The sequence below is a fragment of the Agromyces neolithicus genome (genome assembly GCF_039529735.1).
GTDB lineage: Bacteria > Actinomycetota > Actinomycetes > Actinomycetales > Microbacteriaceae > Agromyces > Agromyces neolithicus.
In genome coordinates this window covers 156868-213345 of sequence record NZ_BAAANJ010000007.1, presented here as the reverse complement: position 1 = coordinate 213345, position 56478 = coordinate 156868, and the positions used below count along the sequence as shown (strand labels likewise).

At 66.7% G+C, this 56478-nt stretch carries 55 protein-coding genes, 3 tRNA genes and 1 pseudogene (1 of these 59 only partly in view); 26 read left to right on the top strand and 33 right to left on the bottom strand.

The window, feature by feature from the left end:
• Positions 1-756, top strand: the 3' portion of a protein-coding gene (locus ABD164_RS11320) for an SDR family oxidoreductase (protein WP_344296194.1). Its footprint begins 75 nt before the window's first position; 756 of the gene's 831 nt are visible here — the last part of the coding sequence; its start codon lies off the left edge, out of view; the stop codon is at positions 754-756.
• 25 nt (positions 757-781) lie between these two features.
• Here the strand turns inward: ABD164_RS11320 and ABD164_RS11315 are convergent, their stop codons facing one another.
• From ABD164_RS11315 to ABD164_RS11300, 4 genes are all read right to left on the bottom strand, one after another.
• Positions 782-1519: a zinc ribbon domain-containing protein gene (locus tag ABD164_RS11315; protein ID WP_344296193.1), complete on the bottom strand. Its 738-nt coding sequence runs from the start codon at positions 1517-1519 to the stop codon at positions 782-784.
• A 37-nt stretch (positions 1520-1556) separates the two neighbouring features.
• Positions 1557-2375, bottom strand: a complete 819-nt coding sequence (locus ABD164_RS11310) for a Nif3-like dinuclear metal center hexameric protein (RefSeq protein WP_344296191.1) — start codon at positions 2373-2375, stop codon at positions 1557-1559.
• 41 nt (positions 2376-2416) lie between these two features.
• Positions 2417-2492: transfer RNA gene (locus ABD164_RS11305), tRNA-Val, on the bottom strand.
• A 65-nt stretch (positions 2493-2557) separates the two neighbouring features.
• Positions 2558-3016, bottom strand: a complete 459-nt coding sequence (locus ABD164_RS11300; RefSeq protein ID WP_344296189.1) for a peroxiredoxin — start codon at positions 3014-3016, stop codon at positions 2558-2560.
• Positions 3017-3181: 165 nt separating this feature from the next.
• Between ABD164_RS11300 and aceE the strand changes: the two genes are divergently transcribed.
• The 6 genes from aceE to ABD164_RS11270 all read left to right on the top strand — a co-directional run bounded on the left by aceE (position 3182) and on the right by ABD164_RS11270 (position 10822).
• A complete protein-coding gene (gene aceE, locus ABD164_RS11295) occupies positions 3182-5908 on the top strand; it encodes a pyruvate dehydrogenase (acetyl-transferring), homodimeric type (protein WP_344296188.1) in 2727 nt (908 codons plus the stop codon).
• An 11-nt stretch (positions 5909-5919) separates the two neighbouring features.
• Positions 5920-7131, top strand: coding sequence for a PucR family transcriptional regulator (locus ABD164_RS11290; RefSeq protein WP_344296186.1), 1212 nt, complete (start codon positions 5920-5922; stop codon positions 7129-7131).
• Between the two features lie 103 nt (positions 7132-7234).
• Entirely contained in the window at positions 7235-8155 is a 921-nt protein-coding gene (locus tag ABD164_RS11285) for an ACP S-malonyltransferase (protein ID WP_344296185.1), read from the top strand.
• Positions 8156-8187: 32 nt separating this feature from the next.
• Positions 8188-9192, top strand: coding sequence for a beta-ketoacyl-ACP synthase III (locus ABD164_RS11280; RefSeq protein WP_344296183.1), 1005 nt, complete (start codon positions 8188-8190; stop codon positions 9190-9192).
• Positions 9193-9257: 65 nt separating this feature from the next.
• The gene (locus ABD164_RS11275) at positions 9258-9506 is read left to right on the top strand and encodes an acyl carrier protein (RefSeq protein ID WP_026378239.1); all 249 of its coding nucleotides are present in this window, start codon (positions 9258-9260) and stop codon (positions 9504-9506) included.
• Positions 9507-9589: 83 nt separating this feature from the next.
• Positions 9590-10822, top strand: a complete 1233-nt coding sequence (locus ABD164_RS11270; protein ID WP_344296182.1) for a beta-ketoacyl-[acyl-carrier-protein] synthase family protein — start codon at positions 9590-9592, stop codon at positions 10820-10822.
• Positions 10823-10982: 160 nt separating this feature from the next.
• Here ABD164_RS11270 and ABD164_RS11265 read toward each other — a convergent pair whose 3' ends face one another.
• Complete coding sequence (locus ABD164_RS11265; protein WP_344296180.1) at positions 10983-11504, bottom strand: DUF3145 domain-containing protein; 522 nt, start codon at positions 11502-11504, stop codon at positions 10983-10985.
• Positions 11505-11719: 215 nt separating this feature from the next.
• On the opposite strand from ABD164_RS11265, the gene ABD164_RS11260 reads away from it, so the two are divergent.
• On the top strand, positions 11720-12340 hold the full coding sequence (locus tag ABD164_RS11260) for a PadR family transcriptional regulator (protein WP_344296178.1): 621 nt from the start codon (positions 11720-11722) through the stop codon (positions 12338-12340).
• Here the strand turns inward: ABD164_RS11260 and ABD164_RS11255 are convergent.
• Positions 12319-14139, bottom strand: a complete 1821-nt coding sequence (locus ABD164_RS11255) for a bifunctional 3'-5' exonuclease/DNA polymerase (protein ID WP_344296176.1) — start codon at positions 14137-14139, stop codon at positions 12319-12321. The two genes, ABD164_RS11260 and ABD164_RS11255, sit on opposite strands and share 22 nt — an antisense overlap.
• An 87-nt stretch (positions 14140-14226) precedes the next feature.
• Between ABD164_RS11255 and ABD164_RS11250 the strand changes: the two genes are divergently transcribed.
• The 3 genes from ABD164_RS11250 (at position 14227) to ABD164_RS11240 (ending at position 16162) form a co-directional block, all read left to right on the top strand.
• A complete protein-coding gene (locus ABD164_RS11250) occupies positions 14227-15030 on the top strand; it encodes a hypothetical protein (protein WP_344296174.1) in 804 nt (267 codons plus the stop codon).
• A gap of 104 nt (positions 15031-15134) precedes the next feature.
• Positions 15135-15470 (top strand): ArsR/SmtB family transcription factor, encoded by a 336-nt coding sequence (locus ABD164_RS11245; protein ID WP_344296172.1) that lies wholly within the window; start codon positions 15135-15137, stop codon positions 15468-15470.
• A complete protein-coding gene (locus ABD164_RS11240; protein WP_425545941.1) occupies positions 15458-16162 on the top strand; it encodes a cation efflux transmembrane domain-containing protein in 705 nt (234 codons plus the stop codon). Before ABD164_RS11245 ends, ABD164_RS11240 begins: the two co-directional genes overlap by 13 nt.
• 88 nt (positions 16163-16250) lie before the next feature.
• On the opposite strand, the gene ABD164_RS11235 is transcribed toward ABD164_RS11240, so the two are convergent.
• The 3 genes from ABD164_RS11235 to ABD164_RS11225 form a co-directional block, all read right to left on the bottom strand.
• Positions 16251-16664: an arsenate reductase ArsC gene (locus ABD164_RS11235; protein WP_344296168.1), complete on the bottom strand. Its 414-nt coding sequence runs from the start codon at positions 16662-16664 to the stop codon at positions 16251-16253.
• A 68-nt stretch (positions 16665-16732) separates the two neighbouring features.
• Complete coding sequence (locus ABD164_RS11230) at positions 16733-17623, bottom strand: metalloregulator ArsR/SmtB family transcription factor (protein WP_344296167.1); 891 nt, start codon at positions 17621-17623, stop codon at positions 16733-16735.
• Positions 17624-17736: 113 nt separating this feature from the next.
• Entirely contained in the window at positions 17737-18363 is a 627-nt protein-coding gene (locus tag ABD164_RS11225; RefSeq protein ID WP_344296165.1) for an isochorismatase family protein, read from the bottom strand.
• Between the two features lie 131 nt (positions 18364-18494).
• Here ABD164_RS11225 and ABD164_RS11220 point away from each other — a divergent pair, with 131 nt between their 5' ends.
• On the top strand, positions 18495-19442 hold the full coding sequence (locus tag ABD164_RS11220; protein WP_344296163.1) for a GlxA family transcriptional regulator: 948 nt from the start codon (positions 18495-18497) through the stop codon (positions 19440-19442).
• Positions 19443-19829: 387 nt separating this feature from the next.
• Here the strand turns inward: ABD164_RS11220 and ABD164_RS11215 are convergent, their stop codons facing one another.
• From ABD164_RS11215 to ABD164_RS11205, 3 genes are all read right to left on the bottom strand, one after another.
• A complete protein-coding gene (locus tag ABD164_RS11215) occupies positions 19830-20462 on the bottom strand; it encodes a Fic family protein (protein WP_344296162.1) in 633 nt (210 codons plus the stop codon).
• Positions 20463-20806: 344 nt separating this feature from the next.
• Positions 20807-21376 (bottom strand): DUF1643 domain-containing protein, encoded by a 570-nt coding sequence (locus ABD164_RS11210; RefSeq protein WP_344296160.1) that lies wholly within the window; start codon positions 21374-21376, stop codon positions 20807-20809.
• A gap of 100 nt (positions 21377-21476) precedes the next feature.
• Positions 21477-22277 (bottom strand): hypothetical protein, encoded by an 801-nt coding sequence (locus ABD164_RS11205; RefSeq protein WP_344296158.1) that lies wholly within the window; start codon positions 22275-22277, stop codon positions 21477-21479.
• A 161-nt stretch (positions 22278-22438) separates the two neighbouring features.
• Between ABD164_RS11205 and ABD164_RS11200 the strand changes: the two genes are divergently transcribed.
• Positions 22439-23287 (top strand): DUF4062 domain-containing protein, encoded by an 849-nt coding sequence (locus ABD164_RS11200; protein ID WP_344296156.1) that lies wholly within the window; start codon positions 22439-22441, stop codon positions 23285-23287.
• A 230-nt stretch (positions 23288-23517) separates the two neighbouring features.
• A complete protein-coding gene (locus ABD164_RS11195; RefSeq protein ID WP_344296154.1) occupies positions 23518-24612 on the top strand; it encodes an Rv1352/Rv1906c domain-containing protein in 1095 nt (364 codons plus the stop codon).
• 580 nt (positions 24613-25192) lie between these two features.
• Here ABD164_RS11195 and ABD164_RS11190 read toward each other — a convergent pair.
• Positions 25193-25360 (bottom strand): hypothetical protein, encoded by a 168-nt coding sequence (locus ABD164_RS11190; protein WP_344296152.1) that lies wholly within the window; start codon positions 25358-25360, stop codon positions 25193-25195.
• 336 nt (positions 25361-25696) lie between these two features.
• Between ABD164_RS11190 and ABD164_RS11185 the strand changes: the two genes are divergently transcribed.
• The gene (locus ABD164_RS11185; protein ID WP_344296150.1) at positions 25697-26794 is read left to right on the top strand and encodes an AI-2E family transporter; all 1098 of its coding nucleotides are present in this window, start codon (positions 25697-25699) and stop codon (positions 26792-26794) included.
• Positions 26795-26797: 3 nt separating this feature from the next.
• On the opposite strand, the gene ABD164_RS11180 is transcribed toward ABD164_RS11185, so the two are convergent.
• The 3 genes from ABD164_RS11180 to ABD164_RS11170 all read right to left on the bottom strand — a co-directional run bounded on the left by ABD164_RS11180 (position 26798) and on the right by ABD164_RS11170 (position 30399).
• Positions 26798-27250, bottom strand: coding sequence for a hypothetical protein (locus ABD164_RS11180; RefSeq protein ID WP_344296148.1), 453 nt, complete (start codon positions 27248-27250; stop codon positions 26798-26800).
• A 74-nt stretch (positions 27251-27324) separates the two neighbouring features.
• On the bottom strand, positions 27325-28704 hold the full coding sequence (locus ABD164_RS11175; RefSeq protein ID WP_344296146.1) for an arylsulfatase: 1380 nt from the start codon (positions 28702-28704) through the stop codon (positions 27325-27327).
• A 132-nt stretch (positions 28705-28836) separates the two neighbouring features.
• A complete protein-coding gene (locus ABD164_RS11170) occupies positions 28837-30399 on the bottom strand; it encodes a DUF1254 domain-containing protein (protein WP_344296145.1) in 1563 nt (520 codons plus the stop codon).
• A gap of 317 nt (positions 30400-30716) precedes the next feature.
• Between ABD164_RS11170 and ABD164_RS11165 the strand changes: the two genes are divergently transcribed.
• The 4 genes from ABD164_RS11165 (at position 30717) to ABD164_RS11150 (ending at position 36344) form a co-directional block, all read left to right on the top strand.
• Positions 30717-31073: a carboxymuconolactone decarboxylase family protein gene (locus ABD164_RS11165; protein WP_344296144.1), complete on the top strand. Its 357-nt coding sequence runs from the start codon at positions 30717-30719 to the stop codon at positions 31071-31073.
• A gap of 174 nt (positions 31074-31247) precedes the next feature.
• A complete protein-coding gene (gene cls, locus ABD164_RS11160; RefSeq protein ID WP_344296142.1) occupies positions 31248-32717 on the top strand; it encodes a cardiolipin synthase in 1470 nt (489 codons plus the stop codon).
• Positions 32718-32727: 10 nt separating this feature from the next.
• Positions 32728-34023: a DUF2254 domain-containing protein gene (locus ABD164_RS11155; protein ID WP_344296141.1), complete on the top strand. Its 1296-nt coding sequence runs from the start codon at positions 32728-32730 to the stop codon at positions 34021-34023.
• A gap of 74 nt (positions 34024-34097) precedes the next feature.
• On the top strand, positions 34098-36344 hold the full coding sequence (locus ABD164_RS11150; RefSeq protein WP_344296140.1) for a helix-turn-helix transcriptional regulator: 2247 nt from the start codon (positions 34098-34100) through the stop codon (positions 36342-36344).
• On the opposite strand, the gene ABD164_RS11145 is transcribed toward ABD164_RS11150, so the two are convergent.
• Complete coding sequence (locus ABD164_RS11145; RefSeq protein ID WP_344296138.1) at positions 36341-36700, bottom strand: carboxymuconolactone decarboxylase family protein; 360 nt, start codon at positions 36698-36700, stop codon at positions 36341-36343. The two genes, ABD164_RS11150 and ABD164_RS11145, sit on opposite strands and share 4 nt — an antisense overlap.
• Positions 36701-36715: 15 nt before the next feature.
• Positions 36716-37873, bottom strand: coding sequence for an AI-2E family transporter (locus ABD164_RS11140; RefSeq protein ID WP_344296136.1), 1158 nt, complete (start codon positions 37871-37873; stop codon positions 36716-36718).
• Between the two features lie 613 nt (positions 37874-38486).
• On the opposite strand from ABD164_RS11140, the gene ABD164_RS11135 reads away from it, so the two are divergent.
• The 3 genes from ABD164_RS11135 to ABD164_RS11125 all read left to right on the top strand — a co-directional run bounded on the left by ABD164_RS11135 (position 38487) and on the right by ABD164_RS11125 (position 40960).
• On the top strand, positions 38487-39746 hold the full coding sequence (locus ABD164_RS11135; RefSeq protein WP_344296134.1) for a DUF2252 domain-containing protein: 1260 nt from the start codon (positions 38487-38489) through the stop codon (positions 39744-39746).
• A 52-nt stretch (positions 39747-39798) separates the two neighbouring features.
• Positions 39799-40362, top strand: a complete 564-nt coding sequence (locus tag ABD164_RS11130) for a potassium channel family protein (protein ID WP_344296132.1) — start codon at positions 39799-39801, stop codon at positions 40360-40362.
• 79 nt (positions 40363-40441) lie between these two features.
• On the top strand, positions 40442-40960 hold the full coding sequence (locus ABD164_RS11125) for a hypothetical protein (protein WP_344296131.1): 519 nt from the start codon (positions 40442-40444) through the stop codon (positions 40958-40960).
• 63 nt (positions 40961-41023) lie between these two features.
• Here ABD164_RS11125 and ABD164_RS11120 read toward each other — a convergent pair whose 3' ends face one another.
• Positions 41024-41893, bottom strand: coding sequence for a YhjD/YihY/BrkB family envelope integrity protein (locus tag ABD164_RS11120; RefSeq protein ID WP_344296129.1), 870 nt, complete (start codon positions 41891-41893; stop codon positions 41024-41026).
• 273 nt (positions 41894-42166) lie between these two features.
• Between ABD164_RS11120 and ABD164_RS11115 the strand changes: the two genes are divergently transcribed.
• The 3 genes and pseudogenes from ABD164_RS11115 to ABD164_RS11105 form a co-directional block, all read left to right on the top strand.
• On the top strand, positions 42167-43768 hold the full coding sequence (locus ABD164_RS11115; protein WP_344296127.1) for a DUF1254 domain-containing protein: 1602 nt from the start codon (positions 42167-42169) through the stop codon (positions 43766-43768).
• A gap of 190 nt (positions 43769-43958) precedes the next feature.
• Entirely contained in the window at positions 43959-44450 is a 492-nt protein-coding gene (locus tag ABD164_RS11110; protein WP_344296125.1) for a YggT family protein, read from the top strand.
• A gap of 39 nt (positions 44451-44489) precedes the next feature.
• Positions 44490-44927: pseudogene (locus tag ABD164_RS11105) on the top strand (type VI secretion protein); the annotation flags it as partial.
• Here the strand turns inward: ABD164_RS11105 and ABD164_RS11100 are convergent.
• The 6 genes from ABD164_RS11100 to ABD164_RS11075 form a co-directional block, all read right to left on the bottom strand.
• The gene (locus tag ABD164_RS11100) at positions 44851-45756 is read right to left on the bottom strand and encodes a tyrosine-type recombinase/integrase (RefSeq protein ID WP_344296124.1); all 906 of its coding nucleotides are present in this window, start codon (positions 45754-45756) and stop codon (positions 44851-44853) included. The pseudogene ABD164_RS11105 and the gene ABD164_RS11100 overlap by 77 nt on opposite strands.
• Before the next feature lie 46 nt (positions 45757-45802).
• A complete protein-coding gene (locus tag ABD164_RS11095; RefSeq protein WP_344296122.1) occupies positions 45803-45940 on the bottom strand; it encodes a hypothetical protein in 138 nt (45 codons plus the stop codon).
• Entirely contained in the window at positions 45940-46173 is a 234-nt protein-coding gene (locus ABD164_RS11090; RefSeq protein WP_344296121.1) for a helix-turn-helix domain-containing protein, read from the bottom strand. Before ABD164_RS11090 ends, ABD164_RS11095 begins: the two co-directional genes overlap by 1 nt.
• 170 nt (positions 46174-46343) lie before the next feature.
• Positions 46344-46417 (bottom strand) — tRNA-Ile (locus ABD164_RS11085).
• 10 nt (positions 46418-46427) lie between these two features.
• Positions 46428-47684, bottom strand: a complete 1257-nt coding sequence (locus ABD164_RS11080; protein ID WP_344296118.1) for a glycosyltransferase — start codon at positions 47682-47684, stop codon at positions 46428-46430.
• A 172-nt stretch (positions 47685-47856) separates the two neighbouring features.
• Positions 47857-48771: a DMT family transporter gene (locus ABD164_RS11075; protein WP_344296117.1), complete on the bottom strand. Its 915-nt coding sequence runs from the start codon at positions 48769-48771 to the stop codon at positions 47857-47859.
• A gap of 40 nt (positions 48772-48811) precedes the next feature.
• Here ABD164_RS11075 and def point away from each other — a divergent pair, with 40 nt between their 5' ends.
• Positions 48812-49378 (top strand): peptide deformylase, encoded by a 567-nt coding sequence (gene def, locus ABD164_RS11070; RefSeq protein WP_344296116.1) that lies wholly within the window; start codon positions 48812-48814, stop codon positions 49376-49378.
• A 75-nt stretch (positions 49379-49453) separates the two neighbouring features.
• Here the strand turns inward: def and ABD164_RS11065 are convergent, their stop codons facing one another.
• The 8 genes from ABD164_RS11065 to ABD164_RS11030 form a co-directional block, all read right to left on the bottom strand.
• Entirely contained in the window at positions 49454-49759 is a 306-nt protein-coding gene (locus ABD164_RS11065) for an AzlD domain-containing protein (RefSeq protein WP_344296113.1), read from the bottom strand.
• Positions 49756-50487 (bottom strand): AzlC family ABC transporter permease, encoded by a 732-nt coding sequence (locus ABD164_RS11060; protein ID WP_344296296.1) that lies wholly within the window; start codon positions 50485-50487, stop codon positions 49756-49758. Before ABD164_RS11060 ends, ABD164_RS11065 begins: the two co-directional genes overlap by 4 nt.
• 61 nt (positions 50488-50548) lie before the next feature.
• Positions 50549-50621 (bottom strand) — tRNA-Asn (locus ABD164_RS11055).
• 90 nt (positions 50622-50711) lie between these two features.
• Positions 50712-51728: an NAD(P)-dependent oxidoreductase gene (locus tag ABD164_RS11050; RefSeq protein WP_344296111.1), complete on the bottom strand. Its 1017-nt coding sequence runs from the start codon at positions 51726-51728 to the stop codon at positions 50712-50714.
• A 13-nt stretch (positions 51729-51741) separates the two neighbouring features.
• Positions 51742-52599 (bottom strand): ABC transporter ATP-binding protein, encoded by an 858-nt coding sequence (locus ABD164_RS11045; protein ID WP_344296109.1) that lies wholly within the window; start codon positions 52597-52599, stop codon positions 51742-51744.
• Positions 52599-54287 (bottom strand): ABC transporter ATP-binding protein, encoded by a 1689-nt coding sequence (locus ABD164_RS11040; RefSeq protein ID WP_344296108.1) that lies wholly within the window; start codon positions 54285-54287, stop codon positions 52599-52601. Before ABD164_RS11040 ends, ABD164_RS11045 begins: the two co-directional genes overlap by 1 nt.
• Positions 54284-55357 carry an ABC transporter permease gene (locus tag ABD164_RS11035; protein ID WP_344296106.1) on the bottom strand — a complete coding sequence of 358 codons (1074 nt, stop codon included), beginning with the start codon at positions 55355-55357 and terminating at the stop codon, positions 54284-54286. The genes ABD164_RS11040 and ABD164_RS11035 overlap by 4 nt, the downstream gene beginning before the upstream one ends.
• A gap of 1 nt (position 55358) precedes the next feature.
• Entirely contained in the window at positions 55359-56438 is a 1080-nt protein-coding gene (locus ABD164_RS11030) for an ABC transporter permease (RefSeq protein ID WP_344296294.1), read from the bottom strand.
• Positions 56439-56478: the final 40 nt, after the last annotated feature.

Sequence of the window (56478 nt, the reverse complement as noted above, 5' to 3'; positions counted from 1 at the left end):
GCGCGTCACCTCGCGTTGGCCGGGGCGCACGTGGCGATCGGCGACCGCGACGGCGCTGCCGCTCGGCGCACTGCAGAAGAACTCGACGGCACCCTGATCGGTCTGGACCTCGACGTCACCGACCCGGCCGCGTTCAATGCGTTCCAGGCGGCGATCGAGCACGCCTGGGGTCACCTCGATGTGCTCGTCAACAGCGCCGGCGTGATGTGGGTGGGGTCATTCGAAGCCGAACCCGAGGCAGCCGCCCGGCAGCAGATCGAGGTCAACCTGTTGGGCGTCATCCACACGGTGAAGGCCGCCCTGCCGTCGATGGCGTCCCGCGGATCTGGGCACATCATCACGATCGCCTCCGCTGCATCGCTCTTGCCGACGCCGGGTGAGGCCACCTACGCGGCCAGCAAGCACGGCGTTCTCGGCTACCTCAAGGCGATTCGAGCCGAGGTGCGAGGCTCCGGTGTCGAACTCTCGGTCATCATGCCATCAGTCGTCGAGACCGCCCTCGCGGCGGGTACGTCCACCGGCGCTGCCCGGCTGCTGCAGCCCGACGACGTCGCCCGAGCCGTGCTTCGCACGATCGCGCACCCACGGTTCGAGGTGACCGTTCCGGGCTATATCGGCAGGCTCAGCCGGTGGATCGACATTCTGCCTGCGCGGCTGCGCGACGCGCTCCTGCGTAGGCTCGTGCCCGACCAGGTGCGCGCGGTCGATCGCGGAGTCCGCGCCCGATACGAGGCGCAGTTCCAGAGTCCGGACTGACCCGGGCTGTGCCCTCAGCGTCGAATCAGAGGCCCGATTCGTCGGTGCGCACCAAGATGCGGTCGCACTCGGGGCACTGCACGACATCGTCGGGCGCCGAGCGGCGCACGGCCTCGAGATCGGATCCGGTGAGCGTGATCGTGCAGCCCCCGCAGGTGCGCTGGCGCAGCAGGGCCGCCCCGACGCCACCGCCGCGCGTGCGGCGCTGCTCGTAGAACGCGAGGAGCTCGGCCGGCACGCCTCCGGCGACGACCGCGCGGTCGCGTTCGGTCTGGTCGCGCTCGACAGTGAGGCCGCCCGCGGCCTCATCACGCTCGGCCTCGAGGCTCGCGACCTCGGCGACGATGGCCGCGCGCTGCAGGTCGATGCTGTCGACCGCGACCTCGGTCTCTTCGACCCGTTCCATGACGACCAGCTCCTGGTCTTCGAGGTCGGATCGGCGCTTCGCGAGCGAGGCGAGTTCTGATTCGAGCGCGGCCACGTCTTTCACCGACGACGTGTGCTGCAGGCGATCGGTGTCGCGCGCGATGCGCGCCTCGACGACCGCGACATCGGACTCGAGGCGTGCGAGCTCAGCCTTTGCGTCTTCGAGTCGACCGAACGCCTCGGCGCGCGTGCCGCGCACCGACGTGTCTCGGGCGGCGAGGTCGGCGAGCGGGGCAGCCTGGGGCAGCGAGCCGAGCCGGTGAGCGAGCTGTGCCAGCCGGGTGTCGAGCGACTGGAGTCGCAGCAGTTGCTCTTGGTCGGCTGGGCTGGCCTTCACGTGGTGCTCCTCGCGGGGATCGGGTGTTGACTCGACATCATTGCACGACCTGGAAGTCCCACGGGTCGGTGCGCAGGTCGCTCACCTCGATCTCGAGGTCGGGGTGCGCGGTGCGCAGTTCGTCGGCGCCGGCGGCGAGCCAGAGCCATTCGCTGGCCCAGTGCGACACGTCGATGAGGGCCGGGCCGTTGCCGAGTATCGCCTGCTCGCGTGCCTCTGAGGCCGGGTGGTGCCGCAGGTCGGCGGTGATGTAGAGGTCGGCGCCGCGCACGGCGGGGTCGGCGAGCAGCGAGTCGCCCGCTCCTCCGCACACGGCGATCGTCGCGACGGGGTCGTCGAATCCGCCCGACACGCGCACGCCCGTCGCCGTGGCGGGCAGGATCTCGGCAAGTCGTCGCGCGAGGCGGCCGAGAGTGGTCGGCTCGGGCAGGCGGCCCACCCGCCCCAGCCCGAGGTCGGGATTCGCGGCGGGGACGATCGGAGTGACGCCGGTGAGGCCGAGCGCACGCGCGAGCACGGCAGAGGTTCCGTGCTCGACGACGTCGGCGCTCGTGTGGGCGCTGATCAGGGCGCAGTCGGCACGGATCAGCCGGGCGAGCAGCGCACCCTTATAGCGATCCTCGGCAACGCTCGTGACCCCGCGCAGCAGCAATGGATGATGCGTGATCAGCAGGTCGGTGCCGGCGTCGATCGCCTCATCGACCGTCGCGGCGACCGCATCGACGGCGAAACGCACCCGCCGGACGGGCGCGGCCGGATCTCCGCTGACCAGCCCCGAGGCATCCCACGATTCTGCGCCCGCGAACGGCCACAGCCGATCGATCGTCGTGAGGATCTCTGCGAGGGTGGCCGACACCCGACCAGCCTATCGCCGGGAATCGACTCGTCGTGGGGTGGTGGTGGGCCCTGCCGGGCTCGAACCGACGACATCCACGGTGTAAACGTGGCGCTCTACCAACTGAGCTAAAGGCCCGCGAACATGCGGTGTACGCCCATGCTATCCGAGCGCGGGTGCGGTGCCGGGGCGCCCAACCGGTCTCAGAGCATCGCGAGCGCGTCGCGGTATCGCTCGAGGGGGCGCGCTTCACCTCTCGGCGTCGCGAAGCTCGAGACGATGAGGCCGTCGGCTGCGATCACGAACGTGGCGCGGTGCGCAGTGCCCGCAACTTCGTCGAAGGCGCCGTAGGCGGAGGCGAGGTCGCCGTGCGGCCAGAAGTCGGCGAGCAGCTGGAACTCGTACGACTGCGCCTCGGCCCATGCCCTCAGGGTGTGCTTGGAGTCGACTGAGACGCCGAGCAGTTCGACGGTCGCGTCGTCGAATATCGCGAAGTTGTCGCGAAGCTCGCAGAGCTCGCCCTGGCAGATCCCCGAGAAGGCCAGGGGGAAGAACACGAGGGTGACCGGCTTCACTCCACGGAAGTCGGCGAGTCGCACCCGCTGGCCGAACTGGTTGACGAGATCGAAGTCGGGCGCGACGGCTCCGGGTTCGAGGATCATGTGCAGAGGACTCGCTTCCGTGATGGCGACCTTCACCCTAGCCGACGGCACCCGACGAGACTCACTAGGATGTCGAGAGGTGCCATGCGACTGCCATCCCAGTCCGCGTCGGTACGCGCACGCCCACACGACGCAGGCACGACCTGCACAAGAGAGAGGTCGAGTGTGACTGTCAACGACCAGGATCCCTACTCCGTCGAGGCGCTTGACGCTGATCCCGAAGAGACCTCGGAGTGGTCCGAGTCGCTCGACGCGCTCGTCGCCGAGAAGGGCCACCAGCGCGCCCGCGAGATCATGCTGAGCCTGCTCAAGCGATCGAAAGAGCTGCACCTCGGTGTGCCGATGGTTCCGACGACCGACTACCTCAACACGATCGCTCCCGAGAACGAGCCCGAGTTCCCCGGCGATGAAGAGATCGAGCGGCGCTACCGCGCGTGGATCCGGTGGAACGCCGCGGTGCTCGTGCATCGGGCGCAGCGCCCGGGCATCGCCGTCGGCGGCCACATCTCGACGTACGCGTCATCCGCCGCACTCTACGAGGTCGGCTTCAACCACTTCTTCCGCGGTCAAGACCACCCCGGCGGCGGCGACCAGATCTTCATCCAGGGCCACGCGTCGCCCGGCACCTACGCGCGAGCGTTCCTCGAGGGCCGGCTCTCGACCGACCAGCTCGACGGGTTCCGCCAAGAGAAGTCGCACGCGCCCAACGGGCTCTCGTCGTACCCGCACCCTCGACTCATGCCCGAGTTCTGGCAATTCCCGACGGTCTCGATGGGCCTCGGGCCGATCAACGCGATCTACCAGGCGCAGGCCAACATGTACCTCACCAATCGCGGCATCAAAGACGCGAGCGACCAGCACGTGTGGGCGTTCCTCGGCGACGGCGAGATGGACGAGGTCGAGAGCCGCGGGCAACTGCAGGTCGCAGCCAACGAGGGCCTCGACAACCTCACGTTCGTCATCAACTGCAACCTGCAGCGACTCGATGGCCCGGTTCGCGGCAACGGCAAGATCATCCAAGAGCTCGAGAGCTTCTTCCGCGGTGCCGGCTGGAACGTCATCAAGGTCGTCTGGGGTCGCGAGTGGGACGACCTGCTGGCCCGCGACAACGACGGCGCGCTGCGCAACCTCATGAACGTCACCCCCGACGGCGACTACCAGACCTACAAGGCCGAGTCCGGCGCCTACGTGCGCGAGAACTTCTTCGGTCGCGACCCGCGCGCTCTCGAGCTCGTCTCACATCTCTCCGACGACGAGGTGTGGGGCCTCAAGCGCGGTGGGCACGACTATCGCAAGGTGTACGCGGCGTTCAAGGCCGCCGTCGAGCACAAGGGCCAGCCCACCGTCATCCTCGCGAAGACCATCAAGGGCTACGGCCTCGGTCCGAGCTTCGAGGGTCGCAACGCGACCCACCAGATGAAGAAGATGACGCTCGACAACCTCAAGACGTTCCGCGACACGATGCGCATCCCCATCACCGACGCGCAGCTCGAAGAGAACCCCTACCTGCCTCCCTACTACCACCCGGGCGATCACGACGAGGCGATCCAGTACCTGCACGAACGTCGTCGCGAGCTCGGCGGCTACCTGCCCGAGCGTCGCACGACGCACACCGCCGTGTCGCTGCCCGACGACTCCGCGTACGCGATCGCCAAGAAGGGGTCGGGCACGCAAGAGATCGCCACGACCATGGCGTTCGTGCGGCTGCTGAAAGACCTGATGCGCTCGAAGGACTTCGGAAATCGGATCGTGCCGATCATTCCCGACGAGGCGCGCACGTTCGGCATCGACGCGTTCTTCCCGACGGCCAAGATCTACAACCCCAACGGCCAGCACTACACCTCGGTCGACCGTGAGCTGCTGCTCGCCTACAAGGAGAGCCCTCAGGGCCAGATCCTGCACGTCGGCATCAACGAAGCCGGCGGGCTCGCGGCCTTCACCAACGTCGGCACCTCGTATTCGACGCAGGGCGAGCCACTCATCCCCGTCTACGTCTTCTACTCGATGTTCGGGTTCCAGCGCACGGGCGACGCGCTCTGGGCGGCCGGCGACCAGATGGCGCGCGGATTCCTCATCGGCGCAACGGCCGGTCGCACGACGCTGACGGGCGAGGGGCTGCAGCACGCCGACGGCCACTCACTGCTGCTCGCGGCGACCAACCCGGCCGTCGTGTCGTACGACCCTGCCTACGGGTATGAGATCGGCCACATCGTGCGGTCGGGCCTCGAGCGCATGTACGGCGGCCAGCACGCCGACCCGAACGTCATGTACTACCTCACGGTGTACAACGAGCCGATCATCCACCCGGCCGAGCCCGACGGGGTCGACGTCGATGGCATCGTTCGCGGCCTGCACCGGCTCAGTGAGTCGACGAGCGGCGGCCCGAAGGCCCAGTTGCTCGCGTCGGGTGTCGCAGTGCCGTGGATCATCGAGGCGCAGCAGCTGCTCGCGAACGACTGGGGCGTCTCGGCCGATGTCTGGAGTGTCACGAGCTGGTCCGAGCTGCGCCGCGACGGCCTCGCTGCCGATGAGCACAACTTCCTGAACCCCGACGCCGAGCGCCAGGTTCCCTACCTGACGCAGAAGCTGGCGGGCGCTGCGGGCCCGGTCGTCGCCGTCTCCGACTTCATGCACGCCGTGCCCGACCAGATCCGCGCGTACGTGCCCGCGCCGTTCGCCACGCTCGGCGCCGACGACTTCGGGTTCTCCGACACGCGTCCGGCGGCACGTCGTTTCTTCAAGATCGACGGGCCCTCGGTCGTGGTTCGCACGCTCGAGCTGCTCGCCGAGCGCGGTGAGGTCGACCGGTCGCTGCCTGGGCAGGCCATCGAGAAGTACCGCCTGCACGATGTGAACGCCGGAACCACCGGATCGGCCGGCGGCGAGAGCTAGCGGGCGGCGAGGTGGCGACGAAGCCCAGAACGAAGGCGCAGACGCTCGCATGGTTGCGCACCATCGCGGGTGAACTGTCGACGGCCACGCTCAAGCGTCTCGAAGACACGCTGCCGTGGTACGGCGACATGCCCCCGAGCCGTCGCTCGGCGGTGGGTCTCGTCGCCCAGGCCGGCATCTCGTCGTTCATCTCGTGGTTCGACGACCCTCGATCGACCCCGTGGATCGCCGCCGACGTGTTCGGCGCGGCTCCGCGCGAGCTGCTGCGCTCGGTCAGCCTGCAGCAGACGCTGCAGCTCATCAGGGTGACGGTCGAGGTCGTCGAAGACCGGGTCAAAGACGGCGGCGAGCCGCTGCGCGAGGCGATTCTGCTCTACTCGCGCGAGATCGCGTTCGCGGCTGCCGACGTCTATGCGCGCGCCGCCGAGGCCCGAGGTCTCTGGGACGCGCGACTCGAGGCCCTCGTGGTCGACTCGATCCTCTCGGGCGAGGCCGACGACGAGCTGCCCAGTCGCATCGCCGCCCTCGGGTGGCACGGCCACGGCGAGGTCTCGGTGCTGGTCGGCACGGCTCCGAAGCAACTCGATGTCGACCACCTCAGGCGCGCCGCACGTCACATGCACGCCGATGTTCTGATCGGGGTGCAGGGCAACCGGCTGGTGCTCGTCATCGGCCGCGCAGACCCCGACGAGCGCGAGGGCGACGAAGCCATCGGCACCGCACCGGCACTCACCTTCCTCGAGATCGCCACGCAGCTCGAACCACACTTCGGGTCGGGGCACCTCGTGCTCGGCCATGCGGTGCCGAACCTCGTCGACGCGTCGAAGAGCGCGAAGGCTGCACTCGCGGGCTTCGCCGTGGCCCGCTCGTGGCGGCACGCACCGCGCCCGGTGCACGCCGACGACCTGCTGCCCGAGCGCGCGCTCGCGGGCGATCCCCTCGCACGTGCCACGCTCGTGCACCGCATCTACCGGCCCCTGCAGGCGCACTCGACCGAACTGCTCACCACCCTCTGGAGCTACCTCGACAACGGGCGCTCGCTCGAGGCGACCGCCCGCGAGCTGTTCGTGCACCCCAACACGGTGCGCTACCGCCTGAAACGCGTCTCCGACGTCATCGGGTGGGACGCGACCGGTGCGCGCGAGGCGCTCATCCTGCAGTCCGCCCTCATCATCGGATCGATGAGCGACCACGAGCACGCCCCGCGCCGCGGGGGCGGCTGAGTCCTGTGGCAGCCGACGCTCTGTATTGTCGACACAAGGGTTCCGCGAAGAGCTTGTAGCGTGTGCACACTCGTCGAGGGCCCGAGATTGGCAGACTGGTCTGGTGATTGTCGTCGTCGCCCCAGGGCAGGGTTCGCAGACCCCCGGTTTCCTCTCCCCCTGGCTCACCGAACCCGCATTCGCCGACCACCTCGGCACACTGTCCGACGCGGCGGGCCTCGACCTCGTGCGCCACGGCACCGAGAGCGATGCCGACACGATTCGCGACACCTCGGTCGCCCAACCGCTGATCGTGGCGGCGGGCCTGCTGACGCTGAACGCTCTGCTCGACGGCGATCGTGCGACCAGCATCGGCGGCATCGCGGGTCACTCGGTCGGCGAGATCACCGCGGCATCGGGCGCCGGAGTGCTCACCGAGGCCGACGCGATGCGGTTCGTCGCCGAGCGCGGCAGGGCGATGGCCGATGCCGCGTCGATCGTCGCCACCGGAATGAGCGCGGTCGTCGGCGGCGATGAGCAACTGCTGCTCGCACGCCTGGCCGAGCTCGATCTCGAGCCCGCGAACTTCAACGGCGGCGGCCAGGTCGTCGTCGCGGGCGCCCTCGACGTGCTCGAGCAGCTCAAGGCCGAGCCGCCGGCCGGCTCTCGGGTCATCCCACTGCAGGTCGCCGGCGCATTCCACACGCGCTACATGCGCCCCGCCGTCGAGCGCCTCGCCGCCGTGGCCGCCACGCTCACCCCCGCAGACCCGCAGCTGCCGCTCTGGACCAACCGCGACGGCAGCACCGTGACCTCCGGGGGCGCCTTCCTCGAGCTGCTCGTCGGCCAGGTCTCGTCGCCCGTGCGGTGGGATCTCTGCATGGCGTCCTTCCAGGAGGCCGGGGTTTCGGGCATCATCGAGCTCGCTCCGGCAGGCGCGCTCGTCGGCCTCGCGAAGCGCGGGCTGAAGGGCGTGCCCACCGTGGCCGTGAAGACCCCCGACGACCTCCCCGCAGCCATCGAGCTCATCGAGCAGAGCGCGTGAGCGACCGCGGTCACCCCATGAGAAAGCCGAGTATGACGACACCCATCCTGAAGCAGTCGCGCGGGCCCGAGTTCACGCGCATCTACTCGCTCGGCGCGGCCCGCGGCGAGAACGCCGTCCCGAACAGCGACCTCATCGGGCCCATCAATTCCTCGGACGAGTGGATCCAGCAGCGCACCGGCATCATCACCCGCGCACGTGCCGGAGCCGACGTACCGGCGGTCGACCTCGCGACCGATGCCGCACGCGAGGCGATCGAACGTTCCGGCGTCGACCCCGAGGCGATCGATCTGGTCATCATCGCGACGATCTCGAACGTGCGTCAGACCCCGTCGATGGCCGCGGTCGTCGCCGACCGCGTCGGTGCCAACCCGGCGGCCGCGTACGACACCAACGCCGCCTGCGCCGGCTACGCCTACGCGGTCGCGCAGGCCGATGCGCTCATCCGCGCGGGTGCAGCCACGTACGCGCTCGTCATCGGCGCCGAGAAGCTCTCGGACGTCGTCGACCCGACCGACCGCAGCATCTCGTTCCTGCTCGGTGATGGCGCGGGTGCCGTCGTGATCGGGCCGAGCGAGACACCCGGCATCGCCCCCACCGTCTGGGGCTCCGACGGCTCCAAGGCCGACGCCGTCAGCATGAATGCCACACTGACCGAGTTCCGCAACGGCTCGGCCGAGTGGCCGACGCTGCGTCAAGAGGGCCAGACGGTCTTCCGGTGGGCCGTGTGGGACATGGCGAAGGTCGCGAAGCAGGCGCTGGATGCCGCGGGCGTGACCCCCGCCGACCTCGCCGCCTTCATCCCCCATCAGGCGAACATGCGCATCATCGACGAGTTCGCGAAGCAGCTGAAGCTTCCCGAGTCGGTGGTGATCGCGCGCGACATCGCGACGACCGGCAACACCTCGGCGGCGTCGATCCCCCTCGCGACCCACCGCCTGCTCGAGGAGCATCCTGAACTCTCTGGGGGCCTCGCCCTGCAGATCGGCTTCGGCGCCGGGCTCGTGTTCGGCGCCCAAGTGGTGGTTCTGCCCTGAACCGCCTGTCCACCTACATCTAGACTGTTTCTCGGTCAAACGAGACACCCTCAAGGAGAAGAACAATGGCATTGTCCACCGAAGAAGTGCTTGCCGGCCTGGCCGAGCTCATCAACGACGAGACCGGCATTGCGACCGACACGGTTGAGCTGGACAAGTCGTTCACCGACGACCTCGACATCGACTCGATCTCGATGATGACGATCGTCGTCAACGCCGAAGAGAAGTTCGACGTGAAGATCCCCGATGAAGAGGTCAAGAACCTCAAGACCGTCGGCGACGCCGTGAGCTTCATCGTCAAGGCCCAGGCCTAGCCGCTGCGTGGGGCGGGCCTCGGCGTGGCCGGGGTCCGCTCGATTCAGTTTCGACTGTTTTCTCCCAACGGAGTGTTTCTCGAATGACCAAGAAGATTGTCATCACCGGTATCGGTGCGACCTCACCGCTCGGCGGCACCGCCCGTGACAGCTGGAATGCGCTGCTCGCCGGCGAGTCCGGTGCGCGAACGCTCGAGCACGAGTGGGTCGAAGAGCTCGCCCTGCCGGTCACGTTCGCCGCGAACGCGAAGGTCGCGACAACCGACGTGCTCGAGCGTCACGAAATCAAGCGGCTCGACCCGTCGAGCCAGTTCGCGCTGATCGCCGGGCGTGAGGCCTGGGCCGACGCTGGCGCACCCGAGGTCGCTCCCGAGCGCCTCGCCGTCGACTGGTCGACCGGCATCGGCGGCGTGTGGACCCTGCTCGACGCCTGGGACACCCTGCGCGAGCGCGGCCCTCGTCGCGTGCTGCCCATGACCGTGCCGATGCTCATGCCCAACGGTCCTGGTGCTGCCATCGGCATGGACCTGCACGCCCGCGCGGGCATTCGCACCGTCGTGTCGGCCTGCGCGTCGAGCACCGAGGCGCTCGTCAATGCCTACGATCACCTGCAGCAGGGGCTCGCCGACGTCGTCATCACGGGCGGTTCCGAAGCGGCCATCCACCCGCTGCCGATCGCTGCGTTCGCGTCGATGCAGGCGCTTTCACGGCGCAACGACGACCCCGCGACCGCCTCACGACCCTACGACGTCTCGCGTGACGGCTTCGTGCTCGGCGAGGGCGCCGCGGCCCTCGTCGTCGAGACCGAAGAGCACGCCAAGGCACGTGGCGCCCGCATCTACGCCGAGCTGCTGGGCGGAGCGGTCACGAGCGACGCATACCACATCACCGCTCCCGACCCCGAGGGCTCGGCGGCCGCCCGCGCGATGAAGGCCGCCATCGAGGGTGCCGGCGCGAGCCTCGCCGATGTGCACCACATCAACGCGCACGCGACGAGCACGCCGGTCGGCGACATCGCCGAGTACAACGCGCTGCGGCGGGTCTTCGGCGACGCGCTCGACGGCATCGCGGTCTCGGCGACGAAGGCCGCGACCGGGCACCTGCTCGGTGGCGCCGGCGCGATCGAGGCGCTGTTCACGGTGCTCGCCCTGCACGAGCGCACGCTGCCGCCGACGATCAACCTCACCGAGCAAGACCCCGAGATCTCGCTCGACGTGGTCACCTCGCCGCGCCCGTTCGACGGTGAGGGCGTGGCCATCAGCAACTCGTTCGGCTTCGGCGGCCACAACGCCGTCGCCGCGTTCCGCACGGCGTAGCCGACGATCACTGCTGCGCGGCGAGCGCACTGCGACGAGAAGACCCCGGCCGCACGAATGCGCCGGGGTCTTCTCGTCACGTCTCGCGTGCTTCGCTCGTGCGCCGCCGGGATGCTTCGACCGACGATCGCGTCACGCCGCAGGGCGAGCCGTGTCTCGCTCACCCCACCTGGTGCAACCAGACGACGGGGGCGAAATCACTGGCGTGCCGGAACGGCTCGAGCTCGTCGTCCCACGCCTGCCCGAGCGCGAGCCGCAACTCGCGATGGAGTTCGCGCGCATCGTGGCCGCCGATCTCCATCGCATAGCGAACGCGATCCTCGGGGATGACGGTGTTGCCCGCCGCGTCGGTCTGCGCGAAGAACACGCCGAGATCGGGAGTGTGCATCCAGCGGGCGCCATCGGAACCAGGCGAGGGGTCTTCGCTCACCTCGAACCGAAGCTGCTCCCACCCGCGCAAGGCCGAAGCGAGCTTCGCCCCGCTGCCTGCCTCGCCCTGCCACGTGAACTCGGCGCGCATGCTGCCGCGCAGCACCGGCTGTTGCTGCCATTCGAAGTTCACCGCGGTACCGAGGGCCGTTCCTGCCGCCCATTCGACATGCGGACAGAGCGCCCGCGGCGAGGAGTGCACGAAAAGCACGCCCTGCGCGGCGCGTGCGGCCCGCACGACCGTCTCTGCCATCTCGATCTCCGTTCTGTGAGGTGCGTCTTCCCCTACGACCTCGGAACGTGCAGATGACCGGTGTTCGATTGTCGACGGGCAGAGCCGTCATCGCCGATTATGCCCCGGATCAGGCGGCCTGACAAGCAATCCGCCCGCGGGGCGCGCCGCGCCGCCGGGAATGGTTCGAACTGTATGCTCAGTGAAGCATTCCCTCTCATCGAACGGAGCACCGAATGGCCGTGCGCGATGCACTGCTCAGCCTGCTGACCACCGGCCCCGCCTACGGGTTCCAGCTGCACGGTGCGCTCGAAGCGCGCACCGGCGGCCGCCGCCGCGTGAACGTCGGCCAGACCTACGCCACGATCGAACGCGCGACGAAGGCCGGACTGATCGAGTCGGCCGGCGCCACCGCCGACGGCCTGCCGCTGCATCGGCTGACGAAGGCGGGTCGCCGTGCCGTCGACGCCTGGCTGGGCGGTGCGGATGCCCCGGGCACCGACCCGTGGGACGAGACGATCGATCGCGTGCTCGTGGTGGCGTCGTTACCCGGGCGCGACCCTTCGTCGGTGATCACCGACGAGCGCGCACGATGGACGGCACGACGCGACGCGGCCGAGGCTGCGATGAGCGCGCGCTCGACCGCCAACCAGCCGGCCCCTGCGCAGACCGAGCTCCAGCACCTCGCGATCGCGGCAGAGGCCGCCCGTGCAATGGCGGCGCTCGATTGGCTCGACGTCGTGGCGCGAGCCGCGGCATCCGATCGGTCGCTCGCATTCGCACCCACCGATGATCGACCGCGACGCGGACGTCGCCCCGCCCGCGCGCCCGCCGCTCAGGAATCTGCCATCGCGTAACTGTCGACGATCGCCAGGTCGAGCGGGAAGTCGACCGGGAAGTCGCCGAACAGCAGGCGACCGGCCGCGTGGGCCGTTTCGCGGACCGCAGCTGCGACGTCGTGGGCGTGCTCACGCGGCGTGTGCACGATGATCTCGTCGTGCAGGAAGTACACGAGGTGGGGCATGCGTGCGAACACGGCACCCGAGCGCTCGGCAGTCGCGTCGGCCGCCGACTCGAACTGCGCGAGGCGTGGGCGCAGCGCCGCCATCCAGCAGAGCGCCCACTCTGCAGCGCTGCCCTGCACGACGAAGTTGCGCGTGAAGCGCCCCCAATCGCGGGCGACCGACCGTGCGCGCCGCTCGTCGGCAGCAGTGGCTTCGGGCTGGCTCGCCTGTGCCTGCACCGCTCTCCAGCCGTCGCCCGGCGCAGGCGATGACCGCCCCAGGTTCGTGGTGACCACTCCCCCGCGCTCGCCCGTCGCCGCAGCCCGGTCGACGAGCGCCATCGCGCGTGGATAGGCCCTCGCCAGCCGGGGCACGAGCCTCCCGCTGTCGCCCGTGGTCGCACCGTACATCGCACCGAGGATCGCGACCTTCGCCTGGTCGCGGTCTTCGACCACGCCCGCGTCGACGATTCCGCGGTAGATGTCGCGGCCACGGCCGGCGGCAGCCATGGCTTCGTCGCGCGCCATCGCGGCGAGCACCCGGGGCTCGAGCTGTGCGGCGTCGGCGACGACGAGAGTCCAGCCGGGATCGGCGACCACCGCGCTGCGCACGATCTTCGGAAGTTGGAGCGCACCGCCGCCGGATGTCGCCCACCGACCCGTCGCCGTGCCGCCGGGAACGTAGTCGGGTCGGAACCGGCCGTCGTGCACCCATTCGTCGAGCCAGGCCCAGCCGTTGGCGCTCTGCAGGCGGGTGAGCTTCTTGTAGGCGATGAGCGGCTCGATGGCCGGATGGTCGTGCTCGCTGAGCTCCCAGCGCGAGGTCGAGGAGACCTGGATGCCGGCTCGGCGCAACGCCCGCAGCAGGTCGACCTGCGAGTCGAGGTTGACGGACGGCCCGTCGAGGGCCGCGCGCACTTCGGCGGCCAGTTGCTCGACTCGCGCGGGCTTGAACCCGGGTTTCGGTCGCGCACCGAGGGCTTGCTCGAGCACGCGTTCGTGCACCGCGCGATCCCACGGGAGGCCGGCGGCATGCATCTCGGCGCCGATGAGCGCGCCCGCCGATTCGGCCGCGAGCAGCAGTCGCAACGACCTCGGGTCGGCACTCTCGGCGACCATCGCCTGCTGGCGTTCGAGTTCGCGGGTCATGGACTCGCCGGTCGCGCGTTCGGGGACGGCGGGATTCTCGCGGTCAGGAGGGGTGTTGGCGAAGCTGCTGCGGTCGGACTCGTCGGCGAGGGTCGACTCGTCATCGGAGTCGGTGAAATCGTCGAGATCGAACAGGGTCTGACCCGAACGCGCGGGCGCCGCGGGAAGTGGGGGAACGGCCATATCGGACGGCCCGGGCGCCAGCCAGCTCGGACGCGGATGTCGGCCCGCGACCCTGAACGGCTCGGTGAGTGTCGAGTGGTCGAGGATCGCCGCGCACAGACGCAGGTCGTGGCAGCGTTCGACGCGCACGCCCGCGTTGAGCAGGGCTGGATAGATCTGCTGCGTCTCGGCCCAGACCCACCGCGGATGCGACGCCGCCTCGAGGTCGCGCACTGCTGGAGGCAACCCATCGGCGCTGACCAGCGCGACGGGCTGCCCGCTGCGCGCGGGATCGACGATCGCGAACCGGCCCCGCCCGGTCTTCGCGATGATCAGCTGCACCTGCCTATTCTGGCGAAGACCGGCGACACCGGCGGCTGACCGCGGTCGACCCGGTGTCGGTGGTCGGCGTCAGGATGACGTCATGGAGTGTTCGTATTCGGCAGGTCGACGTTGGTCGCGGTGAGCTTCGGTTGCGGCCACGGCGGCGAACGCGGTGCGCCGGGCACGGTTGCGCTTGCACGCGTGTGCCCGCTGTGCATGCTGATCCACGAGACCCATCGCTCGCGAAGTGAACTCCTCGGCAAGGTCGCGCCCCCGCAGCGGGCTGCGCTCGCTCGCGAGACCCGCATCGGCGCCGAGTACGAATGGCGCTGCTCGCGCGGTCACGATCGCTACCGCGCCACGGTGCGCGAGGTGCTCACGGGTACGGCATGCGCGAAATGCCGCGCGAACGCCGCTGGGCCCACCGCTGCTCGCGAGGCCGGTGTTCCCTTCATGAATCCCGCCCTGCGCACGCGCACGTCGCAGACCGAACAGCGGTTGAAGGGGCTGCTCGGCGAACGCATCCGGCTGAACCATCGGGTCAACGCGATCCACATCGCGCGCACCTTCTTCGGGCGCAACGAGGTCTGGCCCGACGTCATCGTGCCGCAACTTCGCATCGCGATCGAGTACGACGACCCCGGCCGGTCACGGCGCGCACACCTGGGCCTCAAAGAGGCATCCGACCTCGACAAAGACGACGCGCTGCGCGAGGTCGGCTGGCACGTCATCCGCATCCGTGCGGCGGGTCTCGACCCGCTCGGGCCGCACAGCGTCGTCTGCGGTCAGTTGACCCCGGCCGTGGTCGACCAGGTCGTCGAGGTGATGCGGCGCATCAGGGGCGACGCCGCGGTCGATGCGATCTCACTACCGCTTGATGAGGCAGCCGATTCGCGGCTGCGATCGTGACGAGGCGTCATCGGTGCGGTCGGGTGAGCACGGACCGATCGCGACGAATTCAGCGTATCGATACACGCTGCCGTTAATTCACGCACTGCTGTACTGTGTTGCTCATGACGACCGCGACCGCGACCATCACGCACACCGCCGCACTCGCTCGACTCGGGCACGCCCTCTCAGACCCGACCCGGACGAGCATTCTTCTGGCACTTCGCGAGGCGCCGGCATATCCGTCGGATCTCGCCGACGCGCTCGGGGTGTCGAGGCAGGTCATGTCGAACCAATTGGCGTGCCTGCGAGGATGCGGACTTGTGGAGTCCATTCCTGACGGACGTCGCACCTGGTACCGCCTCGCCGACCCGCACCTGGCCTCCGCGCTTGACGATCTTCTTCGCTTGGTGCTCGTCGTCGACCCCGACTGCTGCTCGGCCGAAGGATGCACGTGCTGACGACCACAACCGACGTCGCCGACATCCGCCGTGCCGTACTGCATCGACGCATCCGCCTGATCGTGGCGGCGACGATCGCCTACAACGTGATCGAGGCCATCGTCGCCATCTCAGCAGGCACGATCGCGTCATCCGTTGCCCTGATCGGGTTCGGGCTCGACTCGACCATCGAGGTGCTCTCCGCCGCCGCGGTCGCCTGGCAGTTCACACGTCGCGATCCCGAACGGTGGGAGCGCGGCACGCTCCGGGTCATCGCGATCGCGTTCTTCGCCCTCGCGGCCTACGTGACCGTGTCGTCGTCGCTTGCACTCGCCCGCGCCGTCGAGCCATCGCACAGCACCGTCGGCCTGATCCTCACCGCCGTGAGCGTTGCCGTGATGCCGCTGCTGTCCTTCGCCGAGCGCCGCGCAGGACGCGAGCTCGGTTCGGCAACGGCCGTGGCGGACTCCAAGCAGACGTTGATCTGCGCGTTCCTCTCCGCCGCCGTCCTCCTCGGACTGCTGCTCAACAGTCTGTTCGGCTGGTGGTGGGCCGACCCGATCGCCGGGCTGGTCATCGTCGTCTTCGCGGTTCGCGAAGGCATCGAGGCCTGGAAGGGTGACGCCTGCGCGACATCCGTCGGGATGATCCTCGAGAACGACGAATCCGAGAGGGAAGGGAACCACGAAGATCGATCGCCTGCACATCGATGATTGCCCGAGGCCAGGTGCGCCTGCTGCGGTGCTCGCCTGCCGATAGCGCTTGATTCACTCCATTTCGGTTGAGTCTCGTGCCGGAGTCTCAGGCGGCCGCGGGAAGGAGCTCGCCGACGAGCACTTCGACGCGGCGCTTGATCTCGTCGCGGATCGGTCGGACGGATTCGATGCCTTGACCGGCCGGATCGTCGAGCTCCCAGTCCTCATACCGCTTGCCCGGGAAGATCGGGCAGGCGTCGCCGCAACCCATCGTGATGACGACGTCGGACTCCTTGACCACGTCGACGGTGAGGATCTTCGGCGTGTTCCCGGTGATGTCGATGCCGTCCTCGGCCATGGCGTCGACGGCTACGGGGTTGATCTGGTCCTTCGGCTCCGAGCCGGCCGAGCGCACCTCGATGCGGCCAGCGCCGAGTTCGCGGAGATAGCCGGCGGCCATCTGCGAACGGCCGGCGTTGTGGACGCAGACGAACAGGACGGAAGGCTTCTCGATGCTCATGAGCTAATCATAGATAGCTATCTATGATTTAGCCAGTCATGGGTGCCGACCATCTCGGGTTGGAGGGTTCAGAGGGTGGTGAGAAGGTCTCGCACCCGACGTTCGATGTCGTCGCGGATGTCGCGGACGTCGGTGATCGGTCGACCGACGGGGTCGTCGAGGTCCCAGTCCAGGTAGCGTCGGCCAGGGTAGATCGGGCAGGCGTCGCCGCAACCCATGGTGATGACGACGTCGGCCGCGCGGACGACCTCGTCGGTGAGCGGCTTCGGGTACTCGCCGGCGATCGGCACGCCGATCTCGTCCAGGGCAGTCAGGATCGACCCCCGGACTTCGCCCGCGGGATCGGAACCGGCGGTGCGCACGTGAACTCGGTCGCCTGCGAGATGGCGGAGGATCGCCGACGCCATCTGGGAGCGGCCGGCATTCTGCACGCAGACGAACAGCACCTCGGGGACGCCGTTCGGCCGCGCCTCGTCGGCCTCGTGCGCGAGGGCGTCGAGGCGGTCAGCAGCGAACTGGGCGGCGAGCGACGGCAGATGACGTCCGGCGGCCGGACGCGAAGCAAGCAATGCGTAACTCTCCCGCACGTAGCGTTCGATCGTCTCGGTGCTGAAGATGCCGCGGTAGCGGTCGCCGAGGTCACGGACGACCCGGTCGAGAATCGGTTCGACCGGCACCGCGGCATCCGTGCTGCCGAGCATCTCCGCGATCCGGTCGGCGTGTGCCGGTGCGAGGGAGTACCAGGTGCGGCGGCCATCGGGTTCGCGCGTGACCAGGCCCTCGTCGAGGAGCGCCCTCATGTGATGGCTCACAGTCGGCTGTCGCAATCCGAGCCCCTCCGCGAGCCGGCCCACCAGCACCCGCCCATCGGGCGAGTCGAGGATGCTGCGGAGGATCTGTGCACGCGTCGGGTCGGCAACGAGCCGAAGCTCGCGTGCGGCCTCCGCGGTGGCATCCATAGATGGGAGTCTATGCCACGGAGTTCGCTCGGGTCAGTCCACTCGAGATCGACCCAAAGCACCCGTGCGCGCCCACGGCGACTGAGTCAAGCCGGGCGTTCGGGTCGGTCAAGTCACCGCTGCGCGCCGAGGAGTGCGGAACCAGGCAGGTTGTCCTTCGGGAGCGCCCTGCCTTCGCCGAGGGCGCGAGTCCAGTCGTCGGTGGTGGCGACGGCGGCGAAATTCGAGTTGAGCAGGGCCATGAGTGTGTTGTGCACCGTCTTGGCGTCGGCGAAGCCGGCGTCATTGGCGATGTTGATGGCACCGGTGGCGTCGGAGAGCACCTCCGCGGCCAGCCCATGCGTCTCCGACTCGGCAGCCGAGGCGAGAATGCAGTTGTTCGTCATGTACCCGACGAGCGTGATCGTGTCGATGTCGTGCTCGCGCAACCATTCGAGCAGGTCGGTGCCGGCGAAGACAGTGCCGAACTGCTTCGTGATCGCCTTCCACTTGTGGGTCTGGCGTTGTGCGATCTCCGAGTGCAGCTGGAACCCCTTCATGGTCGGGTTGAACACGGGCGCGTCGTTTCCGGCGGTGTGCTGGATCACGGCCACCGGAATTCCCGCAGATGTCGCCGCGTCGATCGCCGCGACGATATTGGGCAGCGAGTCGGCGTGTGGCGGGTACTGGATCTCGAGTGGTCCTTCGAAGTACTCCTGCTGCACGTCGACGAGGATCAGTGCGCGACGGTGGGGGCTCATTGTCATCTACTCCTGGTGATTCGGGGGCGTCGCGCTTTTTGCTGCAACCTCACGATTCTGACGCGCCACACCCCCGAACACCATTGGCACAAATGCCGCGTTATGATGAAAACAGGCCAAATGAGGGAGCCATGAAGATCGCGATCTATGCCTTCGATGGCGTGACCATGTTCCACCTGTCGGTGCCGCAGATGGTGTTCGACGAGGTCGCCCGTCAGGGCCTCGGCGACTGGCAGACGGTGCTGTTCTCAGACCGTGCCCGGTCGATTCAGAGCGCTGAGGGCTACAGCATCGGCGGCATCCGGGGGCTGAGCGCTGCCGAAGATGCGGACCTCGTGGTAGTGCCGTCGTGGGTCGACGACGGCCGCGACCCTCGACCGGCATTCCGCCAGGCGCTCATCAACGCCCACGAGCGCGGGGCCACAGTCGCCGGCTTGTGTCTCGGCGCCATCGCAGTCGCCGACGCGGGCCTACTCACGGGGCGCAGTGCCGTGACGCATTGGCACTCCGCCGACAATCTCGCCGCCCGCCACCCCGACATCACGGTTGATGCATCCGTGCTCTACCTCGACCACGGAGACGTGCTCACCTCCGCCGGCACAGCTTCGGGCATCGACGCGTGCCTGCACATCGTCCGCACGCGCCTCGGGGCCAACGCCGCCAACCGGGTCGCTCGCAGTCTCGTCGTTGCACCGCACCGCGAGGGCGGGCAAGCTCAGTACATCGAACGGCCGATCCCGGTCGGTGCCGGCAGCGACCCGATCGCTGCGACGTCCACCTGGGCGCTGTCGCACCTCGACGAGGAACTCAGCGTCGAACGACTCGCCGACGTGGCACACATGAGCCGCCGCTCATTCGTTCGGGCCTTCCGAGCTTCAACCGGGTCAACACCTGCGGCATGGGTACGATCCCGGCGCCTCGACGAGGCCCGCCGCATGCTCGAGACGACCGACCTCTCGATCGACCAGATCGCTGCCTCGTGCGGCTTCGGAAACCCAGTCACCCTTCGCCAGAACTTCGCCTCAGCCTTCGGCAGCACACCATCCAGCTACCGTCGCCGCTTCGATGCTCGCCACTGACATCAACGAGGCCGCGCCGCACTCGGCCGCTCGGTGCCGAGTTCAGCCAGCTCGCAGCTCGCAGCTGGCAGGCCGCATCAGTCAAGACATCGAGGTAGGGCGGACGGGACTTGAACCCGTGACCGATGGACTCTCCGGGGACTACTCCCCCGGACTTCGAGTCCCCGAACTGCTCGACCGATCTCGACATGATCGGGGATTTCTCGCCGATCCTGAAAACTGTGCCTTCCAGAATACTCGGGTTCCCTCGGCGAGACTCGACCGGGCGCGAATCGAATAGACGTTGGATAAACGTTGACGCATCAAGTCCCGAGGCAGGCGCTCAGGACTTGAACCCGAGCGTCGCTCGAGGTCATGGGTATGGTTCTGTTCGCGACGCGCTTCGATTTACTCGATGAGCGTGATCGGGATGAACGCCGCGAGCGGGATCGGGTCCCGGTTCTGATCGAACACGCGGAGCAAGTCGATGTACGTGCGTTTGTCGAAACTCCAGTCGTAGACAGCCGGCGGCGAATCCACACCCTGTGCTGCGACATACACGAGGTCGCCGATCAAGCGCGTCGCGCGCCCATTGCCATCGACGAACGGATGAATCCGAACGAGCTCGGCGTGCACGGCAATGCCGAACTGACGAGCATCCCAATCCTTCGTGCTCGCCCACCGGTACGCGAGATTATCCAACGTCGAACGCAAATCGACCTGCACCTGCACCTGTGCCGGATCGACGCCGATGCTGAGCAATCGAACACGAGCTCGACCCGCCCACGTCCAGACCGCACCGTACAACCGAGCATGCAGGTCGAACACGAATCCCGGCGTCAACAGATCATCGACGCCCAGCTCGCCGCGCAGTACCGCGTTGATGAGGTCGAGGGCGACAGCCTGCTCGATCTCTTGCTCAAGCTCGAAGATCGCGGCCTTCAGGGGTGGATCTCCGACCACCGCTCGAGCCTCCGCCGTGAGCGCGTCCGCTTCGTCCGGATCGAGCGGCGTATCGCCGTATCCAGGATCGAACGTCACTTGCCCGCGCGAATCGCGCGCGCCTTCGCAGCCTCGACGAAGCGACGAGCCTCTGCCGACGCCACGTACCCACTCGGCACTACCCGGTTCTCCAGCTTCGCCGACGCCGCAGTCGAACGAACTACCGCACGCCGCAGTGCAACCGGCGAAACTTTCCGAATAGCAGCCATGTCACACCTCCCAAGAACATTTCCCCATTGTACGAGGGAATGCTGGCCTTCGGCCAAGGGGCCACACCCTTGCGGTGTTTGCACACCAACGGAGGCATCAGCGAAAACCTGATCGGCACGAGGACCAACCCAAGTGTCGGTCTGGCTGCCTGATTGCTGCCGGCCTGCAGTCTGCTACGGGACCACTTCAGCAAGCCGATGGTCAGTCCAGTTGAGGAAGCACCGGTCGCCAGTCATGAGCAGCGGCTTCCCTCGGGGCATCGGGTGCCGCGGATCGCTGCTGGCCGTGAGCCCGTCGAACGTGAACAGTCCGACGCCGAGGCGTTCGAGCAGGTCCAACACGTCCTTCTTTGCTCGACGCAGCGTCTTGTGCCTTAGCTGCCCCCAGGCGCCGAGCACCTCGCTCACTCGGTACTGCGTGAGGACACGCTCAATCGCTGCGCAATTCGCCGCCGACAGCGCAGCGTCGTAAGCAGTGAGATGCGCCGAATTGGTCGCCCGCTCGGGATAGAGATTCAGCATCACCCAGCCCGGATGCCCGTTGTCGATGCTGGCCTGAATGAGCCGGTTCACCGTCTTGTCGGCCTCTGAGCTCATCGCATACGAGGGGTTCATGCATATGGCGATCAGCGGCGGATCGCCGGCCGAGGCGCGCGCCGTATTGCCGAGCGCGAAACGATGGGACTGGACCTCAAGAGTGGGGCTCCAGAAGTCGGGCTCGTGCCCCTTCGGGTACTCGATCACGTGCTGACGACCTCCACCTCGGCTCCGCTATCGGCGCGCTCGCGAACGCTTTCCGAAAGACTGCCAGATGCCGACGTGAGTTCGCGGTCCGAGCGTGGCACTATCGGCTAGACCCCAGCGCGTTGATCAGGTGCGGCACCCGCTGCAGATCGGGCATCGGCCAGTAGAGATACTGCTTCTCGAACAAACAGTGCAGCGCACCCGCCGCGCCGAGCTCCTCAACCAGATCCAGCGGGCTCACGATCAGCAGGCCGACATCGGCCATCGGCGCGCGCGCCCGCAGTACTCCCTTGTCGCACGTTAGGAACACATGCATGCCGGCGGCATGCGCATCGGCGACCAGCGCCCGGTCATTGCCTTCTGGCACCAACGAGAGTGCGGTAGGAACGTCACCCGAGGCAAGCCCGGAGACCGGCTCCGGCGAACTCCAGCTCGCCAGGTTCGCGTCGGGGTACTCGTCGTCGTCATCGACCAGGACGAGCGCTGCGCAGAACTCCTCCCAGGCGCGCATCCGCTTCTGCCGTCGTTCCGGCGAGAGCGGTTTGCGCTTGGAGTCGTCGATGACCCTCGGGAGGATGTGGAACCGGATATCGCGCAGAATCCAGAGCGAGATGATCAGCTGCAATCCCTCGAGCTCCTCGCCGTGCTCTACAGGCACCACGCTCGGGAGGGACTCGCCATCCCACAGGGCACTGCCGTGCTCGAAGTAGTCGATCAGCAGGTTGGTGTCCCACGCGATGTGAAGCGGACCGAATCCCGAGCGCCCGAGAAACAGCTCAGGTCCGTCGTCGTATCTGAAATACGGTCCCTCGGCGATGGGGGAAGGTTCCACTCGCAGACCGCTCAGATTGATCCGTCCGATCATGTCGTTCGCGAGCCAGATCCCAAGGTTTTCGATCACCGGGACATCGTGCCATCGGTGCGGACCGATGCCCGGCTCCCGCGCGGGTCAACCACGCCACCGCGGTCGCGAGTTCGCCCCGATACAACGCTGCGCGGCGTGAGCATCTCGCACCTGGCGACCACACGTTCAATGTCGGAGCCGCTTCGTACAGTGGTTGCGTGACCCAACTCGCAACCGTCGTCAATGTGATGATCGCCTCTCCGTCGGATATTCCAAGCTCACGAGATGCCGTCGAACGCGCGCTGCGGAGCTGGAACAGCACCAACACCCCCGGCCGAGGATTCGTTCTACACCCGCTCCGCTGGGAGACGGACTCCGTACCCATGCTCGGCCACCATCCGCAAGCGATCCTCAACGAACAGCTCCTCGCGAAGGCCGACATCGTCATCGCCCTATTCGGAAGTCGCGTCGGGAGCGAGACCCCGAACAGCATCTCCGGCACCGTCGAAGAAATCGAAGGCGCTGTCGAGAGCGGGAAACCAGTACATCTCTACTTTTCCGAAGCGCCGCATCCTGCCGATGTCGACCTCGTCCAGCTCCAGGCGCTGAGGGACTTCCGCGCCGAGCTACAAAAGCGAGGACTGTACGGAGGTTTTGAGAACGAGGACGAGCTTCTCACCAAGGTATGGAGCGCGATCGAGATGGATCTTCGGGACATCGTCCGGCCACTGCACACGACCCCATCAGGGCCGGTGCCTTCTGTCGAGCGATTCCTCGTCCAAGGCCAAAGCGAACGCGAGCCCAAGGTAGACGGCAAGGGCCGCGTCCGCCACGAGACTCGGCGTCGGGTCGAGGTCACAAACCGAGGACACGACGACGTGTACGACGTTGTGCTCGAAGCAGCCAGCGATGGAATGCTGCTACCGGGATGGGACCAGCCAAGAACGGTGCACGCCGGTCAGAAGCAAAGCGCCGGGTACTGGCTCCACATGGGCGGCGGAGCCCCTCGCGTACGTCTGAAGTGGATCGAGAACGGCGAATCACATAGCAAGGAGTACGACATCTAAGGTGCGAGGAGCACTGTTCAACCTGTCGTTAGCGTCGGCTGTCTGCGGATTGGCCGTGACGGCCTGATATCAGTCGTAAGGCCGGTCGATCGATTCCTGCGTCATTGGAATGAGCGCGCCGGCAATCATCGGGGCAGCCAATCCGCGCTCCGTCGTCAAAGGCTTCGCCCGTTGCCCCCCGTTCGGGCCTCACACGCGACAAAGAGCCATGCTGGCGAGAGAATGAGCAGATGAATTCCGCCAAGTCCTGGCGCTCAGTTCCGCGCCGCCGGGTTTGGGTCATCGCTGCCGTCGTGGCGATGCTCGTCGTCGCTGGTGGAGCAACCGCGATCGCGGTGACGGTGTCGGCGAACAACGCCGCCGCTGAACGAGCAGAAGAAGCCGCTGCCGCCAAGAAGGCTGAGCAGGAAGAGGAAGCCGCGGCAGAGCGTCTCGCTCAAGCGCAGGATGAAGCCTCCGACAAGCAGCGGGAGGGCGAGGCGCTCCACACCGTCAGCCAGGCATACGCCAATGAGGAAGATCGCCTCAGCCTTCGTAACGCCCTCGATGTACTCGCTGTGCTGGTCAACCCCCGTGGCGGAGGCGCAGCCACTGCCGACGATCTCGAGGCTGCGACCGGGGCCGTCGCGAAGGCGATAGCAGCCGTGGGCCAGCCGCCCTCGCCGGTAAAGCTTGTCTGCGGCAACCTCGAGGCAGGTGTCGACTTCGCTGTACGCACGGTCCCGCTTCGACCCGACGGTTCGGGCGAGTACGCCGACCTCTGGGCCTCCCAGCTTCGGTGCGACACGGGAATGACCGGCGACCCCGTCCCCGAGACGGCGGCCGTGCAGTCGCCGCTCCAGAAAGCCGCCGTCGCCGCCGCGATGGCCGCCGGCTACGGCGAGAACCACAAGGTCGACGCCGAGATCCTCTACGCCGTGTACGAAGGATGCGGCGCGGCCGGTGCAGGCAGCTATTACGGCGACACGGCAGCGATGAGCGACGCCCAAGCCAAGGAAGTGGCCGCGTACCTGACGCTCTGCCCCGACCACCCCGACGCACCGAAGTGGCGAGCCGCGATCGGCGCCGGCAAGCAGGCGCTCGAGGCCGAAGCGAACGGAACTCGGGTCGCTCCGGGAGGAACTTATCCGATCCCCTCACAGGTGGCGACTGGGACGTTCGTGGCCGAGAACGTCGAGAACTGCTACTGGGAGACACGCGACGGAAACGGCGACATCCTCGACAACAACTTCGTGATCGCGGCGCCGCGCGTCGTCGCAGAGGTGGGCGCTGGGGCCGTGGTGTTCACGACTGAGGGCGCCTGCGGATACTGGACCCGCCGATAGACCAGCGTCCGCAGCGGATGGTGAACCTCCGAGCAATCCTGGTCGGTAGCGTTCGCTGAATAGACGTTGGACAAAAGTGAACTCGCCCGAACCAGTCACAACGACGCTTCGAAATCTCAGATCAAGAGGTGAATACGAACGACAGGGACTTGATGCGTGAATCATCTGGACTCGGGTTCAAGTCCGAAGCGCAACCCCTGATCAGAGCGATATGCGGCTACCTAGATCCATTCCCCCCGCGCATATGCCCATCTCGGAAGGAACGAAACATTCCCCGATCAGACGATAAATCTGACGAGTAGGGCGGACGGGACTTGAACCCGTGACCGATGGATACCGCCGAGCCCTCTCGCGGGCTGATCGGTGTCTCGTAGTAGTTCGAGTGAATTCGCTCTGACCCGGTATTTCTCGCGGATCAGTCTGTGCGCTTTCCAAGTTACCTCGGAACGCTTAGGTACTGCTAGGAGCAGATCGAGGCAATAAGTGGTGAATAAACGGACGAGGCCACTGCTGTGCGTCCAACCCACTCGAGAATCACATGGGGATGCCGCGGTTCCACCCAGGCTTTCGGATGAAGCGCTCATCGTTTCTCCGTTCGCGGCACTCGTCTGCGAACGCTTGTAACCACGTCACCATTCGCGAGGAAATGTTCATACTCGTCGGCGATGAGTTCGTAGTATTCCTCATCGTCGGCGATCCCGTTGGTGACGGGGATCGCGAGGTACCGCTTGCCGGTGTCCTGCTCCATTCCCAGCGAGTATCGGCCCTCGCGAGAGAAGCGGACGGGTGTGAACATTAACGATCAACCTTTCCATGGGGCAATGCGGAGACAGAGATACCAGACTTGGGGACCCCGCCACCTGACTGCCTCATTCATGGGATCAGATCCTCGACTGGACGGGCCGTTTCACGCTCAGACCTGACACAGGTATCCGGCTCAATACGCGAAAGACGCTTCGTATGAAGAGTGTGATGTCGGGCCCTCGCGGTCGCAATACGGTGCAGACCGGTCGCCGCGGCAATTCGGGTCGGACAGCGTTTCCGTCGCCCCAGCGCCCGACCAGCATCGAGACGGGAGAATGCCATGACGAATGCACCAGGCTCGGCACGCGACGCCTTCGAACGGGCACGGCCCTTCGCCCTGACGCTCCTGTTCGGTGCCGCCGCCTTCACCATCACCGTGAGCGGGACGAAGACCATCGCCGAAATAATCGGGCCGGTCTTCCTTGCTTTGGTCATCACTATCAGCCTGCACCCGATTCGACTCTGGCTCGAGCGAACGCGCCTCCCGAACTGGGCCACCTCACTGGTGATGCTGGTGGTCGCGTACCTCCTGATCATCCTCCTGACCCTCGCGCTGATCGTCGCTGTCGCGCAGGTCGCCGCATTGCTTCCCCAGTACACGGACCAACTCGACGATGCAGTCGTAAGCGCGGGGAACGCACTACGCCAGCTCGGAGTCGAGCCCGATCAGATCCATGCCGTGGTCGACGCCATCGACCCCGGGCAGATCGCGGCGCTCGCGACGTCGTTGTTGAGCGGCACGCTCGGCGTGTTGACGAATCTCGTGTTCCTCATCACCGTGCTGTTCTTCCTGGTGTTCGATACGGATGCCACCCGACAGGTCCTGCGCTCCTTGGCGAATCGATTTCCGAACCCGGTCGCCGCGCTCAACAGCTTCGCGGCCAGCACGCGGAACTACATGGGCGTCAACACGGTGTTCGGACTCGGCGTCGCGGTCGTCGACGGCATCGCGTTGATGATCTTGGGTGTCCCCGGCGCGTTCGTGTGGGCCGTCCTCGCATTCGTCACCAGCTTTATCCCCAACGTTGGCTTCATCATCGGGGTCATCCCGCCCGCCCTCATCGCCCTGCTGCACGGCGGCCCTGGACTCATGATCGCGGTCATCGTCGTCTACACCGCGGTCAACTTCCTGAGCGACAGCATGATCAAGCCCCGAGTGGTCGGCGACACCGTGGGCCTGTCAACGACCATCACGTTTCTCTCACTTGTGTTCTGGACTTGGGTCATCGGGCCGCTGGGCGCGCTCTTGGCTGTTCCGCTCACCCTGCTGACGAGGGCACTGCTCGTGGAAGCGGACCCCCGTACCTGGTGGGCCCTTCCCTTGATCTCCGGCAAGCCAGACCCCGCTGAGAAGACGGAATCGAAGCACGCCGAATAGACTTCAGAACGCGGCACACCAGGCAGCGGTCAGGAACGCCATTGGAGCGAGACCGGTGCAGACCAGCCCGACGATCCAGAAGGCGTCTGCATGTCGCGGCAGGCGGCGGTTGCCGATCAGTGTGGTCGCCAGATCCCCGCGTTGCTCGATGGCCTGTTCGATGCGCTCCGACTCCTCCTGGAACCGCATCCAAGCGAACGCGAGGCCGCTGCCCGCGACGATGATGAGCGTGAAGATCATGGCCCGTAGCCAGCCCGGCACGTCGTTGTAGATGCTGGCGGCGGCGCCACCTGCCGACACGGCGACCACGAAGGCAGTGAGCGCCGCACCAACCGCCAGTACGTCGCGCCTGCGCCGCTTGAGGCGACTCAGGCGCGTGGCGTAGGTGTCCTCACTCCACGACGTCAGACCGTCGAGAGCGCGGTCTCCGTTATCGTGCATCTCGCTTCCCGTCACGGTAGTCGACAGGATGAGACCGCCGTCGCATCAGCATTCTCCTTGTGGGGAAGGGCACTGCCAGCCGAAGCCGACTATCGACTCCCGTATCCGCTGAACTCGGCACCCGTCTGGATGTTCGGATATTGGGCGATGCTCGTCTGGTAGTCGGCAACGAACTTCAGGGCGACGCCCATCATCCAGCCCATGTCCATCTTGGTTGCCATGAGGTTGTAGAGCTCGCCGGGATCACTGGCAAGGTCGAACAGCATCGGCCACTGCGGCTTCACGATCGGCTGGTCGATGCCCTCGCTGTATCGCAGCACCACTTTTACGTTGTGCCATTTGACCGACATCAACGAACCGTCCGGGCCGAAGAAGATGATGCTGTCCCGGCCGGTTGTATCGCTCTCACCGATCAGGAATGCCGAGGCATCGATGCCGTCGATCGGCCGGTCAGTGGGCACCTTGTCCGAGGCGCCAGCGAGCGACGCGAAGGTCGTGTACCAGTCGTGCGCAGACAGCATCTCGTCGGTGATGACACCGGCGGGCACGGCACCCGGCCAGCGAACAATGGCGGGCACCCGCATGGAGCCCTCCCACGGCGGCGTCATGAAGGAGCCGCGGAACGGCCCGTTCGATCCACCCTGGAACGCCGGAATGTCGCCGGCAGCGTTGTCGCTGGAGAACACGATCAGCGTGTCGCGGCTGATTCCCGCTTGCTCGATGCAATCCACGATTTGCCCGACGCGGTAGTCCATCTCGGCGATGAGGTCTGCATACTGCCCCAGCCGCTCTGGAGATGTCTGATCGAAGTCGGGGTGCACCCTCTCCGGCGGATGCATGTGAGACAGCCCCACATACGTGAAGAACGGCTTGTCTGCTGTGGCCTGTCGGGTGATGAAGTCGATTGCCTTCTCGACGATCATCTCGTCCAGGAAGGGGCGCACCTCCAGGTTCAGTTCACGCACTGCTGTTTGCGGGCCGCCCTTTTCGCCCTCCCAGAGCTGCGGCGGCTGGATGCCCTTGGTTTTGGCGATCGCTTCGAAGGTCGCGTACGACGTCCATCCGGCCTCGTCGACACTGTTGCGGTATCCCCACCATTCGTCGAAGCCCTGATCGGTGGGAAGCCGGCCTTCCGTGTCACCGCAGTGCCACTTGCCGAACAGCGACGTCGCGTAGCCGGCGTCGGAGAGCAGGTCGGCGATCGTGTATTCCCATGGCGCCAACCCCGCCTTCCCTTCGCCGGAGAACGGCACTCGGAAGGTTCCCGATCGCACCGACTGGCGACCCGTCATGAGTGCAGACCTGGTGGGTGTGCACTGTGCTTCGACGGTGTAGTTATTGAAGCGGATGCCATCGCTGGCGAGTTGGTCGATACGAGGTGTCGGAGTAGCTCCTCCGTACACCCCGAAGTCCCCCCATCCGACGTTGTCGCACAAGATGAACACCACATTCGGCTGGCTCGCCATCATGGCACCTCCATTCTCAACAGATCGGCAAGGCTCTGCCGCGGTCTCCGCTCAGCATTTCGACCGCCCGACGCTCGTGCTTCACTCGATGTGTGTGATTGGCTTCGCTCGCTCGCTCGCGAGCCAGCCGGTCGCTCAAATCGGCTGAATCTCGCTGGGCTGCCAGGTCTTTTCGAAGAACGGCTCGAGCGGGTTGTACAGGCGGAGGATCGTCCACCATCCCTTCCCGGGAACGGTCTGGAGCCAGTTGCTCTCCATCCCGGCGGGCGCGGTCGGTCCGAAGTAGATATCGGTGGAGCCGTCCGCGTTCGATTGGATCGTGCCGGATTGGCTTCCGACGCGCGGGAATTGCTGGTCCGTTCGCAGCATCGACCGGGTCTGGTTGTCGTACAGCAGCAGTGACCAGAAGCGGGACTCCGGGATGTCCGGCGGCAGTGTGAGTCGATAACTCCGGCTGCCGTCCATGAATTCACCTTGGCTGTCTCGCATTGCGAAGATGTACTGGGAGCCGATGCCGGTGAGCCGCATGCACATGGCCGGAGTGATACCGGTGGCCATGTAGAAGAAGTTAGTGGCGGAGTCGAGCTTGCGCGCTCCATTGCTCACGCTGGGTACGGGCCCCTGGGCTGTGATGGCGGGGGGCGGGTCGAGGAACTCGTATCCGCCGACGAAGAGCGCACTCTGCCACTGCGAATCGGGGTAGTACGCGAAGCCCTCCTCGGGTCGCGCGGCGAACGTGATCGTTCGTGCGGTGGCGTTGCCTACCTCCACGGCATCTTCCAAGATCTTCCGCATCCTGGCGTCGGGCGCGAAGGGTTCGCCGTTGGCGATGCCGACAGAAGCGAGCAGTCCGAGGAGTTCGGGGTCCCCCGCGTCGGGTGGGTCCTGCTGCAGCGCTTCGTGCACCAGCTCCCAGTAGCCGAAGTCGTTCGGGAAGAGCGTATTGACCGGCATGCCCGACGCCTCGACAAACACTGTCTCGGGTGCGGGCTGAGCGGCCCCGAGCGGGGCGTTACCGGAAAGGAAGCTGGCGACTGCTGTCCCGTACGCCCCGGGCACGTACGGATGGACTTTGATCCCTTCCCTGATCACCTGAACTGGGATCGCGGGGTCGTTGTCGATCATGAATGCGCGTCCGATGAGGGTGGCGCGCCTGGTCCGGCAATGGAACACGTGATAGCCGCTGTCAGGAAGTGGACCTTCGTAGTCGGGGCCGACGAGCAGGTATCGTCCGCCCTCGCCGCGGTCGGGGCCGGGCAGGCCGACATCGGTGACCCACCGGAACCACATGTCGTCGATCGTGCCGAGGATTCCGCTCGGAGCGCGAAGCGCCGGGACCTCGACGACCACGGGTCCACGTCCGAGGTCGATGAAGCCCCAGAAGTAGATCGTGTCGCAGTTCGCCGTCAGGAACAGCGATGACGAATCCATCAGCTCGGGAAAGAGCATGAACTCGCCATCTTCGACGCCGGCAGCCAGGAAACCACGGCGCACCGCGGCGAGAGAGGCGACGCGCAACGATCCCAGGAATGCTTCCACACCGTGCAGGAAGTCGAGGTGATCGTAGAGCAGCGCCGCTGTCGCGTCGGCCGGGGCGCCGTCGCGGAACTCCAACGTGCCCACTCTGCTGTCGACCGTGTCAGGAGTCGAGAACGGTGTCAGATCCTCCATGCCCCCCAAGGGCCTCGTGCCTTCCATGGGCTTTCCCTTCTTGTGTACGCAACCTGGCGATGCAAGGTGCCTCGTCGCCGGAGAGACATCTCCCCGCTGATCGCGCATGAGGGTCGAAGTCTCGCCGCGCCGGCCGAGGGCCGGATCACTCAATGTGAACGATCCGCGATGTGCCCCGTCGGGACACCATCACCACCGGGCCCGCGAGGGTTCGAACCGCATCTCGCTGGACGTCACGGGGTTTCACTCGAAGTGTGTGATGTGACTCAGAACCCCGCAGCGTCCAATGACGCGTGGAGTCTTGCAATGCTCCATGTGCACAACCAACAGGGGAAGGACCCATCATGACTGACGCAATCGACGACGATGCTCCCGTGCTCGAGCTACTCGCACGAATGACCGAAGACTCGTTGGAAGCCTCCAGCCTCGACGTCCAGACACTGGTTCTGGTGCGCGTTGCCGCGCTGGTCGCCGTCGGCGCCCCACCGGTTTCGTATGCACTCAACCTCGAAGCGGCGGGCGAGGTCGGGCTCGATGCCGAGCGCCTGCGCGGCGTCCTCACGGCGATCGCACCAATCGTCGGAACGGCCCGAGTCGCGGCGGCGACGGGCAACATCGTCAAGGCGCTTGCGGCCGAGATCGCGCTCGAGGACCTCGAAGTCGCCGAGTTCGACGATGACGCCCAAGAAGACCGGTCATGAACCTCTCGGACCACACGACACTGGCCTTCCCAGACACGGTGGAGTCTCGAATCGGACCGATGCACTACGACGTGGGGTGCCCGACTCGGGCCCTGCCCGACGTGGATCTGGCATGAGGCGGACGCGAGCCGTGAATCCAACCGACACAAGGTCCTCGGCACGAAGCGCGCGCTCATGAGCGAGCAGTTCCCCATCATCGCCGGCATCGTGGTGGTGCTCGATTTCGCAATCCGCATCGCCGCGCTCTTCATCGTGCCCCGAGGCCGCAAACCGACCGCGGCGATGGCCTGGCTGCTCGCGATCTTCCTGATCCCCTTCGTGGGCATCATCCTCTTCCTCCTCATCGGCAACTCGAAGCTCCCGAAGAAGCGGAGGGAGCGTCAGGACGAGTTGAACCGGATCATCAAGGAGAAGGCCGAGGGTGTCGACCTCGTCACCGACCGCTCCACATGGCCCGATTGGTTCGCCGCGCTCGTGCGACAGAACCAGGACCTGGGCGCATTGCCCGCCGTCGGCGGCAACACCGCCTCGCTGATCGGCGACTACGAGGCGTCGATCGATGCGATGGCCGACGAGATCGACACCGCGGCACGATTCGTGAACGTCGAGTTCTACATCGCCTCGTTCGACGCGACGACGAAGGGCTTCTTCGGGGCAATGGAACGCGCGGTCCAGCGCGGCGTGCAGGTCCGCCTCCTCATGGACTTCATCGCATCGAGGAACGTGGCCGGGCATGAAGAGACCGTGGCGGAACTCGATCGGATCGGAGTGCCGTGGAGCTACATGCTGCCGGTCCGACCGTTCAAGCGTCAGTACCAACGGCCGGATCTCCGCAATCACCGCAAGCTGCTCGTCGTCGACGGGCACGTCGGTTTCATGGGTTCGCAGAACCTCATCGACCGCACGTACAACGCTCCGAAGAACCTCAAGCGCGGGCTGAAGTGGCAGGAGTTGGTGACCCGTGTCACGGGCCCGATCGTGCCGGCGATCAACGGGGTGTTCCTCTCCGATTGGTACACCGAGACCGGCGAACTCCTCGGCGACGAAGCACACCTGCGCGCCGTCGATGTGCCGGCCGAGACATCCGATCGGGCGCTTGTGTGCCAGGTCGTGCCGAGCGGTCCCGGTTACGACGACGAGAACAACCTGCGCCATTTCCTGACACTGGTCACCTCCGCCCAGCGGAAGGTGATCATCACGAGTCCGTACTTCGTGCCCGACGAGGCGATGATGTATGCGATCACCTCGGCGTGCAAGCGAGGCCTCGACGTACAACTGTTCGTCTCGGAGATCGGCGACCAGGGTTCCGTGTGGCACGCGCAGCGGTCGTACTACGAGCCATTGCTTCGCGCGGGGGTGCAGATCTGGCTCTATCCGGCGCCGTTCATCCTTCATTCGAAGCATCTGTCGATCGATGAGGAGGTCGCCGTCATCGGCTCGAGCAATATGGATATCCGCTCGTTCGCGCTCAATGCCGAGGTGACGCTTCTCGTCCGCGGTCGATCGTTCGTCGAGCAGATGCGCGCCGTCGAGCAGGGCTACCGCGACGCCGGCCGCAGACTCACGCTCGAGGAGTGGGAGAAGGAGCCCGCGTCGGCCACGTTCCTCGATGGGGTCGCCCGGCTCACCTCCGCGCTGCAATAGAAGGAGGGCCATGACCTGGCGAACTCGTTTCCGCCGAAAGGAGAACATCCTCGAGGGGCTTTGGGCCATCCCAATTCTCGGGGCGCTGGCGGGTGTGATCCTCGGCTCGGCCGTGTCGATCGTTGATGGCCTTCTGATCACTCCGTTCCTCTGGCAGTACTCACCGTCGACGGCAAGCGCCGTGTTGACCTCGATTGTGGGTGCCACGGCAGCGCTCACCGGCTTCGTCGTCACCGTCACGGTGCTCGTGGTGCAGATGGCGACCGGGACGTTCTCGGCGCGCATCATGCGTCTCTGGTATCGCGATCCCCTGTTGAAGGCGACGCTCGCGATTCTCGTCGGCACTCTGACGTTCTCATTCGCGGTGCTCTCGCGGATCGGCGACGACTTCGTGCCGAACCTCGGTGTCACGTCGTCTGGCGCCCTGGTCGCACTGTGTCTCCTCGTCTTCATCGTCTTCTTCGATCGCTGCATCCGCCGACTCAGGCCGGCAGCGGTCGCTGCGGATGTCGCACGCACGGCTCGCGCGACATTCAGGCAGACGTTGCGCCTCGCCGACCGACCGGACATCCGATGGGACTACGCCTCGATGCGCGCGGATCCGTCGCTCATCGTGCGGGCGAACCGTGGCGGCGCCATCCAGGCCATCGACCCCGACGGGCTGGTCGTATGGGCCCGTACGCATGGCTCCGAACTCGTGCTGCCCCATCCGGTCGGTGATTTCGTGCACACCGGCGAACCGGTCGTGCTCGTGTTCGGAGGCGAGTTCGGAAGCAGCGCAGCCGCCGAGCTCGAAGGGATGATCGCCCTGGGCGACGAGCGCACATTCGATCAGGATCCGACGTTCGCCCTGCGGATGATGGTCGACATCGCCAACAAGGCGCTCTCGCCGGCCGTGAACGATCCGACGACCGCCGTGCAGGTGCTCGACCACATCGGGGACGTTCTCGGATTGGTCGGCCGGACGGACCTCGAGTTGCGAACGAAGACCACCGGACCCGGTGTACCGGCCGCAGTCGTCATCGTGACACGGCGTTGGGAGGACCTCGTGATGCTCGGTCTCACGGAGATCCGCGAGTTCGGGGCAACGTCGGTGCAGGTCGTGCGACGACTCCGCGCGGTGCTCGAGGAGCTCCTTGCAACGGTGAGGCCAGAGCACCGGGCGGCGATCGAGGAGGAACTCCGTCGCCTCGACGCGACCGTCATGAGCGTCTGGCGCACTTCGGTCGACCTCGATCGCGCGTGTGGAGCGGATCGCCAAGGTCTTGGCGGAGTCGGGCAGGAATCCCCTGGCCGTGGCGAGTAACGACCGCCGGAAACGGATGGCGGCCCCTGTTCAGGGCTATTGAGCGCGACCTTCCGAACAAATAGGCTGCGATCGTGCTTGAAGATGCCCCGGCGCTGCACATGTCGGAGGTCGAGCTTGAACGTCAAATGCTCGACGCGAAACTCACCGCTCCCCGACCCGGTCGTCGGAGTTCGGTCAGTCGCGCCGCCATCATTGACGCCGCGCGATCCGGAGACCGGCGCGTTGTCGCCGTCACAGCGCCGGCCGGATACGGAAAGTCGACACTCCTGGCGCAATGGGCGCACACCGAAACCCGTCCGGTCGCATGGGTGTCGCTCGACCGCTTCGACGACGACCCGATCGCGCTCCTCGTAATACTCGCGTCGGCGTACGACCGGAGCACGCCCGACACGGAGCACCTCGCAGATATCGTGCGCAGACACCGCGGTTCAGCCCTCGGCCGTGCTGCACCCTTGGTGGCCACGGCCTTTCGAACGAGTCCCGCGCCGTTCGTACTGATGCTCGACGACCTCCAGGAGCTGCAGGATCCCGCGTGCCACGACGTCCTGAGCGTCGTGATCGCGGGGATCGCGCCCGGGAGCCAGCTGGTGACGGCGAGCAGAGCTGAGCAGCCGCACCTGGCCCACGCGCGGGCGTCTGGCGATTCGTTGGAGATCACCGCCGCCGATCTCGCACTCGATGCGGCCGGCGCAGCTGCAGTCTTCGCCGATGCGGACCTGACACTCAGTCCCGAGGCGGCCAGAGAGCTCGTCGAGCGCACCGAGGGGTGGCCGGTCGGGGTCTTCCTCGCCGCCGAGATCACCCGCGATGGCGGAACTCTGGATATCTCAGGAGACGATCGCTTCATCGCCGACTACCTGTACCAGGAATCGCTCATGAACCTCCCTGAGCATCAGCAGCGGTTCATTCGCCGAACCGCGGTGCTGCATCGCCTGTCCGCCCCGCTGTGCGACGCGATCCTCGGCAGCGATGACGCGCAGGTCGTCCTGCACGAACTGGCAGCATCCAATGTGTTCCTCGTTCAACTCGACCGTCGGCGAGAGTGGTATCGGTATCACGATCTCTATCGGGAGTTCCTGCTCGGCGAACTGAACCGCGTGGAGCCCGACATGGCAGCCGAGCTGAAAGTTCGCGCCGCAGAGTGGTTCGAGGAGCACCAGGCGCCCGCCGTTGCAGTCGAGTACCTGCTCGAGGTTCCGAGCGAACGGAAGCGAACGAATCACCTGGTTGCCGCCACCACGCTCGAGGTCTACCAGCTCGGGCAGCTCACGACTGTTCAGCGTTGGTATCAGACGATCGGAGATCGCGCGATCGAGGAATACCCTCCGCTCGCGGTATTCGCAGGGTGGATCACGGCGCTGGCGGGCCAAGCGGACGACGCGGATCGATGGGCAGCCGTGCTGGCCGACGCCGCATACGACCTTCCGCCCGACGACGGCTCCGCATCCTTCGATTCCGACCGGGCGATGCTCAGGTCATTCATGTGCGCGGCAGGACCAGCGCAAGCGATGGAGGATGCCCGATTCGCCGTCGCATCCGAATCGAATCTGAGCCCATGGCGCGATCAGGCGCTCATCCTTCTTGGTGAGGCTCATCTGCTCGCCGGGGACCGTGACCAGGCGGAGGCCGCCTTCAGAGAGGGCACGGCGGTGGCGTTGGCTCATGGCAATACCGACGGTGTCGTACTGAGCGAGTCGGAGATGGCGCTCCTCACGATGGACGACGGCCGATGGGTCGAGGCAGCAGGGCACGTCGACACCGCGCTGGAATCCATCGACGAACACGGGTTGGACGACTATTCCGTCTCGGTGATGGCATTCGCCATGGCAGCACGATTCGCGCTCCACCGAGGCGACATGCCGGCGGTTCACCGACAGCTCACTCGCGCCATGCGGGCTCGCCCGGCGTGCACGTTCGCGATACCGTACGTCGCAGTGCGCGCGCGCTTGCAACTCGCGAAACTGCACTGGGCCCTCAACGACCACACGGCCGCGCATCACCTGCTCCGAGAGGTCGAGGACATCTTGGTTCGACGACCACAACTCGGCGCGCTCGTCGATCAGGTCGAGGACTTCCGACGACAGGTCGCGTCGAGTGAACAGTCCGGCTGGAAGGGCGGTCCGCCATTGACACCGGCGGAGCTCCGGCTCCTCCCGTATCTCCAAACCCACCTCTCGCTGCGCGAGATAGCGGAGCGACTCTACGTCTCGCGGAACACGGTGAGCTCGGAACTGGCCAGCATCTACCGCAAGTTCGACGTATCAAGGCGAGCTGAAGCGGTACAACGCGCCACTGAGGCCGGCCTACTCGGCGCTTAGGTCCTCCATCCGCCGTCAACCGCTCCCCTGTCGCTCCCCTCATCAAGGTTGTAACCGAGCGCCATCGCCAGCTGGGGCGCGGCGACGACCGCTCGAGGAACACCCACGATGTCGATGATGCCGGTGAGCACATCCACCATCTCAACGGCCGTGGCTCCAGCACTCACCGCGGCATCAGCCAGTGAACCGAACGATGGCTCGGCGCCGCCCATCGCGACGAGAGCCGCGATCCTGGCGAGAGCCAGTGCTTTGGCATCGAGCACAGATGCGCCACCTGTGCCGACGCCTTCGGCGCTGGTCTCTCCCAGTCTCTCCGCGTTGATCGCCAAGCGACGCAACCGTTCGGTGTAGTCCACGATCTGCCTCCCCGCCTACTGGTGGGCAGAGCGAGACGCTTCAGGCGAGATCGCGCGAGCCTCACGTGGGGTCGGGCCGGGCGGCGTGTCCGCCGGAACTCCATTCGGCTTCACGATATTTCGAGACATGCGCTCGGCCTTGGCGTCGGCGTCGAATCTCGCCATTGCCTCCTTCGTCTCGTCGAGTTCGCCGAGCAGCGGGCGGATCCAGCTCATCTGCGGGTTCGAGTCGACGAGGATGAGGCGCACGAGGAGCGTCAGCGGAATTGCGAGGATCGCGCCGATCGGGCCGATCACGACGGCCCAGAACAACACCGAGAAGAACGTGATCGTCTGGCTCAGGTTCACAGCCTTGCCGATGACGCGCGGCTGGATCACCGATTGGATGACGCCGTTGATGACGGCGTACACGACGATGACGATCACGACCATCGGCCACCCGCCGACCAGTGCGGCGAAGATGATCGGCGGAATGAGCGCGAGGAAGTACCCGACGTTCGGGATGAACGAGCAGACGAACGCGAGCAGACCCCAGATGAAAGCGCCTGGCACGCCGATGATGACCAACGCGATCCAGTCGACCACGCCCTGGGCGAGCCCGAGCACTGTGGTCGCCACCATGTATCGACGCACGTTCGCGCCGTACGTCACGAGGGAGGCGACGACGAGCGGGCGTGCCGGATACAGCTGCTTGAGCAGCGTCGGAACGAAGGCGGCGTCCATGCCCATGAGCAGCAGCATGGTGAACACGATGACGAGGAGCGAGGTCAATCCCGTGATGCCGCCGATCAGACCCCCGACGAACCCGACCACCGTCGACGGGTCGAAATTCGCGGAGAGGTCGGCGACCTCGCCGGAGGCGACGCCGATCGATGCAAGCCAGGCCGCGACATCCTGCCCGAACGCGGCGATCTGGTCGCTGAACTCCGCCAGCAGTGCACCGAACTGCCCGAACGCGACCAGCATCGCGTACCCGAGCGCGAGGAGCAGACCGATGACCGTGACGATCACCGCCCCCGTCGCGATGCCGCGGGAGACGCCGTGCTTCTCGAGCAAGACGCGCAACGGGTGCACACAGATCGTCAGCACGACGCCGAGGAAGAACGGGGCGAAAACGCCGGCGATCGCCGCAAGACCGAAGGCCGCGATGGTCGCCCCTCCGAGTCCCATCATGATGAACGCGTTGCGATGCGCATTCGGCGGCTCTGCAAGCGCCGGAACGTACGTCCGGTCTCCCCCACTCGGCGCTTCCTTCGAACGCTTCCTGCTCCACCGCATGATGTCTCCGATCTCGGTTCATGGGTTCGCCGCTCACGATGCAGCCGGTCCCTGACCAAAGCCCCATCGCGCTCGCCGACGACGGTAGCCACCGCTCCGAATGTCCGAATCACTTAAAGAGTGTGATGCCGCTGGTGGACCCGCCGGATGTACTGATCGCGGCCTACAGCCAGGCAAGACCGCACTCCGACAGCTGACAACCCGGTGAGATCGAACCGGTCCGGACCCACGAGGGGCGGGACCAGGATCGACCGGAATCACAGGACAGCTGGGCCCGTTGCATCGGAGTCGCTGACGGATCGGAGCTCTCGGAATGACCATTCAGACTCCAGCGAGCGTTCGGAGTGCATCCGACGTGGTTCCGCCGAGAGCCGGCGACTTCGCCGCTCGTGCAGCGGACGGCCGAGACCCTCGCAGGCGCACGCCTCGCTCTGCCCACGAGGGCTGGATGGCCCCGCCCACGCGGCCCGATCCGGTCGCCCTGCTCGAGGAGCAGGCGACGACCCGGGTGCCCGAACTGGTGCCGATCCGGCATGCGCGCATGCTTGTGTCGCCATTCACCTTCTACCGCGGTGCGGCGCTGCTGATGGCGGCCGATCTGGCAGGAACACCGGTGTCCGGGATCACGACCCAGATCTGCGGGGACGCGCACCTGTCGAACTTCGGCGTCTTCGGCACGCCCGAACGGACCCTCATCTTCGATATGAACGATTTCGACGAGACGCTGCCAGGGCCGTGGGAGTGGGATGTCAAGAGGCTCGCGACGAGCTTCGAGGTTGCCGGCCGGAGTCGTGACTTCACCGACGAACAGCGCCGAGAGATCAACCTCACCGTCGTGCGCGGCTATCGCGAGCGGATGCTGCAACTGGCCGAGGCCCGAGTACTCGACGCCTGGTACGACCGGCTCGACGCAGACCGGATCCTCGATGTGATCACAGCCGGGCAGTCCAAACGCACCGTGGACAAACTGGCGAAGCGCACCGACGCCGCACTCGCGAAGGCACGCACGAAGGACAGCACTCGCGCAGTCGCCAAGCTCGTGGAAGTGATCGATGGCGAGCTCCGGATCGCCGCTGACTCCCCGCTCATCGTTCCGATCGAGCAGCTCCTCCCTCAGGGCCGAACGAGGGACCAGGAAGAGGAATGGATGCGGGAGGTGCTCGCCACCTACCAGTCGACGCTGCAGCCGCAGAATCATCCGATGCGTGAATACTCGTACGTGCACATGGCACGCAAAGTCGTGGGCGTGGGCAGCGTCGGCACGCGCGCGTGGATCGTCCTGCTGCGCGGTCGCGACGATGCAGACCCGCTCCTCCTGCAGGCCAAGCAAGCCGAGGCGTCAGTGCTTGAGCGATTCCTGCCGCCGAGCAGATACGAGAACCACGGCGAACGCGTGGTCAGGGGGCAACGTCTGATGCAGGCAGCCAGCGACCTCTTCCTGGGCTGGCGCCGCGAGCCCGGCGTGGATGGGATCGAACGCGACTTCTACATTCGGCAACTGCACGACTGGAAGGGCTCCGCCGACGTCGACACGATGAATGCCGCGACGGCCAAAGCCTACGCGCACATCTGCGGTGAGACCCTCGCGCGAGCCCATTCGCGTGCAGGCGACCGTGTCGCCATCGCCGCATATCTGGGACGGAGCGACCGCTTCGACCATGCGATCGCCGCGTTCGCTCGCGACTACGCCGACCAGAACGATCGTGACTACGCGGCCTTCGCCGATGCGGTGGCATCAGGCCGCCTCGAGGCAGCCGAGCCGGCGTGAGCAGGCTCGCCGAGGACGCACAGACGACGCACAGCTGGGAGCGGAGGGCGAGATGACCGGGACGACCACATCCGACATGTCGCGTGCCGAGCGCCGTCGGTTCATCGTGCGCGGGTTGTTCCAGGCCCTCATCATGGCCGTCATCCTCGTGACCCTGTACTTTCTGGCGCCACTCACCTGGATCGACGGAGTACCCATGTCCGTCGTTCTCGTGCTGGCCCCGCTGGTGCTGGTCGCCGTGTCATGGTGGCAGATCCGTGCGATCCTCCGCTCGCCGCAGCCGGGACGTCGCGGGATCGTGGCACTCGCCGTCATCGTCCCCCTGTACCTCCTGCTGTTCGCGGCCACATACTTCCTGATGGCACGCGACGACCCCGCGAGCTTCAGCACCGATCCACTCACTCGCGTCGATACCCTGTACTTCACCGTCACCGTGTTCTCCACGGTCGGCTTCGGCGACATCAGCCCGGCCAGCGAGCCCGCGCGTGTCCTCGCCATGATCCAGATGATCTTGAACCTGGTCGTGCTGGGCGCCGGCGTCCGACTGCTCACCGCCGCGGTCCAACGGGGGCGCGCGGCCAAGGACATTGATGCCGGCGAAGGAGACGAAGCATGACTCCGCAACGGCGACCGGAGCGCCCCTGCGGGTCACGCGGTTTGATCGGATCACGCACTCCGTGCGTGGGCGACATTCGGTGCCCACCACCTGGCGCACCAAAATCGGGGGTGCTCCAACCGGACGCACCCGGATCGGAGAAGTCACCATGCATGGAACCAGAACAACCGCCGCACTCGCCTTCGCAGCTGCACTCGTGCTCTCGGGCTGCGCCCTATCGGGCTGCGCCGCCGATGGCACCGCTCCCACTTCGGTCGCCGATGCGTGCGCGACGATTCAGGATGCGCTGCGCGACCTGTCGAACGGCGCGCAGAACGCACTTGCGTCGGCCGACGATCCCGCCGAGATCCAGGCGACCCTCGAGGGGTACAGCCAGCGCGCAGGAACGTTGGCCGAGAAGGCCGACAACCCCGACGTAGCCGACACCCTTGAAACGCTTGACATGAAGCTCAGCGATGCGGCGGTGGCGGTCGGCACGCTTCCGACCGACGCAGAAGGTGAACTCGACGTCGACGCGATCGCAGAGCAACAGACGGAGATCCAGGAGGCGGTTGCGAAGATCAGCGCAGCGTGCGCCAATCAGCAGCCTGAAGGCTGAGTCCGGCGCCGTATCGCTGCGCAGGTGCTCGCCCGAATGCGTGGACCCCGTCGCGGGCTGGGCTCATGGCAGGCCCCTGTGTGTCGATGTACGAGCTTCGGCCGCCTCACCTGAGCGGCTCCACAACTGCCCGATCAAGGCCAGGTGAATGACCCGGCCGATGGTCACCGCGATCAGGAGCACCGACATCAGCACGAACAGCCAGCCGATATACGAGAAGGCGAGTCCGAGTACGCCGAATTGCTCGGCGGACGCAGCGAGTGCCCCCGGCAGATACCCGCGCCCCACAACTGTGGCCACGGCGAATCCGAGCCCGGCGAGCACCGATCCCGGCAGAAGCGCCCGCAGGCTGATGCTGCGGTTGACCACGACCCATGACGCGATCCACCACAGTGCGCTCCAGATCGCTGCCTCGAGGATGAACTCGAGCACCGAGATGGCATCTGTGCCCCGCACGATGTTGCGAGTCGCGACTACGACGAGCAACCCGATGACGATCGCGACGATCCCGGCGACCCAGCGCCACGCGAAGCGGATGCCGGCCTTCGGCGTCTTCCAGATCCTCAGGAAGCAACGCTCGAGCGCGCGGGCGAAGGATGTCGCGGCAACGATGAGCAGCAGTGCGGCGATGACTTGCGTGAGCGTCACGCCCTCGACCTGCTGAGGCATGGACTGCTGCACCAGGTCTGCGGTGCGATCATCGAGGCCGAGATTGTTGGCGACCAATGAGTTCGCCTCTGGATTCAGGCTTCCTCGCAACGAGCCGGCGACGATCAGAACCGGAAGGATGGAGGTGAACGCCTGCGCTGCGAGCGTCATCGCTCGATCGAACAGTTCGAGTTCACGGATGTCTCGGAGCGCGCGCATCACGAAGCGCCCGGCGACCGAGCGCACGCCCGCCCGCGCCAGTCGGTTCACCGGCAACTGAGCCATCGTTTCCTCGAAACTCGTGCGTCGAGCTGATCACTGGGTACGTGACCGTTTGCTCGATATGCGGAACGTCACACCGCCGCCCCCGCTCAACTCGTGAGAGAAGCGGCCTACTGCTCAGAGTTTCCCAGGCACGGACGCGTCCCTTCATTTGAATTGTGTGATCCTCTGCACGCACGGTGTTCGACGCGACTCCCATCCCCCGCACGGATTCGTCGCTTCGTACAGATGGAATGAAACGTCGCTGCGAGGTTGGTGGGACTCTCCCAACGAAAGATGCCGCGCAGGCGCGCTCGGGCCTGCTGCCGCACAGACCGAAGGGGGAAGCTCATGAACAACAGGGAGCATGACTGGCGAAACGATCTCGCCGTTGCGGATCGGCTCGAGACGCGCCTCGGAACGATGGAGTTCACCGACGGGGCTCCATCGTCTGAGACAGTCGAGAACGTCTTCGACCAGCTCGACCTGTTGCATGCCGTCAACGCGTTCACGAACGGATATCAGGTCGCCTCGATGACCGCCTTGCGAAAAGGCTTCCAGAGTGCGGGGGTCGCCGACAACGAGGTCCTGATGTTCGACGTGATGAGCTCCGAGTCGCTCTTCCTCACCGCGAACGCCGATACGGTCTACTACCTCTCGTTCATCGATCTGAGCTCGGGGCCGATGGTGGTCGAGACAGCACCCGAATCGATCGGGATCTTCGACGACATGGCGTTCAACTGGATGATCGATTTCGGGTTCCCCGGTCCCGATCGCGGGGCGGGCGGCCGGTTCCTCCTCCTGCCTCCCGGGTACGCGGGCGACCTCCCCGACGACGGGTTCTATGTCGGGCGGGAATCACGCACGGACCACGCCCTCATGCTCGGTCGCGCCTTCATGACGAACAGCGACCCTGGACCGATCGTCGATCTGATCAAGCAGAGCTTGAAGATCTACCCGTACGCGCCCGGAGGGGCGGGGACCGCCGTCGCGACCCTGCTCGAGGGGAAGGTTCGCCCTGGGACGGCCGCGGAGATCCCGGACACGACCTTCGTGCATGGGACCGGCAAGGCGTTCAACACGATCCCATTCACCGACGCACGGTTCTTCGATCAGGTGAACGAATTCGTCCAGGATCAGCCGCTCGGGTTCCTCGACCCCGAGATCATGGGTCAGTTCGAAGCGATCGGGATCGTCAAGGGCGAGAAGTTCGACCCCGACGCTCGGATGCGGGCGATCCTCGACGAGGCCGCCGCGATCGGCACAGCGATGTCCCGGACCGTGATGTTCAACAGCGAACGCAGTGGGATGCAGTACTACCCCGGATCAGCGTGGATCGCCCTGCTGTTCGTGGGCGGGTACAACTTCGAGACACCACCGCCGATGGTCACCACCGAGGGCATCGTCCCGTTACCGGCGACCGGTTCGCGCAAACTGCACTCGCGCACGACGTTCTTCTACGGGTACACGGGCATCACGCCCGCGATGTGCATGCGGCTGACCGGGGTCGGCTCGCAGTACCTCATCGCGTACAGGGATTCTCAGGGGGCCTACTTCGAAGGCGGCGCCCACTACACGGTCACTCTCCCGCCCGGTATCCCGCAGGAGCGGTTCTGGTCCATGACCCTCTACGACACCCAGACGCGGTCGATGTTGCAGACTCCCCAACTGTATCCGCGCGCAGGAAGCCAGAACTATCCGACGCCCGCGGCCGAGGCCGAGCCGGACGGCTCAACGACGTTGCACTTCGCGCCGACCAAGCCGGATGGCGTCCGGGACGGGAACTGGATTCAGACCGATCCGGAGCGAGGCTTCTTCGCGTGCATTCGGCTGTACAGCCCGTTGCAAGGGTTCTTCGACAAGAGCTGGCAGATCGGCGAGATCGACCGTATCGACTAGGGGTTTCCATGAACATCATCAACGAGCCGAGCTCACCCGAGCACCCTCCGTTCAGGCCGGACGGGCGGGTGGCGCATTCGCTCACATCATCTCGGTCGGCGAACCATGAACTCGGGGGAACCATGAACACGGAGCAGTCCCATCGGATTGATCGTCGCAGCGGACGGGGCCAGCGCGAAGGCCACGGCTCATGACCGCCGCTGCAGCGGCGCCGCCACCCGCCGTGAAGGCGCCGTGGTATCTCACCGTGTTGCGAGCAAGTGCGTGGCTGCTGTACACGTGGGTCGTCGTCGGTGTGGTCTCACTGACCCTGCGGGTGTTCCTCCTCCTGTTCGGCGCCAACCCAACAGCGGACTTCTCGGCCCTGGTATTGCGCGTGTCGGACTCCTACCTGCAACCGTTCCGCGACATCTTCCCGCCCCGCCCGGTCAGCGAGACGAGCTACCTCGACGTGTCCGCGATCTTCGCGATCATCGTCTATGGACTCTTCGCCGGCCTGGTCAGCGCCGGCATCGCTGCGCTCAGCAGGCATGTCATCCGCGCAGAGCAACGGCAACGCGACGAACTTGCCCGACAACTACTGACGCAGCAGGCGGCCGACTCAATGGCTGCAGTGCCACCGGCGGGAGCGCCATCAGCCCCGTATCGCCTACCTGATGATCAGGAGCGCCCGCCGATCTGATGCCGTTGCCCACGATGCGCGACATTAGGTTCACGCGTCATCGACGGCGGCGGATTCTGGGAAGTCAAGACCCGCACCGCCCTCCAAGCGCTCCTCCACGCCGCAGCGCTCGACCACCGCCCAGCCGCCGAGCTCTACCGGTGGACCCTCGACCCAGCCGCAGCCCACGACGCCGTCGCAATCCTGCTCGGCAACTCCGCCGCCGCGACCGGGTGGGGCGACTCACTCCAGGCCATGCTCGAAGCCGACCCCCGCACCCGCGACTCGATCTGGCAAGGCGTGTCTCTCTCACTTGGCGCCCTCGCCGACCCCCGCTTGCTCGACGCCGTCTCCCCCGGCGACGGCGAAGCATTCGACCCCGAAGGATTCCTCCGCAGCAACGGCACCCTCTACCTGCACGCTACCGGCGCCGGGGCGAACAACTCCGCCGCGCTCGTCGCCGCGTTCGTCGAAGACCTCCCCGCAAACGTACGGCGCCAGTTCCGGAAGATCCTCGAGCTGGCCGGCCTCGCCGATGCGGGGATCTCGCCGCATGCGTTCCGTCGGACAGGGTGAGGGGTGTGTTGTTCTTCGAGAAGAAGAGCAGATGCTCAGGCTCAGCATCGGCCGGAAGCAAGGCGAGCCGCCGCCGAAGCACCTCGGCTGCGAACAACGGGATCGGCACGAGCCGATTCGATTCCTTCGTCTTTGGCTGCTCCCGCCGGTACACCGGCATCCCGCTGCGCTGGATGATCGTTCCGCAGATCTCGACCCGCGGCGGGTCCGCCGTCACATCGACGTCGCATTTCCGCAGCGCGAGTGCCTCACCAATACGAGTCGCCGTACCGAGCATGACCTCGATGAGATCGCGCACCTGCCCATCCGGTCGAGGCCCGAGCCAATGCGTATCAGTGCCGAACTCCCGCGCCGCCGTCCGGATCGCCGCCAGCTCTTGGGGAGTGAGGGCCTTCGGAACTCGCTTGGGCTTCTTCAGTTGCGACGTCTCTTTCACGGGATTCCGATCGAGGAGCCCTTGCCGCACGCCGAACGCCAGGACCATGCTCAGCGTCGTCTTCGAATGCTTGGCCATCGAGAATGACCGCTGCCGCTGTTGCTTCAGGTACCGCTCGATTCGGCCGACGGTGATTTCGCGCACCGCGAAGTCAGCGAAGAACGGCAGCACGCTGCCCCGGGGCTGGCGCTCGTAGGTCTCTTTCGTGCTCTCAGCACGGTCGACGTCCAACCGTAGATCGTCCAGCCATGCGTCGGCGAGGTCCGTGAACTTCGAGTCGGGGGTGAGCGAGCCCTGCGTGCCGGCGTGCCGCATTCGCTCCTGCAGATCGAGCTTCAGCGCGGTGACCGCCGCGTTGCGGCTATCCCCTGTCGCCGACCTGGCGCGTCTGCCCGTCCCAGTCGCGGAACCGGGTCAGCGCGCGGAACCGTCCGCGCGCTGACTCGGTCGTCTGGATGCTGCCGTAGGTGCCGATCGCCAACCGGGGACGGCCGGCCATCAACCCTCGCCTCCGACAGCAGGCACGGCTTGCGGCTCGTGAATCCCGTCCAGCCAGTGGATGACGTCGGAGACGCGGTAGCGGATCTCCCGGCCGACCCGCATGCCGGCAGGTCCGCGTCCGTCGGTGCGCAGGTCGTAGATGGCCTGCACGTGCACGCCGAGGTATTCGGCGAGCTCGCTCGTGGTCAACATGGGCTCGAGGCCGAGCCCGGAGAGGCGTTCGCTGTTCATACGACGAAGGTGTTCGAGGCGAACCCAACTCGGTCGAGTACGGTCGACCACGCTGACCGGAGCACGCCCATTTCGGCGCGCGCGAACGAATAAACGTTGGATCAACGTTGACGACATCAAGTCCCTGCCCTCTACTAGAGGCAAGAAACCCTGATCAAGTCGAATTACGGTAGGGCGGACGGGACTTGAACCCGTGACCGATGGATTATGAGTCCACTGCTCTGACCAGCTGAGCTACCGCCCCGCGCGCCGCGTCACTCGGGAAGCGCCGCCGGCGCGACATAGGTGACCGGGTCGGTCACCGGCTTTCCACGATACAGGCTCTCGAACGTCGAGAGCGTGCGCTGGATGTCGTGGGCGGCGATCAGCCTGATCGACCCGTCTTTGAGCGCGCGGTACTCGTCAGGAGATGCCTCGAGCACGTGGCGCAGCTTGGCGGCGAGGTCTTCGGGGCTCGAGGGCTCGAAGAGGTACCCGTTCTCGCCGTCATGCACCAGGTGTGGCAGCGCCATGGCGTTCGCGGCGACGACCGGCAGTGCCGACGCCATCGCCTCCATGGTCACGATGCTCTGCAGCTCGGCGATCGAGGGCATCGCGAGCACCGAGGCTCGGTGGTAGGCGTCGCGAAGCTCGTCGTCGGTGACGTAGCCGGTGAACGTCACGCGGTCGGCGATGCCCAGCTCGGCTGCGAAGTGCTCGAGGTTGCGCTTCTGATCGCCACCGCCGACGATCTCGACCTTGGCATCGAGCTCTGCGGGCAGCAGGGTGAGCGCGCGCAGCAGCACGTCGATCTGCTTCTCGCCAGTGACCCGGCCGACGAAGAGGATGCGGTTCTCGGTTCGCTGCTCCCAGTTGGGCGAGTACTTGTGCGCGTCGATGCCGCACGAGATCGCGTGTACGCCCGACAGCCCGGTGTGCTTCTCGAGAAACTGTGCGGCCTTGCGCGTCGGGGTCGTCACCGACTCGGCACGACCGAACGTGCGTCGCGCGGCCTTCCAGGCCAGCCCGACCGCCCAGTCCTGCCACGCCTTGGGCAACAGGGTGAACTCGAGCATGTTCTCGGGCATGAAGTGGTTGGTGCCGACGATGCGGATGCCCCGTTTCTCGGCTTCGATCGAGAGGCCACGCCCGGTGATGATGTGCGACTGGAAGTGCACCACATCGGGCTTCACCTCGTCGAGCACGCGGGCGCTGTTCTGCTTGATGCGCCAGGGCAGAGCGAACCGCAGCCAGTCGTGCGGGTACCAGCGCCAGCTGTAGAGCCGGTGCGCGATGATCTCCTGGCCCTCGTGGATCTCTTTCCACGTGCCGTGCTTGCGGTTCGCCGCAGGCGCCACGACGTGCACCTCGTGCCCGCGCTCGACGAGCCCTGCGGCGAGGCGCTCGGCGAAGCGGGCCGCGCCGTTCACGTTGGGGGCGAAGGTGTCGGCGCCGATCAGGATGCGCAGCGGGCGCTCGGTCTCGGAGTCGCCGGCGCCGGCGGGGGTACTCGCACCGGGGGTGTCAGACACGTGGTGTTGTTCCTCACAGTTCTTGGGGGCGGGACGATCGGTCCCGTCGAGCACGGCGGCGCGCAGAGAGGCGCTCACGGGGCTTCATCCGAAGATAGTCTACGCAGCGCGGCGCCGTGCGTGCTCACCATGCATGTCGCCGGACCAGCGGCGAAGGGCGGCCGATCTTCGCTCAGAGTCGAGTCTGCGGGTGGTTCTTCGCGAGCTGGAACACGCCCCAGACCGCGATCGCGCCAGAGACCACGTAGACAGCGATCGCCCACGGCGGCGCTTGCGAGGCCTCGCCCAGCACCACGATGCCGATGACCACCGCCACGAGTGGGTCGACCACGGTGAGGCCGGCGATCACGAGGTCGGGCGGGCCCGACGCGTACGCGTTCTGCACGAAGTACGCGCCGAGCGCCGTCGCGAGCAGCAGGCCGAGCAGGCAGGTGAACGTGAGCCACTCGAATTCGCCCTGCTCGATGCGCCCGAGCACGACCTTGGCGAGGGTCGCGACGAAGCCGTACAGCACGCCCGCCATGATCACGTAGTAGATGGCCCGAATGCTCGTTCGGAAGAGCACGAAGGTGATGCCTGCGACGGCCAGCACGACCGCGAGGATGATCAGGATCACGATCAGCTGACGGTCGGTGACGGGTTTGTCGACCGCGGTGAAGGCCGCGACGCCGACGAAGAGGAACACGCCGCCGACGCACATGATGATCGCCGTGATCGACTTGCGCTTCAGTTCGACGTGGTTCACCCGCGAGTTCACGATCGAGGTGATCACGAGCGCGATCGCGCCGAGTGGCTGCACCACGATGATCGGCGCGAAGTACAGGCTCGACAGCTGGAAGACGATCGCGAGCCCCAGCATGAGCGTGCCGAGCACCCACGACGGCCGTGCGAGCAGCAGCGCGAGCTGCCTGCCGTTCAGGCCCTTGCCGAGCGTGTCGGCGGTGTGCGCCTCGACCTTGACGACGCCGCGGTGCTGGAACTGCGCGCCGAGCGAGAGGAAGACCGCACCGATCAACGCGAGCGGGATGCCGATGAAGGTCGACGGGTCGAGCGGAATCTGCTCGACGAGATCATTCAGCGGTTCCACGCAACGACCCTACCCGCTGACCGGCCGATATCCTTGCCGAATGGCCGTGCTCCCCATTCGAATCACCGGCGATCCGGTGCTGCACTCCCCCGCTCTGCCCATCGACACCATCGACGACGAACTGCGCACGCTCGTCGCCGATATGTTCGAGACGATGGATGCCGCTCCGGGAGTCGGTCTCGCGGCACCGCAGGTCGGCGTGGGGCTTCGCCTGTTCACGTACGGCTGGGTCGACGACGACGGAACGCGCTGGCGGGGCGTCGCGATCAATCCCGAACTGTGGATCACCCCGCCGCCTGCCGGCGAGGCCGACGATGTTGAGGAGTCCGAGGGCTGCCTGTCATTCCCGGGCGAACGGTTCGGCCTGCGACGGGCCGAGCGCGCGATTCTGCGCGCAACCGATCTTGAGGGCTCGCCGTTCGAGATCGAGGCCGAGGGCTGGCTCGCCCGCATCTTCCAACACGAGTACGACCACCTCGACGGCACGCTCTACGTCGACCGCCTCGGCGAACGCGATCAGAAGCTCGTGCAGAAGCTCAGCCGCAAGCTCGGCTGGGGCAAGCCGGGCGTGCAATGGCTGCCCGGCGTCGACGACCTCGAGGGCTGATGGGCCGCGCACCGCACCGGTGGCAGTGATCGGATGACCCGTGCGCCGGGTATGCGGCCGAGCCGGGACATCCGCTCAGGTGAACGCCCTGATGCCCGCGGCGACCGCGGCGGCGACGAAGACCACGACCACGAACGGCACGCGCAGCGCGTAGAGCGCCGCTGCGACGATGACCGCGGGAACGCGCGCGTCGATCACGATCGACGAGCCCTCGCCGAGTGTCTGCACCGCGATGAGTGCGGCCAGCAGGGCGACGGTGAGCAGGTCGGCGATGCGCGCGGGCCGCTCGCGTTCGAGGAACCCGGCGGGCACGAGATGGCCGGCGAGCTTCAGGGCGAGCGTCGCAGCCGATGCGATGAGGATGATGTGCCAGGTCGTCATGACTCGCTCCTGCGGCGGAACAGGTCGAACCAGCCGACCACGACGGCGACGACCGCGGCGACGAGCACCGGCAACCCGGGCATGAGCACGGGGGTCATCAGTGTGGCGACCACGGCTGCGCCGACGGCGACCGCCCCGGCCTGAACGCGCTTGAGACGGGGCCAGAGCAGCCCCAGGAACGCCGCGGCGGCGGCCGCGTCGAGCCCCCAGGCCCGCGTGTCGCCCATCGCGTCGCCGATGAGCGCGCCCACGAAGGTGGTGATGTTCCAGCCGACGAAGACGACGATGCCGGTCACCCAGAACCCGATGCGGGCCGAGCGATCGTTCGACTGTGCGAGTGCCACCGCGGTCGACTCGTCGATCGTGACCCATGCGGCGGCGACGCGACGCCACATCGGCGACGTCTGGCCGGTGGCCGGCGGCCCCTCGAGGATCGGCTTCATGCGCATGCCGTAGACGACATTCCTGATGCCCAGCATCGCCGCGGTCGCGATCGCCGAGCCGCCGGCGGCGACGCCACCGCTCGCGAGCACCCCGACGAGGGCGAACTGCGACCCGCCCGTGAACATCACCAGACTGAGAAAGCAGGTCTGCCAGATGTCGAGGCCCGCCGCGACTGCGAGGGCACCGAACGAGATGCCGTACACGGCGGTCGCGAGCCCGACGGCGAGACCGTCGCGCACGGCAGTGTCGCGCAGTGCGACGCCCGGCTCCGGAGCATCGGACAACCCGTTCACCGCGCCTCCTGAATCGACGAAGGCCGCCCGATCGCCCGGACGGCCCTGTTCGCTCCCCCACTTGGACTCGAACCAAGAACCTATCGGTTAACAGCCGATTGCTCTGCCAATTGAGCTATGGAGGATCGCTTTGCAGCATCGATACTCTAGCAAAGGGTTGCGCTGATCCCAATTCGGCGGGCGCCCCGGTACGCGGCGCCCGACGTATGCCGCGATCAGTATCCGACCGACGGGTCGATGCGGCCGACGAAGTCGCCGTCGGCGAGGAACGCCCGCACGTTGACGGCCACGCGTTCGGCGAACAGCGGGGCGGTCATCTCGTCGGTGTCGGCGACGTGGGGCGTGATGATGCAGTCGGGTGCCGACCACAGCGCATGCCCATCGGGAAGCGGCTCGGGGTCGGTCACGTCGAGGCCGGCGCCACCGAGTCTGCCCGACTCGAGCGCCTCGAGCAGCGCCTCGGTGTCGACGAGCGCTCCGCGGGCGACGTTCACGAGGATCGCCCCCGGAGCGAGCCTCGCGAGCTCAGCGCGGCCGATGAGTCGGTGCGATGCGTGCGTGAGCGCCGCGGCGACGAAGACCACCGCGGCACCGTCGAGCGCTTCGCCCAGCCGGGTGCTGGGCAGGGTCCTCGCCGCGCCGGGCACAGCCGTGTGCTGGCGCCGTACGATCGTCGCGTCGACGTCGAACGGGCGGAGCAGGCGCAGCAGCTCGAGGGCGATGCCGCCCGCTCCGACGATGACGACGCGTGCGCCGTACAGGCTGCGGCCGACCTCGTCGGCCTGCCAACTCGTCGCGCGGATGCGACGCGGCAGCACCCGCATCAACGCGAGCGCGAGGGTGAGCGCGTGTTCGGCCACCGGCTGGGCGTAGGCGCCCTTCGCGCTCGTCCACACCCTGCCGTCGTCGCGGACGGTCTGCAGAACCCCCGAGAACGCGTCGACGCCGGCCCACGGCAACTGCACCCAGCTCACGGCCGGGTGTGCGTCGAGCACTGCCGCGAGTTCGTCGGCACCGGATGCCGCGACCCACACGATCCCGCGCGTCTCGGGCGAAAGCGGGGCGAGGGTGCCGCCGCCGCGGCGCACGGCGTCGGCCACGACGGCGTCGGGGGTCGGCAGGATGGCGATCGGCCCCGGTTCGACCGCCGTGCTGGGCGGCGTCGCGCCGCCCGGCGCCCCGGCGACAGCACGATGCCGCACGTTCGGTTCACTGTTCGGGTCGTGCGTCATCACGAGTCTTGCGTCATGACGGGGCGTCGGAAGCGAGGTCGTCGATGATCGCGTGGCCGTCGTCGAGTGCCCCGGCGAGGGCCTTGACGTAGGGATGGTGCGGGTCGTGGAACACGTCGTCGATCGTGCCGATCGCCGCGAGTTCGCCGCGATCGAGCACCGCGATGCGGTCGGCGATGCTGCGCAGCACCGGCAGGTCGTGGCTGATGAGCATCGCCGAGAACGCGTGCTGCTCGCGCAGTTCGCCGATGAGCTGCGCCACGACGTCGCGCACACTGAGGTCGATGCCTGCGGTCGGCTCATCGGCGATGAGCACCGACGGCCCGAGCACGAGCGCGCGCGCGAGCGCGACTCGCTGCCGCTGGCCGCCGCTCAGTTCGTAGGGGTAGCGCTCGAGCATGCTGAGCGGCAGCCGAACCCCGTCGAGCATGGTCGCGACCCGGGTGGCCAGCGCACGCCGGTTGTAGCGATGGTCGCGTTCGAGGATGGGCTCGGCGATGATCTCGGCGACGCTGAGGTCTGCCGGCAGCATCGACGAGGCTCCCTGCGGCATGTACCCCACGTGGAACCGGTACTCGGCGAGCTTGCGCTTCGGCATGCGCCGCAAGCCCTGGCCGAGCACGCTGACGTCGCCGCCGGTGATCACCGGGCGCACGTCGCCTCCGCGCGGCTCGAACGCATCGCCCGAGAGCACTTTCGCGAGCGTGCTCTTGCCGCTTCCTGCGCTGCCGAGCACGCCCAGCACCTCACCCGGCGCGATCGTCAGCGTCAACCCGTGCAGTGCGACATGGGCCGGGCTCGGGCCGTGCGGCGGGTACTCGAGCGACAGGTCGCTCAAGACGATCGGGTAGCCGTGCGCAGCACGTGCCATCAGTCGGCCTCTCGCAACCGCCGCAGCTGCTCGCGCCGTTCGGCCTGCGCGACCGGGTCGGGCACCGGCAGCGATGCCAGCAGTCGCTGCGTATACGGGTCTTCGGGCGCGCCGAGCACTTCGACGCCGGTGCCCTCTTCGACGAGAGAGCCGCGATACATCACCGCGATGCGATCGGCGAGCAGGTCGACGACGGCCAGATCATGGCTGATGAACAGCGATGCGAAGCCGAACTCGTGCTGGAGTTCCGCGAACAACTCGAGCACCCGAGCCTGTACCGAGACGTCGAGCGCCGAGGTCGGCTCGTCGGCGATGAGCAGTTCGGGCTCGAGCGCAAGCGAGCGCGCGAGGCTCGCGCGCTGCCGCTGGCCGCCGCTCAACTCGTGCGGGTAGCGATCGCCGTAGGCACGGGGCAGCTGCACCGCCTCGAGCAGTTCGTCGACGCGTCGACGGGCATCGTTGGAATCGCTCGCCCGACCGTGGATGACCAGCGGTTCGGCGACGCAGTCGGCGATCGTGAGCAGCGGGTTGAAGCTCGACGCGGGGTCTTGGAAGACGAACCCGATGCGACTGCGTGTCGGCCGGAAATCGCGCTCGCGAATGCCGTTCATCTCGTGCCCGAGCACCTTGAGCGAGCCGCCCGTCACCTTGGTGAGCCCGGCGATCGCACGGCCGATCGTGGTCTTGCCCGAACCCGACTCGCCGACGAGCCCGAGCACCTCGCCGGGTCGGATCACGAAGTCGACACCGTTGACGGCACGGAACCCCGGGCGTCCGAAGCGACCCGGGTAGACGATCTCGAGGCCCGACGCCTCGACGACCGGCGTCTGCTCGGCCCATCCCTCGGGGCGCGACTGCGCCCTGGCCATCGTCTTGGCGGTGCCCGTGCCGACATACGGCACTGCCGCGAGCAGCGCCTTCGTGTAGTCGTCTTTCGGCGACGCGAAGAGCGTCTGCGAATCGGCCTCTTCGACGACCTTGCCCTGGTACATGACCGCCACGCGATCGGCGAGGTCGGCGACGACGCCCATGTTGTGGGTGATCAGCACGATGCCCATGCCGAACTCGTCGCGGCACCTGCGCAGCAGATCGAGGATCTCGGCCTGCACCGTGACGTCGAGCGCGGTCGTGGGCTCGTCGGCGACGATGAGCCCGGGATCGAGGACGAGTGCCATCGCGATCACGATGCGCTGCTTCTGCCCGCCCGAGAATTGATGCGGGTAGTGGTCGATGCGCACGTCGGGGTCGGGAATGCCGACACGGCGCAGCACGTCGATGGCCTTCGCCCGGGCATCTTTCTTCGAGATGTCGGTGTGCGCTTGAAGACCCTCGACGATCTGCCAACCGACGGTGTACACGGGGTTCAACGCGGTCGAGGGTTCTTGGAAGATCATCGCGACGTCGGTTCCGCGCACGGATCGCAGCGTCTTCTTCGAAAGCGAGATGACGTCGTGCTCGGCGGTGCCCGCCTTGTTCGACAGGATGACCGCACCGCGCGTCGTCGCCGTCTCGGGCAGCAGGCCGAGGATCGTCTTCGCCGTGACGGTCTTGCCGCTGCCCGACTCACCGACGATCGCGAGCACCTCGCCCCGTTCGACCGACAGCGAGACGTCTTCGACCGCTTTCACGGCACCGGCGTCGGTGGCGAACGAGACGCCGAGGCCCTTGATGTCGACCACCGTGCTCACGGCTTGACCTCGATTCCATGCTCTTCGAACGATTCCCCGTCTTCGAGGCCCGCGAGCCCGCCCGGCCCTGCGTCGAGGGTGCCCCCGGGAACCACCGACGTCTCGGCGACCTCGCCCGCCGACTGCGCGACCCTGCGTCGGCCACGCAGACGCGGATCGGCGAGATCGTTGAGGCTCTCACCGACCAGCGTGATGCCGAGCACGGCGAACACGATCGCGAGGCCCGGGTACAGCGCGGTCCACCAGATGCCGCTCGACACGTCTGCGAGCGACTTGTTCAGGTCGTACCCCCACTCAGCACCCGACGTCGGCTCGATGCCGAAACCGAGGAAGCCGAGGCCCGCGAGCGTGAGGATCGCCTCGGACGAGTTGAGCGTGAAGATGAGCGGCAGCGTGCGCGTGGCGTTGCGCAGCACGTGGCGGAACATGATGCGACTACTCGACGCGCCGAGCACCTTCGCCGACTCGACATAGGCCTCTGCCTTGATGCGCACCGTCTCGGCCCGGATCACCCTGAAGTACTGCGGGATGAAGACGACCGTGATCGAGATCGCGGCTGCCACCACTCCGCCCAGAAGGCTCGACTGCCCGCCGGAGATGACGATCGCCACGACGATCGCGAGCAGCAGCGCAGGGAATGCGTAGATCGCATCGCAGATGACGACGAGCACCCGGTCGAGCCACCCGCCGAGGTAGCCCGAGAAGAGACCGAGCAGCACCCCCGCGAAGAGCGAGAGTATGACTGCGACGACGATGACGAGCAACGCGGTCTGCGCGCCCCACAAGACCCGCGACAGCACGTCGTAGCCGCCGACCGTTGTTCCCCATATGTGCTCGGGTGACGGTGGCTGCGAACTGCCGAACAAGCCCTGGTCGTCGCGCAGCTGGGCGAATCCGTACGGTGCGATGACCGGCGCCAAAATCGCCACCAGCACGAAGATCGCCGTGATCACGAGGCCGGCGACGAGCATGCCGCGCTGCAGTCCGACGCTCTGCCGCAGCTGGTGCACGACCGGGAGTCGGTCGCGGAGGAGGCGCTTGGGTGCGCGCTCGACGGTGTCGGTCGACATATCAGTACCTCACCCTCGGGTCGATGAGCGCCGCGATGATGTCGACGATGAAGTTCGTGATCGCCACGATCACGGCGAGCAGCACGACGATGCCCTGCACGGCGACGAAGTCGCGTGCCTGCAGGTACTCGGTGAGCTGGAAGCCGAGACCCTTCCATTCGAACGTCGTCTCAGTGAGCACGGCGCCGCCGAGCAGCAGGGCGATCTGCAGGCCCATGACCGTGATGATCGGGATGAGCGCCGGTCGGTAGGCGTGCTTGCGCACGAGCCGGTATTCGCTGACGCCGCGCGAACGGGCGGCATCGACGTAGTCGGTCGACAGAGTGCCGATGACATTGGTGCGCACGAGACGCAGGAACACGCCGGCCGTCAGCAGGCCGAGCGCGATTGACGGCAGCACGGCGTGGGCGAGCACGTCACCGAGCACGGCGGGATTGCCGGTCATGATCGCGTCGATCGTGTAGAAGCCGGTGTTGTTCGGCAGGGTCTCCATCTCGATCGTCGCGCCGGTCGAGGCGCGGCCCGAGACCGGCAGCACTTTGAGCCAGACCGCGAAGATGAGCTTCAGCAGCAGGCCCGAGAAGAAGACCGGCGTGGCGTAACAGAGGATCGCGAACACGCGAAGGCTCGCGTCTTGGCCCTTGTCGCGGTGATAGGCCGCGAGCAACCCGAACGGGATGCCGATGACGAACGCGACGATGAGCGAATAGAAGACGAGTTCGAAGGTGGCGGTGCCGTACGTGAGGAGCACTTCAGTGACCGGGCGGTTGTCGCTGATCGTCGTACCGAAGTTGCCGGTGAAGATCTGCCCGATGTACTCGATGTACTGCACGATCACGGGGCGGTCGAAACCGGCCTCGTGGATGCGCTCTTGGAGCTGTTCGGCGCTGAGACGGCCGCCGAGTGCCGCGGTGATCGGGTCACCGGTCGTTCGCATGAGCACGAACACCAGGGTGACGAGGATGAACACCGTCGGGATGATGAGCAGTGCGCGGATGAGGATGTAGCGGCCGAGGGTGCTGCCCGACGACGATCGTGATGGTCGTCGGGGTGTTTCGCTCGTGGCGGGGGCCGTCGTCATTGAGGTCAAGAGAAGCCAATCGGGGGTGGGCTCGAATGCG

Excerpts from the sequence above, each read along its gene's own strand:
- ABD164_RS11300 (WP_344296189.1), bottom strand. The coding sequence starts at position 3,016 with ATGATCCTCGAACCCGGAGCCGTCGCGCCCGACTTCGATCTCGTCAAC.
- ABD164_RS11280 (WP_344296183.1), top strand. The coding sequence starts at position 8,188 with ATGACGACACCCATCCTGAAGCAGTCGCGCGGGCCCGAGTTCACGCGC.
- ABD164_RS11275 (WP_026378239.1), top strand. The coding sequence starts at position 9,258 with ATGGCATTGTCCACCGAAGAAGTGCTTGCCGGCCTGGCCGAGCTCATC.
- ABD164_RS11270 (WP_344296182.1), top strand. The coding sequence starts at position 9,590 with ATGACCAAGAAGATTGTCATCACCGGTATCGGTGCGACCTCACCGCTC.
- ABD164_RS11265 (WP_344296180.1), bottom strand. The coding sequence starts at position 11,504 with ATGGCAGAGACGGTCGTGCGGGCCGCACGCGCCGCGCAGGGCGTGCTT.
- ABD164_RS11260 (WP_344296178.1), top strand. The coding sequence starts at position 11,720 with ATGGCCGTGCGCGATGCACTGCTCAGCCTGCTGACCACCGGCCCCGCC.
- ABD164_RS11245 (WP_344296172.1), top strand. The coding sequence starts at position 15,135 with ATGACGACCGCGACCGCGACCATCACGCACACCGCCGCACTCGCTCGA.
- ABD164_RS11240 (WP_425545941.1), top strand. The coding sequence starts at position 15,458 with ATGCACGTGCTGACGACCACAACCGACGTCGCCGACATCCGCCGTGCC.
- ABD164_RS11235 (WP_344296168.1), bottom strand. The coding sequence starts at position 16,664 with ATGAGCATCGAGAAGCCTTCCGTCCTGTTCGTCTGCGTCCACAACGCC.
- ABD164_RS11230 (WP_344296167.1), bottom strand. The coding sequence starts at position 17,623 with ATGGATGCCACCGCGGAGGCCGCACGCGAGCTTCGGCTCGTTGCCGAC.
- ABD164_RS11225 (WP_344296165.1), bottom strand. The coding sequence starts at position 18,363 with ATGAGCCCCCACCGTCGCGCACTGATCCTCGTCGACGTGCAGCAGGAG.
- ABD164_RS11220 (WP_344296163.1), top strand. The coding sequence starts at position 18,495 with ATGAAGATCGCGATCTATGCCTTCGATGGCGTGACCATGTTCCACCTG.
- ABD164_RS11195 (WP_344296154.1), top strand. The coding sequence starts at position 23,518 with ATGAATTCCGCCAAGTCCTGGCGCTCAGTTCCGCGCCGCCGGGTTTGG.
- ABD164_RS11190 (WP_344296152.1), bottom strand. The coding sequence starts at position 25,360 with ATGGAGCAGGACACCGGCAAGCGGTACCTCGCGATCCCCGTCACCAAC.
- ABD164_RS11185 (WP_344296150.1), top strand. The coding sequence starts at position 25,697 with ATGACGAATGCACCAGGCTCGGCACGCGACGCCTTCGAACGGGCACGG.
- ABD164_RS11175 (WP_344296146.1), bottom strand. The coding sequence starts at position 28,704 with ATGATGGCGAGCCAGCCGAATGTGGTGTTCATCTTGTGCGACAACGTC.
- ABD164_RS11170 (WP_344296145.1), bottom strand. The coding sequence starts at position 30,399 with ATGGAAGGCACGAGGCCCTTGGGGGGCATGGAGGATCTGACACCGTTC.
- ABD164_RS11165 (WP_344296144.1), top strand. The coding sequence starts at position 30,717 with ATGACTGACGCAATCGACGACGATGCTCCCGTGCTCGAGCTACTCGCA.
- cls (WP_344296142.1), top strand. The coding sequence starts at position 31,248 with ATGAGCGAGCAGTTCCCCATCATCGCCGGCATCGTGGTGGTGCTCGAT.
- ABD164_RS11155 (WP_344296141.1), top strand. The coding sequence starts at position 32,728 with ATGACCTGGCGAACTCGTTTCCGCCGAAAGGAGAACATCCTCGAGGGG.
- ABD164_RS11140 (WP_344296136.1), bottom strand. The coding sequence starts at position 37,873 with ATGATGGGACTCGGAGGGGCGACCATCGCGGCCTTCGGTCTTGCGGCG.
- ABD164_RS11130 (WP_344296132.1), top strand. The coding sequence starts at position 39,799 with ATGACCGGGACGACCACATCCGACATGTCGCGTGCCGAGCGCCGTCGG.
- ABD164_RS11120 (WP_344296129.1), bottom strand. The coding sequence starts at position 41,893 with ATGGCTCAGTTGCCGGTGAACCGACTGGCGCGGGCGGGCGTGCGCTCG.
- ABD164_RS11115 (WP_344296127.1), top strand. The coding sequence starts at position 42,167 with ATGCCGCGCAGGCGCGCTCGGGCCTGCTGCCGCACAGACCGAAGGGGG.
- ABD164_RS11110 (WP_344296125.1), top strand. The coding sequence starts at position 43,959 with ATGACCGCCGCTGCAGCGGCGCCGCCACCCGCCGTGAAGGCGCCGTGG.
- ABD164_RS11100 (WP_344296124.1), bottom strand. The coding sequence starts at position 45,756 with ATGCGGCACGCCGGCACGCAGGGCTCGCTCACCCCCGACTCGAAGTTC.
- ABD164_RS11095 (WP_344296122.1), bottom strand. The coding sequence starts at position 45,940 with ATGGCCGGCCGTCCCCGGTTGGCGATCGGCACCTACGGCAGCATCCAG.
- ABD164_RS11090 (WP_344296121.1), bottom strand. The coding sequence starts at position 46,173 with ATGAACAGCGAACGCCTCTCCGGGCTCGGCCTCGAGCCCATGTTGACC.
- def (WP_344296116.1), top strand. The coding sequence starts at position 48,812 with ATGGCCGTGCTCCCCATTCGAATCACCGGCGATCCGGTGCTGCACTCC.
- ABD164_RS11065 (WP_344296113.1), bottom strand. The coding sequence starts at position 49,759 with ATGACGACCTGGCACATCATCCTCATCGCATCGGCTGCGACGCTCGCC.
- ABD164_RS11050 (WP_344296111.1), bottom strand. The coding sequence starts at position 51,728 with ATGACGCACGACCCGAACAGTGAACCGAACGTGCGGCATCGTGCTGTC.
- ABD164_RS11045 (WP_344296109.1), bottom strand. The coding sequence starts at position 52,599 with ATGGCACGTGCTGCGCACGGCTACCCGATCGTCTTGAGCGACCTGTCG.
- ABD164_RS11035 (WP_344296106.1), bottom strand. The coding sequence starts at position 55,357 with ATGTCGACCGACACCGTCGAGCGCGCACCCAAGCGCCTCCTCCGCGAC.
- ABD164_RS11030 (WP_344296294.1), bottom strand. The coding sequence starts at position 56,438 with ATGACGACGGCCCCCGCCACGAGCGAAACACCCCGACGACCATCACGA.